Source organism: Rhodococcus erythropolis NBRC 15567 (assembly GCF_001552595.1).
In the GTDB taxonomy this organism is placed as follows: domain Bacteria; phylum Actinomycetota; class Actinomycetes; order Mycobacteriales; family Mycobacteriaceae; genus Rhodococcus_F; species Rhodococcus_F erythropolis.
Genome location: NZ_BCRM01000023.1, coordinates 1 through 57,535 on the forward strand (window position 1 = coordinate 1; position 57,535 = coordinate 57,535).

Annotated in this window: 55 protein-coding genes (1 of these 55 cut by a window edge); 31 read left to right on the top strand and 24 right to left on the bottom strand. The window is 63.5% G+C overall.

Annotated elements, in window-relative coordinates; translation table 11 throughout:
- Positions 1–56 precede the first annotated feature (56 nt).
- On the top strand, positions 57–815 hold the full coding sequence (locus RE4_RS23565; RefSeq protein ID WP_029255815.1) for an ABC transporter permease: 759 nt from the start codon (positions 57–59) through the stop codon (positions 813–815).
- A gap of 9 nt (positions 816–824) precedes the next feature.
- Here the strand turns inward: RE4_RS23565 and RE4_RS23570 are convergent, their stop codons facing one another.
- Together RE4_RS23570 and dapD are read right to left on the bottom strand one after the other, a co-directional pair.
- Positions 825–2,207: an amino acid permease gene (locus RE4_RS23570; RefSeq protein ID WP_020908472.1), complete on the bottom strand. Its 1,383-nt coding sequence runs from the start codon at positions 2,205–2,207 to the stop codon at positions 825–827.
- Positions 2,207–3,160, bottom strand: a complete 954-nt coding sequence (dapD, locus tag RE4_RS23575) for a 2,3,4,5-tetrahydropyridine-2,6-dicarboxylate N-succinyltransferase (protein ID WP_019749368.1) — start codon at positions 3,158–3,160, stop codon at positions 2,207–2,209. Before dapD ends, RE4_RS23570 begins: the two co-directional genes overlap by 1 nt.
- A 49-nt stretch (positions 3,161–3,209) precedes the next feature.
- Here dapD and dapE point away from each other — a divergent pair, with 49 nt between their 5' ends.
- The 10 genes from dapE to RE4_RS23620 all read left to right on the top strand — a co-directional run bounded on the left by dapE (position 3,210) and on the right by RE4_RS23620 (position 11,657).
- Positions 3,210–4,280: a succinyl-diaminopimelate desuccinylase gene (gene dapE / locus RE4_RS23580; RefSeq protein WP_021332795.1), complete on the top strand. Its 1,071-nt coding sequence runs from the start codon at positions 3,210–3,212 to the stop codon at positions 4,278–4,280.
- A 16-nt stretch (positions 4,281–4,296) separates the two neighbouring features.
- Complete coding sequence (locus RE4_RS23585; RefSeq protein ID WP_003945176.1) at positions 4,297–5,100, top strand: LOG family protein; 804 nt, start codon at positions 4,297–4,299, stop codon at positions 5,098–5,100.
- Entirely contained in the window at positions 5,094–5,651 is a 558-nt protein-coding gene (locus RE4_RS23590) for an LOG family protein (RefSeq protein ID WP_020908470.1), read from the top strand. Before RE4_RS23585 ends, RE4_RS23590 begins: the two co-directional genes overlap by 7 nt.
- Before the next feature lie 112 nt (positions 5,652–5,763).
- Positions 5,764–7,536, top strand: coding sequence for a long-chain-acyl-CoA synthetase (locus RE4_RS23595; RefSeq protein ID WP_060939462.1), 1,773 nt, complete (start codon positions 5,764–5,766; stop codon positions 7,534–7,536).
- A 30-nt stretch (positions 7,537–7,566) separates the two neighbouring features.
- Positions 7,567–8,466, top strand: a complete 900-nt coding sequence (gene folP / locus RE4_RS23600; protein WP_024487783.1) for a dihydropteroate synthase — start codon at positions 7,567–7,569, stop codon at positions 8,464–8,466.
- Positions 8,463–9,404: a glucosyl-3-phosphoglycerate synthase gene (locus RE4_RS23605; protein ID WP_019749363.1), complete on the top strand. Its 942-nt coding sequence runs from the start codon at positions 8,463–8,465 to the stop codon at positions 9,402–9,404. Before folP ends, RE4_RS23605 begins: the two co-directional genes overlap by 4 nt.
- Before the next feature lie 32 nt (positions 9,405–9,436).
- Positions 9,437–9,814, top strand: a complete 378-nt coding sequence (locus RE4_RS23610; RefSeq protein WP_020970208.1) for a DivIVA domain-containing protein — start codon at positions 9,437–9,439, stop codon at positions 9,812–9,814.
- Positions 9,814–10,383, top strand: a complete 570-nt coding sequence (locus RE4_RS23615) for a DNA-3-methyladenine glycosylase I (protein WP_019749361.1) — start codon at positions 9,814–9,816, stop codon at positions 10,381–10,383. Before RE4_RS23610 ends, RE4_RS23615 begins: the two co-directional genes overlap by 1 nt.
- 151 nt (positions 10,384–10,534) lie before the next feature.
- A complete protein-coding gene (locus tag RE4_RS30820; protein ID WP_003945169.1) occupies positions 10,535–10,702 on the top strand; it encodes a DUF3117 domain-containing protein in 168 nt (55 codons plus the stop codon).
- A gap of 115 nt (positions 10,703–10,817) precedes the next feature.
- The gene (locus RE4_RS23620; protein ID WP_020970207.1) at positions 10,818–11,657 is read left to right on the top strand and encodes a putative RNA methyltransferase; all 840 of its coding nucleotides are present in this window, start codon (positions 10,818–10,820) and stop codon (positions 11,655–11,657) included.
- A gap of 6 nt (positions 11,658–11,663) precedes the next feature.
- Here the strand turns inward: RE4_RS23620 and glgA are convergent, their stop codons facing one another.
- The gene (glgA, locus tag RE4_RS23625; RefSeq protein WP_019749359.1) at positions 11,664–12,836 is read right to left on the bottom strand and encodes a glycogen synthase; all 1,173 of its coding nucleotides are present in this window, start codon (positions 12,834–12,836) and stop codon (positions 11,664–11,666) included.
- 132 nt (positions 12,837–12,968) lie between these two features.
- Between glgA and glgC the strand changes: the two genes are divergently transcribed.
- Entirely contained in the window at positions 12,969–14,183 is a 1,215-nt protein-coding gene (glgC, locus tag RE4_RS23630; protein WP_003945185.1) for a glucose-1-phosphate adenylyltransferase, read from the top strand.
- Here the strand turns inward: glgC and RE4_RS23635 are convergent.
- Positions 14,180–14,815, bottom strand: coding sequence for an O-methyltransferase (locus tag RE4_RS23635; RefSeq protein ID WP_007736091.1), 636 nt, complete (start codon positions 14,813–14,815; stop codon positions 14,180–14,182). The two genes, glgC and RE4_RS23635, sit on opposite strands and share 4 nt — an antisense overlap.
- 330 nt (positions 14,816–15,145) lie before the next feature.
- Between RE4_RS23635 and sigE the strand changes: the two genes are divergently transcribed.
- The 4 genes from sigE to tatB all read left to right on the top strand — a co-directional run bounded on the left by sigE (position 15,146) and on the right by tatB (position 18,199).
- Entirely contained in the window at positions 15,146–15,742 is a 597-nt protein-coding gene (sigE, locus tag RE4_RS23640; protein WP_029255812.1) for an RNA polymerase sigma factor SigE, read from the top strand.
- 52 nt (positions 15,743–15,794) lie between these two features.
- Positions 15,795–16,154: a hypothetical protein gene (locus tag RE4_RS23645; RefSeq protein WP_020970204.1), complete on the top strand. Its 360-nt coding sequence runs from the start codon at positions 15,795–15,797 to the stop codon at positions 16,152–16,154.
- Positions 16,155–16,253: 99 nt separating this feature from the next.
- The gene (locus RE4_RS23650; protein ID WP_047889716.1) at positions 16,254–17,732 is read left to right on the top strand and encodes a S1C family serine protease; all 1,479 of its coding nucleotides are present in this window, start codon (positions 16,254–16,256) and stop codon (positions 17,730–17,732) included.
- Between the two features lie 74 nt (positions 17,733–17,806).
- The gene (tatB, locus tag RE4_RS23655; RefSeq protein WP_003945177.1) at positions 17,807–18,199 is read left to right on the top strand and encodes a Sec-independent protein translocase protein TatB; all 393 of its coding nucleotides are present in this window, start codon (positions 17,807–17,809) and stop codon (positions 18,197–18,199) included.
- A gap of 63 nt (positions 18,200–18,262) precedes the next feature.
- Here the strand turns inward: tatB and RE4_RS23660 are convergent, their stop codons facing one another.
- From RE4_RS23660 to RE4_RS23680, 5 genes are all read right to left on the bottom strand, one after another.
- Positions 18,263–19,399: an Mrp/NBP35 family ATP-binding protein gene (locus tag RE4_RS23660; protein ID WP_003945178.1), complete on the bottom strand. Its 1,137-nt coding sequence runs from the start codon at positions 19,397–19,399 to the stop codon at positions 18,263–18,265.
- A gap of 24 nt (positions 19,400–19,423) precedes the next feature.
- The gene (locus RE4_RS23665) at positions 19,424–20,287 is read right to left on the bottom strand and encodes a lytic transglycosylase domain-containing protein (RefSeq protein WP_003945171.1); all 864 of its coding nucleotides are present in this window, start codon (positions 20,285–20,287) and stop codon (positions 19,424–19,426) included.
- Positions 20,288–20,432: 145 nt separating this feature from the next.
- On the bottom strand, positions 20,433–21,833 hold the full coding sequence (locus tag RE4_RS23670) for a lytic transglycosylase domain-containing protein (RefSeq protein WP_060939463.1): 1,401 nt from the start codon (positions 21,831–21,833) through the stop codon (positions 20,433–20,435).
- Positions 21,834–21,963: 130 nt separating this feature from the next.
- Positions 21,964–22,506: a DUF1003 domain-containing protein gene (locus RE4_RS23675; protein WP_003945067.1), complete on the bottom strand. Its 543-nt coding sequence runs from the start codon at positions 22,504–22,506 to the stop codon at positions 21,964–21,966.
- Positions 22,503–23,789, bottom strand: a complete 1,287-nt coding sequence (locus RE4_RS23680; protein WP_019749352.1) for a magnesium transporter MgtE N-terminal domain-containing protein — start codon at positions 23,787–23,789, stop codon at positions 22,503–22,505. The genes RE4_RS23675 and RE4_RS23680 overlap by 4 nt, the downstream gene beginning before the upstream one ends.
- Positions 23,790–23,861: 72 nt before the next feature.
- Here RE4_RS23680 and RE4_RS23685 point away from each other — a divergent pair, with 72 nt between their 5' ends.
- The 6 genes from RE4_RS23685 to RE4_RS23710 all read left to right on the top strand — a co-directional run bounded on the left by RE4_RS23685 (position 23,862) and on the right by RE4_RS23710 (position 29,958).
- Complete coding sequence (locus RE4_RS23685; RefSeq protein ID WP_020908461.1) at positions 23,862–24,824, top strand: HpcH/HpaI aldolase/citrate lyase family protein; 963 nt, start codon at positions 23,862–23,864, stop codon at positions 24,822–24,824.
- Positions 24,825–24,930: 106 nt separating this feature from the next.
- Entirely contained in the window at positions 24,931–25,425 is a 495-nt protein-coding gene (locus tag RE4_RS23690; protein ID WP_003945065.1) for a general stress protein, read from the top strand.
- Between the two features lie 227 nt (positions 25,426–25,652).
- Complete coding sequence (locus RE4_RS23695; protein ID WP_024487780.1) at positions 25,653–26,990, top strand: ABC transporter substrate-binding protein; 1,338 nt, start codon at positions 25,653–25,655, stop codon at positions 26,988–26,990.
- A gap of 80 nt (positions 26,991–27,070) precedes the next feature.
- Positions 27,071–27,952 carry a carbohydrate ABC transporter permease gene (locus RE4_RS23700; protein WP_044480569.1) on the top strand — a complete coding sequence of 294 codons (882 nt, stop codon included), beginning with the start codon at positions 27,071–27,073 and terminating at the stop codon, positions 27,950–27,952.
- Between the two features lies 1 nt (position 27,953).
- Complete coding sequence (locus RE4_RS23705; RefSeq protein WP_019749348.1) at positions 27,954–28,784, top strand: carbohydrate ABC transporter permease; 831 nt, start codon at positions 27,954–27,956, stop codon at positions 28,782–28,784.
- A gap of 4 nt (positions 28,785–28,788) precedes the next feature.
- Positions 28,789–29,958, top strand: coding sequence for an ABC transporter ATP-binding protein (locus RE4_RS23710; RefSeq protein WP_019749347.1), 1,170 nt, complete (start codon positions 28,789–28,791; stop codon positions 29,956–29,958).
- Positions 29,959–29,961: 3 nt separating this feature from the next.
- On the opposite strand, the gene RE4_RS23715 is transcribed toward RE4_RS23710, so the two are convergent.
- Complete coding sequence (locus tag RE4_RS23715; RefSeq protein WP_202022982.1) at positions 29,962–30,198, bottom strand: hypothetical protein; 237 nt, start codon at positions 30,196–30,198, stop codon at positions 29,962–29,964.
- 126 nt (positions 30,199–30,324) lie between these two features.
- Here RE4_RS23715 and RE4_RS23720 point away from each other — a divergent pair, with 126 nt between their 5' ends.
- Positions 30,325–31,590 carry a sensor histidine kinase gene (locus RE4_RS23720; RefSeq protein ID WP_060939493.1) on the top strand — a complete coding sequence of 422 codons (1,266 nt, stop codon included), beginning with the start codon at positions 30,325–30,327 and terminating at the stop codon, positions 31,588–31,590.
- 10 nt (positions 31,591–31,600) lie between these two features.
- Positions 31,601–32,707 carry a winged helix DNA-binding domain-containing protein gene (locus RE4_RS23725; RefSeq protein WP_060939464.1) on the top strand — a complete coding sequence of 369 codons (1,107 nt, stop codon included), beginning with the start codon at positions 31,601–31,603 and terminating at the stop codon, positions 32,705–32,707.
- Here RE4_RS23725 and RE4_RS23730 read toward each other — a convergent pair.
- Both RE4_RS23730 and RE4_RS23735 read right to left on the bottom strand, forming a co-directional pair.
- On the bottom strand, positions 32,700–33,563 hold the full coding sequence (locus RE4_RS23730; RefSeq protein ID WP_003945080.1) for a hypothetical protein: 864 nt from the start codon (positions 33,561–33,563) through the stop codon (positions 32,700–32,702). The two genes, RE4_RS23725 and RE4_RS23730, sit on opposite strands and share 8 nt — an antisense overlap.
- A complete protein-coding gene (locus tag RE4_RS23735) occupies positions 33,553–34,251 on the bottom strand; it encodes a metallophosphoesterase family protein (RefSeq protein ID WP_003945097.1) in 699 nt (232 codons plus the stop codon). The genes RE4_RS23730 and RE4_RS23735 overlap by 11 nt, the downstream gene beginning before the upstream one ends.
- Before the next feature lie 71 nt (positions 34,252–34,322).
- On the opposite strand from RE4_RS23735, the gene RE4_RS23740 reads away from it, so the two are divergent.
- Entirely contained in the window at positions 34,323–34,907 is a 585-nt protein-coding gene (locus tag RE4_RS23740; protein WP_019749342.1) for a suppressor of fused domain protein, read from the top strand.
- Between the two features lie 25 nt (positions 34,908–34,932).
- Here the strand turns inward: RE4_RS23740 and RE4_RS23745 are convergent, their stop codons facing one another.
- Both RE4_RS23745 and RE4_RS23750 read right to left on the bottom strand, forming a co-directional pair.
- Complete coding sequence (locus RE4_RS23745; RefSeq protein WP_007736117.1) at positions 34,933–35,379, bottom strand: SRPBCC family protein; 447 nt, start codon at positions 35,377–35,379, stop codon at positions 34,933–34,935.
- A gap of 133 nt (positions 35,380–35,512) precedes the next feature.
- Positions 35,513–36,583 (bottom strand): magnesium and cobalt transport protein CorA, encoded by a 1,071-nt coding sequence (locus tag RE4_RS23750; protein ID WP_019749341.1) that lies wholly within the window; start codon positions 36,581–36,583, stop codon positions 35,513–35,515.
- A gap of 158 nt (positions 36,584–36,741) precedes the next feature.
- On the opposite strand from RE4_RS23750, the gene RE4_RS23755 reads away from it, so the two are divergent.
- The 4 genes from RE4_RS23755 (at position 36,742) to RE4_RS23770 (ending at position 40,157) form a co-directional block, all read left to right on the top strand.
- Positions 36,742–37,596, top strand: coding sequence for a PHP domain-containing protein (locus RE4_RS23755; RefSeq protein WP_019749340.1), 855 nt, complete (start codon positions 36,742–36,744; stop codon positions 37,594–37,596).
- A complete protein-coding gene (locus RE4_RS23760) occupies positions 37,593–38,207 on the top strand; it encodes a MarC family protein (RefSeq protein WP_164490628.1) in 615 nt (204 codons plus the stop codon). Before RE4_RS23755 ends, RE4_RS23760 begins: the two co-directional genes overlap by 4 nt.
- A 3-nt stretch (positions 38,208–38,210) precedes the next feature.
- Positions 38,211–38,585, top strand: a complete 375-nt coding sequence (locus RE4_RS23765) for a hypothetical protein (protein WP_020908450.1) — start codon at positions 38,211–38,213, stop codon at positions 38,583–38,585.
- Between the two features lie 378 nt (positions 38,586–38,963).
- Positions 38,964–40,157, top strand: coding sequence for an NAD(P)-dependent malic enzyme (locus RE4_RS23770; protein ID WP_060939465.1), 1,194 nt, complete (start codon positions 38,964–38,966; stop codon positions 40,155–40,157).
- A 69-nt stretch (positions 40,158–40,226) separates the two neighbouring features.
- On the opposite strand, the gene RE4_RS23775 is transcribed toward RE4_RS23770, so the two are convergent.
- From RE4_RS23775 to RE4_RS23790, 4 genes are read right to left on the bottom strand one after another with little or no spacing between them, the layout of a single operon-like run.
- A complete protein-coding gene (locus RE4_RS23775) occupies positions 40,227–40,916 on the bottom strand; it encodes an ABC transporter permease (RefSeq protein ID WP_003945081.1) in 690 nt (229 codons plus the stop codon).
- The gene (locus RE4_RS23780; RefSeq protein ID WP_019749338.1) at positions 40,913–41,596 is read right to left on the bottom strand and encodes an ABC transporter permease; all 684 of its coding nucleotides are present in this window, start codon (positions 41,594–41,596) and stop codon (positions 40,913–40,915) included. Before RE4_RS23780 ends, RE4_RS23775 begins: the two co-directional genes overlap by 4 nt.
- Before the next feature lie 4 nt (positions 41,597–41,600).
- A complete protein-coding gene (locus tag RE4_RS23785; RefSeq protein ID WP_020908449.1) occupies positions 41,601–42,746 on the bottom strand; it encodes an ABC transporter ATP-binding protein in 1,146 nt (381 codons plus the stop codon).
- A gap of 4 nt (positions 42,747–42,750) precedes the next feature.
- A complete protein-coding gene (locus tag RE4_RS23790; RefSeq protein WP_019749336.1) occupies positions 42,751–43,689 on the bottom strand; it encodes an ABC transporter substrate-binding protein in 939 nt (312 codons plus the stop codon).
- A gap of 203 nt (positions 43,690–43,892) precedes the next feature.
- Here RE4_RS23790 and RE4_RS23795 point away from each other — a divergent pair, with 203 nt between their 5' ends.
- Positions 43,893–44,777 (top strand): ABC transporter substrate-binding protein, encoded by an 885-nt coding sequence (locus tag RE4_RS23795; RefSeq protein WP_060939494.1) that lies wholly within the window; start codon positions 43,893–43,895, stop codon positions 44,775–44,777.
- Between the two features lie 22 nt (positions 44,778–44,799).
- On the opposite strand, the gene RE4_RS23800 is transcribed toward RE4_RS23795, so the two are convergent.
- The 3 genes from RE4_RS23800 to RE4_RS23810 form a co-directional block, all read right to left on the bottom strand.
- The gene (locus RE4_RS23800; RefSeq protein ID WP_019749334.1) at positions 44,800–45,741 is read right to left on the bottom strand and encodes an alpha/beta hydrolase fold domain-containing protein; all 942 of its coding nucleotides are present in this window, start codon (positions 45,739–45,741) and stop codon (positions 44,800–44,802) included.
- 63 nt (positions 45,742–45,804) lie between these two features.
- Entirely contained in the window at positions 45,805–46,635 is an 831-nt protein-coding gene (locus RE4_RS23805) for an SDR family NAD(P)-dependent oxidoreductase (protein WP_019749333.1), read from the bottom strand.
- Positions 46,632–48,206 carry a flavin-containing monooxygenase gene (locus RE4_RS23810; RefSeq protein ID WP_019749332.1) on the bottom strand — a complete coding sequence of 525 codons (1,575 nt, stop codon included), beginning with the start codon at positions 48,204–48,206 and terminating at the stop codon, positions 46,632–46,634. The genes RE4_RS23805 and RE4_RS23810 overlap by 4 nt, the downstream gene beginning before the upstream one ends.
- A gap of 71 nt (positions 48,207–48,277) precedes the next feature.
- Here RE4_RS23810 and RE4_RS23815 point away from each other — a divergent pair, with 71 nt between their 5' ends.
- A complete protein-coding gene (locus RE4_RS23815; protein ID WP_019749331.1) occupies positions 48,278–48,907 on the top strand; it encodes a TetR/AcrR family transcriptional regulator in 630 nt (209 codons plus the stop codon).
- Positions 48,908–49,008: 101 nt separating this feature from the next.
- Here the strand turns inward: RE4_RS23815 and RE4_RS23820 are convergent, their stop codons facing one another.
- The 3 genes from RE4_RS23820 to RE4_RS23830 form a co-directional block, all read right to left on the bottom strand.
- A complete protein-coding gene (locus tag RE4_RS23820; protein WP_021344987.1) occupies positions 49,009–52,770 on the bottom strand; it encodes a multifunctional oxoglutarate decarboxylase/oxoglutarate dehydrogenase thiamine pyrophosphate-binding subunit/dihydrolipoyllysine-residue succinyltransferase subunit in 3,762 nt (1,253 codons plus the stop codon).
- 175 nt (positions 52,771–52,945) lie between these two features.
- The gene (locus RE4_RS23825; RefSeq protein WP_029255799.1) at positions 52,946–56,755 is read right to left on the bottom strand and encodes an ABC transporter ATP-binding protein; all 3,810 of its coding nucleotides are present in this window, start codon (positions 56,753–56,755) and stop codon (positions 52,946–52,948) included.
- A gap of 36 nt (positions 56,756–56,791) precedes the next feature.
- A protein-coding gene (locus RE4_RS23830; RefSeq protein WP_060939466.1) for an ABC transporter permease crosses the window boundary here: on the bottom strand, positions 56,792–57,535 show its 3' portion. 30 nt of this gene lie beyond the right edge of the window; 744 of the gene's 774 nt are visible here — the last part of the coding sequence; its start codon lies off the right edge, out of view; its stop codon occupies positions 56,792–56,794.

The following is a 57,535-nucleotide window of genomic DNA, read 5'->3' on the forward strand; positions in this document are numbered from 1 at the left end:
GCAGTCCCCGAAACTCAGAACGCATACACACAGCAGGCTATGGGAGGTGCACTGTAATGGCTGTTCTCAGTGCTGAACGTATCAAGATCACCACGACCAAATCACCGTTGTGGTGCACGATCATCATCATCGTGCTCGGGCTGGGACTCGCCACAGCTTTCGGACTCAGCGCCAAGTCGTCGCTCAGCAGCCCCAACGGTGCAATGATGCCGACAGTGTCGGGGGCACTCAGTGGAGTGACCGGCTTCGGTGTGTTGGTTCTGATGATCATGGCGGCTCTCGCGATCACCAGCGAATATCGCTTCGGGACCATCCGCACCACCTTCCAGGCAGTTCCGAACCGCGCTTCGGTGCTCATCGCCAAAGCGGGCCTCATCGGTGGTTTCGGAGCGGTACTGACTCTCGTATTGTCATTCGGCGCTTTCGCTCTCACGAAGGCCACATCAGGTGACGCCGGAAGATTCCTGACTCTGTCTGGCGACGATAACTGGCGGGTCGTCTACGGAACACCGATCTACGCGTTCTTCTGCGTAGTTCTAGCCGTAGGAGTGGGCGCGTTGCTCCGGCAGTCTGCAGGTGCGATCGCATTACTGCTGTTGTGGCCCTTGCTGATCGAGAATCTTTTCAACCTGTTCGGAAGTATCGGCGAGAAGATCATGCCGTTCCTGCCGTTCATGAACGCCAACAACTTTCTCGGTTCCGGCGGTAGCGTCGACTTCCACTGGGGACCCTGGGGCAGCCTGGTCTACTTCGCCCTCTTCGTGCTCGTCGTATTCGGCCTCAGCATCGTCGTCGTGAACAGGCGGGATGCATAGGCACACGGATCAGGCGGGCTGATTCTGCTTACGCCAGCGGGCGTTCAGGAAACCCAATGCCGCGATCACCAGGAACAACACGGTGGTCGAGATCAACTGTGCACGGGCATCGGCGTCGAAGAGCATGAGGACGACGAAGACGCCGAGCATCGCGAGAGTCGCGTAGCTCAGATACGGGAACAGCCACATACGAACTGTCAGCTTGCCCGACGCTTCGAGTTGTTTGCGCAGTCGCAGATGCGAGACGACGATGAAGATCCAGATGACGAGCAGCGCGGCGCCGACTGCGTTGAGCAGGATGCCGAGCAGGTCGTCGGGGAGCAGCCAGTTGAGCAGGACGCTGACGAAGCCGAAGAACACCGACAGCAGAACGGCATTGGTCGGAACTCCGGTGCTCGACAGTTTCGCCATGAAAGCGGGTCCGTCGCCGCGGCGCGAAAGTGAGAACGCCATGCGAGAGGTGCCGTAGATGTTGGCGTTGAAGGCGGAAAGCAACGCCACCACTACGACGAGTTCCATGAACCCGGCAACACCCGGAATGTTCGCCTTGTTCAAGACGGCCACAAATGGGCCGCTCTCGAGTTCGGGGTCGTTCCAGGGCAGCACCAGAACCATGATGGAGATGGCACCGATGTAGAAGACACTGATGCGCCACACGACGCTTCGCACAGCGACGGCGATGGAGCGTTCCGGATTCTCGGATTCGGCTGCGGCGATGGTGACGATCTCGATCCCACCGAAGGCGAACGCCACGACGAGCAGTCCTGCGGCAATGCCGGACAACCCATTGGGCATGAAGCCGCCCTGCCCGAACAGATTGCTCGTACCGACCGGATCGGTATCGGGGAGGATGCCGAACACCAGCAGGACACCGATGACGAGGAAGGCGATGATGACGGTGACTTTGATTGCGGCGAACCAGAACTCGAACTCACCGAAGTTGCTGACCTTGGCCAGGTTCACCACGGCGAAGAACACCACGAATACCAGGGCGACAACCCATTGCGGGATCGACGGCACCCAGTCGTTCACGATCGCCGAGGCTCCGGTGATCTCGGCACCCAGCACCATGATCAGCATGAACCAGTAGAGCCAGCCCATCACGAAGCCGGCCCACTCGCCGATCCCCAGGCGCGCGTAGTGAGAGAAGGAACCGCTCGCCGGGATCGCAGCTCCCATCTCACCGAGCATGCGCATCACGAACACCACGACGGCGCCCGCAAGGATGTAGGAGATCAGGACGGCCGGGCCGGCCTTGGCGATACCGACGCCGGTTCCGAGGAACAGGCCGGCGCCGATGGCCGAGCCCAGGCCCATCATCGTCAGATGGCGGACCTTGAGACCGTGGCCGAGAGCAGTGGTTGTTCCGTCCGAGACGTCGGTGTCAGTCATCAGTCGTTGGCGTGCAAAGCAGCGTTCAGTTCGACGCCGGTGCCCTTCCACGGCACGACCTCGACGGCACCCGAGACCGAGTTACGACGGAAGAGAAGGTTCGACTTGCCGCTGAGTTCCTTGGCCTTGACGACGGTGCCGTCCGGGCCGGTGACCTTGGTGCCCGCGGTGACATAGAGGCCCGCTTCGAGGACGCAGTCGTCGCCGAGCGAAATGCCGAGGCCGGCGTTTGCGCCGAGGAGGCAGCGCTTGCCGAGGGAGATGGTTTCCTTGCCGCCGCCGGAGAGGGTGCCCATGATGGAGGCGCCGCCGCCAACATCGGATCCGTCGTCGACGACGACGCCCGCGGAGATGCGGCCTTCGACCATGGAGTTACCGAGGGTGCCGGCGTTGAAGTTGACGAAGCCTTCGTGCATGACGGTCGTTCCGCTGGCGAGGTGCGCACCGAGTCGGACACGGTCCGCGTCACCGATACGCACTCCGGACGGCACGACGTAGTCGACCATGCGGGGGAACTTGTCGACGCTGAACACGGTCACGACGCCGCGGATGCGCAGACGTGAGCGAACTTGCTCGAAGCCTTCGACGGCGCACGGGCCGAAGTTGGTCCACACGACGTTGCTGAGCAGGCCGAACTGGCCGTCGAGGTTGACGCCGTGGGGTGCGACGAGACGGTGCGAGAGGAGGTGGAGGCGCAGGTAGACGTCGTGTGCGTCGACCGGTGCCTTGGAGAGATCGGCGATGGTGGTGCGGACGACGACCTGCGAGACCTCGCGAGCGTCGTCAGTGCCTGCCAGCAGTGCAAGATCGGAAGGAATGTCTGTTCCCTCGACGTTCTCGGTACCGGTCTTGTCGAATGTTCCCAGCTCCGGTGCCGGGAACCAGGTGTCGAGGACGGTTCCGTCCGCGGTCACGTTGGCGATACCTACTGCTGTTGCTCCCTGTGCGCTCACGGGACTAGAGATTACTGGGTGGTGGGTGCACCGGCCTAGGCTGGTGCGTGTGAGCATCCTCGATCTTGCTTCGGACCCCATCGACTTGACGGCCGCCCTGGTCGACATCCCCAGCGTCTCGCACGACGAATCCGTCATCGCGCAGGCCGTCGAGGATGCGCTGCGTGAGCAGACTTCGGGCTTCGAGATCATCCGCAACGGCAATGCCGTGTTGGCGCGTACGTCGCGTGGTTTGCCCAGTCGCGTCATGCTCGCCGGACATCTGGATACGGTGCCCATCGCGGACAACGTTCCTTCGCGGCGTGACGGCGACATCCTGCACGGCTGCGGGACCGTCGACATGAAGTCGGGCGATGCGGTCTTTCTGCACCTGGCGGCCACCATCGAGAACCTGGCCCACGATCTGACCCTGGTTTTCTACGACTGCGAAGAGATCGCCGCAACCTTCAACGGCCTGGGACGGATCGAACGCGAGATCCCGGAATGGCTCGCGGCCGACGTCGCAATTCTCGGTGAGCCGACGGCCGGTTTCATCGAGGCCGGGTGCCAGGGCACGATGCGGGTTCGGTTGACGGCTTCGGGAACTCGCGCACATTCGGCCAGGTCCTGGCTGGGGGACAACGCCATTCACAAGTTCGGCGGTGCGTTGGAGCGGTTGTCGAGTTACCAGCCGCGCTCGGTCGACATCGACGGTTGCGGCTACCGCGAAGGTTTGTCGGCGGTGCGGATTTCTGGCGGGGTCGCCGGAAACGTCGTCCCGGACGAAGCCGAGATGGACGTCAACTTCCGATTCGCGCCCGATCGCAGCGAGGCGCAAGCCGAGTCGCACGTGCGCGAAGTGTTCGACGGTCTGGGCCTCGGATTCGAGGTCACCGACTCCTCACCCGGCGCGCTGCCTGGCTTGGCGAACCCGTCCGCTGCCGCCCTGATCGAGGCGGCCGGTGGTCAGTTCCGTGCGAAGTACGGGTGGACCGACGTGTCCAGGTTCTCGGCGCTCGGCATTCCTGCCGTGAACTACGGACCGGGTGATCCGAACCTCGCACACAAGCGCGACGAGCACGTTCCGGTGCAGCAGATCACCGACGTCGCGGCCGTGCTGAGGAAGTATCTGTCGGCCTGACCGTTAGCCTTGCCGCATGGCACCAGAGAAGAATTCGGCTTCGAAGAAGCAGAGCTCGTCGATCAAGCACCGCGGGCCCGTTCAGCTTCGACGCAAGCGCAAAGACGAGAAGACCACGACCGATCAGCGCTTGCTCGACAAGCGCGGACCCACGGACTGGGTACACACCGATCCGTGGCGTGTGCTGCGTATCCAGAGCGAATTCATCGAAGGTTTCGGCGCACTCGCCGAGGTCCCGCGTGCGGTGACGGTGTTCGGTTCGGCACGCACCACGGTCGATCATCCCGAGTACCAATCCGGCCGTGAGCTGGGAACGGCTTTGGCCGAAGCCGGATACGCCGTCATCACCGGCGGTGGACCGGGAGTCATGGAAGCTGCCAACCGCGGTTGCAGCGAGGCGGGCGGATACTCGATCGGTCTCGGCATCGAGCTGCCGTTCGAGCAGGGACTCAACGAGTGGGTGGATCTCGGAATCAACTTCCGGTACTTCTTCGCACGCAAGACGATGTTCGTGAAGTACTCCCAGGCATTCATCTGCCTGCCGGGTGGCTTCGGAACACTCGACGAGCTGTTCGAGGCACTGACCCTGGTGCAGACCCACAAGGTCACGCGCTTCCCGATCGTCCTGTTCGGTACCGAGTACTGGTCCGGACTCGTCGACTGGATTCGCGGCACCCTCGAGCGTGACGGCAAGATTTCCGAGGGCGACGTGAACTTGCTGCACGTCACCGACAGTGTGGAAGAAGCAGTACGAATCGTCCTCAACGCCGACAAGGGCGTCGACGAGGCCGCAGATCTGGGGAAAGAAGAAGAATGGTGACCGATTCCGACAAGAAGTACTCGATCTGCGTCTACTGCGCGTCGGGTCCGGTGGACGAATCGTTCCTGGCATTGGCTGCCGAGGTGGGAACCGCGATCGGTCGACGCGGATGGCAGTTGGTCTCGGGCGGTGGCAACGTCTCGATGATGGGCGCTGTCGCCGAGTCCGCTCGCGCGGCGGGCGCCTGGACCGTCGGCGTCATTCCGAAGGCCCTGGTGCACAAGGAAGTAGCCGACGTCGATGCCGACGAGCTGATCGTCACGGACACCATGCGCGAGCGCAAGAAACTGATGGAAGATCACGCCGACGCGTTCATCACGCTGCCGGGCGGAATCGGGACGCTGGAAGAGCTGTTCGAGACGTGGACCGCCGGCTACCTCGGAATGCACGAGAAACCAGTGGTGATGCTCGATCCCGTCGGGCACTTCACCGGCCTGCTTGAGTGGTTGAACAAGCTCGACGGGACCGGCTTCGTCGGGCGTCAGGCTTTGGACACTCTGTTGGTGCGGACGGACGTCGAGGCTGCGCTCGACGCGTGCGTCAGATCCTGATCAGACGCCTGCGTGAAACCCTGACCTGGGGCATGGCGGGCTTTATTACCGTGCAGTAAGGTGGCCGCAGACTGGGCGGCCGAATGGGCGCCGGATACGTGTTAGGGGAGCCATGAGTTCGGAAGCCCGTTCGACCGTCGGCCTGCTGGATCTGGCGGCAAAACTGCCGTCGATGATCACCGAGGTGCCGATCCTGGCGCGGGGGGCCGCCGGGCTCTCCCGCAAGCCTTCGGCCAAGGAATCGATCGGGTTGATCTTCCAGAAGGCCGCGCACGCGCACCCGTCGCGCCCGTTCATCCGGTTCGAGGGCCACGCGACCAGTTACGCGGAGGCCAACGAACTGGTGAACCGCTACGCCGACGTCCTCCGCGGACGAGGAGTCGACCGCGGAGACGTCGTCGGAGTGCTGGCAAAGAACACCCCCGAAGCCCTGCTGATCGCGTTGGCCGCCGTCAAACTCGGCGCGGCAGCGGGCATGCTGAACTACAACCAGCGCGACGACGTTCTGGCACACAGCCTTACGCTGCTCGACGCGCGCGTCCTGGTGGTCGCCGACGAGTGCGAAGAGGCCCTCGAATCCTTGCCGGCGGGGTTTACCGGACCGAAGCAGCTTCTCGTCAGTGAACTCGCGGATCTGGCGAAGACGGCTGATGCCGCCAACCCGGCGGTCACCGCCGAGGTGCTCGCGAAGGAGAAGGCGTTCTACATCTTCACCTCGGGTACCACGGGAATGCCCAAGGCCAGCTTGATGACTCACTTCCGTTGGCTGAAGTCGATGTCGGGCCTCGGGTTGATGGGTGTGCGCTTGCGCGGCTCGGACACTCTGTACTGCTGCCTGCCGCTCTACCACAACAACGCGTTGACGGTCTCGTTGTCCTCGGTGCTCGCGTCCGGTGCGACAATCGCGATCGGACGTCAGTTCTCCGCCTCGCGGTTCTGGGACGACATCGCACTCAACAAGGCGACCGCGTTCACCTACATCGGCGAACTGTGCCGCTATCTGCTCAACCAACCGGTCAAGCCGACCGACAGCGACAATGCTGTTCGGCTGATGGTGGGTAACGGTCTGCGCCCGGAGATCTGGGCCGAATTCACCCAGCGCTTCGGCATTCCCCGCGTCGCCGAGTTCTACGGTGCGAGCGAATGCAACATCGCGTTCGTCAACGCACTCAACGTCGACAAGACGGCCGGGATCTGTCCGTTGCCGCACGCCGTCGTGGAGTTCGACGAGGACACCGGAAAAGCGTTGCGTGGAGCCGACGGTCGCCTTCGCAAGGTGTCCACGGGTCAGGTCGGGCTCCTGCTGTCGAAGGTCACCGACCGAGCGCCTTTCGACGGTTACACCGACGAAGCCGCGAGCAACAGCAAGCTGGTGCGCGGCGGATTCAAGGACGACGACACCTGGTTCGATACCGGAGACCTGGTGCGCAAGCAGGGATGGGGCCACGTCGCCTTCGTCGACCGTCTCGGCGACACCTTCCGTTGGAAGGGCGAGAACGTTGCCACCACGGAGGTCGAGGGCGCACTGAGTTCGCACCCGGCCGTCGAGGAAGCAGTTGTCTACGGCGTCGAGATCCCGGGCACCGACGGTCGCGCGGGAATGGCGGCGGTCAAGCTGCGGGACGGGCAGAGCTTCGAGGGAAGCGAAGTTGCAGCTCACCTCTACGGCAAGCTTCCCAACTACGCGGTCCCGCTGTTCATCCGCATCGTCGACTCACTCGAACACACCAGCACTTTCAAGTCGCGCAAGGTGGAATTGCGCAACGAGGGTTACGACGTCGGCGCCGACACTCTGCACGTTCTCGAAGGCCGCGAGGGTGGTTATGTGGACTCGTACGACGAATACGTCGGAAAGGTCGCGGCAGGCTCGGTACCCAAGGGCTAGACCGAGTTCCGTCATGCCAGTATGAGTGGCATGTCTTCACTCTCCGGTTCTACCGCGCAGCCAGGTCCGGCGCCCATCCTGTGTGGGCGTCCGGTCGCGGTCGACCGTGCATTGGTGATGGCGATCGTCAACCGCACTCCCGATTCCTTCTACGACCAGGGCGCGACGTTCTCGGATTCGTCAGCGATGGCTGCCGTCGACAGGGCCGTCGACGAGGGCGCCGATCTGGTGGACATCGGGGGAGTGAAAGCCGGGCCAGGTGACCTCGTCGACGCCGACGAGGAGGTCAGGCGAGTCGTTCCGTTCGTCGCCGCGATCAGAGCCAAGTACCCCGAGCTGATCATCAGCGTCGACACCTGGCGGAGCGGCGTCGCGCGTTTGGCACGGGGCGAGGGCGCCGACCTGATCAACGACACGTGGGCGGGTGCGGATCCCGACCTCGTCCTGGTTGCCGCCGAGACTGGTGCCGGGATCGTCTGCTCGCACACGGGTGGCGCGGTTCCGCGCACCCGTCCGCACCGTGTCCGCTACGACGACGTCGTCGCAGATGTGGTCACCGAGGTCGTGTCGGCGGCAGAACGCGCCCTGGCACTCGGAGTGCCGCGTGACGCGATTCTGATCGATCCCACTCACGATTTCGGTAAGAACACCTTCCACGGGCTCGAGTTGTTGCGAAAAGTGGACGTTCTTGTAAACACCGGGTGGCCAGTGCTGATGGCGCTGAGCAATAAGGACTTCATCGGGGAGACTCTTGGTGTGGAGCTTTCCGAGAGGTTGGAGGGAACATTGGCAGCGACAGCAATGGCCGCGGCTGGCGGCGCCCGGGTGTTCCGTGTTCACGAGGTGGCGTCCACCCGTCGAGTAGTCGACATGGTGGCCGCGATCCAAGGACGCCGTGCCCCGGTACGTACGGTTCGAGGTCTGGCATGAGCATCACCGGTGCGGGCCCGACCCGCGTATGGGCAGAAGCCAACAGTTGGGACCATCCGAGTTGGACGGTCGCCGAACTCGAACGGGCGAAGGGTGGCCGAACCGTCTCGGTGGTGTTGCCCGCGCTCAACGAAGAGGACACCGTTGCTGCGGTGGTCGACACCATTCATCCGTTGCTCGGTGGTTTGGTCGACGAGCTGATCGTTCTCGATTCCGGTTCGACCGACCGTACCGCCGAGCGTGCTCGCGCGGCGGGGGCGACGGTGATCAGTCGTGAGAGCGCAGTCCCGTCCATCCCGCCGACCGCGGGCAAGGGTGAGGTGCTGTGGCGTTCGGTCGCCGCAACGACCGGCGATCTGATCGCATTCGTCGACTCCGATCTCATCAATCCCGATCCGGCGTTCGTGCCCAAACTGCTGGGGCCGCTGCTCACGGTGGACGGCATCCATCTGGTGAAGGGCTACTACCGCCGTCCGCTGCGCGTGAGCGGCACGGAGGACGCCAACGGCGGCGGACGAGTCACGGAATTGGTTGCGCGGCCCATGTTGGCTGCGCTGCGGCCCGAACTCACGTCGGTACTGCAACCATTGGGCGGTGAATACGCGGGCACCCGTGAGCTGCTGTCCGCTGTCCCGTTTGCGCCCGGCTACGGCGTCGAGATCGGCCTTCTGCTCGACACGTACGACACGTTGGGGCTGGCGGCGATCGGTCAGGTCAATCTCGGTGTGCGCAAGCATCGCAACCGGCCGCTCGCCGACCTCGGCGTGATGAGCCGGCAGATCATCGGAACGATGCTCCGGCGGTGCGGGATCGAGGATTCGGGTGCCGGGTTGACCCAATTCCTCGTCGACGGCGATTCTTTCGTGCCCGAGACCACTGAGGTTTCGCTACTCGATCGACCCCCGATGAATTCGATAGTGCGCACCGCGGGGGTCTGACCGCTCACACTCGGGTATGGGAGTATCGATTCATGATGACGATCCTCCTGTACCTGATTGTCATGGCACTGGTCGGCGCGATGATCTTCCTCGCCGCCAGCGCTGTGTTCGGGCGCTCGGAAGAGCTGCCGCCGCTGCCTCCTGGCACGACGGCGACCGTACTCCCGGCAGAGGACGTCACCGGGGCGGATGTCGACGCTCTTCGTTTTCAGCAGGTGTTGCGTGGATACAAGGCGAGTGAAGTGGATTGGGCCCTGCATCGCCTCGGGTTGGAAATCGATTCTCTGCGTGCGCAACTGGGCCGTGACGAGAAGTCCGAGGTTCTGGTGAAGGCGGATGCTCCGGCCAAGGCCGAAGCAACGCGGGAGGCGCCTGAGACCGAATCCGAAGCGAAGGATTCCCAGGGCTGATGGCAGACGGACTGGTTCGGTGCGGCTGGGTGGTCGAGACGCCCGGTGACTCGCTGTACCGCGACTATCACGACGAGGAGTGGGGGCGTCCGCTGCACGGGCGCGACGAACTGTTCGAACGGCTCGCCCTCGAAGCATTCCAATCGGGGCTTTCTTGGATCACGATTCTGCGCAAACGCGAGGCGTTCCGCGAAGCCTTCGACGGGTTCGATCCGGACAAGGTCGCAGCGTACGGAGTTGCGGATGTGGAGAGATTGCTCTCCGATGCCGCGATCGTCCGCAATCGCGCGAAGATCGAGGCGACGATTTCCAACGCCCGAGTGCTCGTGAATTCACCCGATCTGGACCTCGATTCGTTACTCTGGTCGTTCTCGCCGCCTCGACGCACCAGACGACTGACATCAATTGCAGAGGTTCCGGCGGTCACTCCCGAGTCGACTGCCATGGCTAAGGAACTCAAGCGACGCGGGTTCAAGTTTGTGGGTCCTACCACGGCTTATGCGCTCATGCAGGCTACCGGAATGGTCGACGATCACGTGGCCGATTGCTGGGTTCCGGCGCAGGTGTGACGGTCGACTGAACACCCCTAAATGTGACTCAGATTCCCGGTTCCTGCATCCATAGGGAACAATGGAGGGTACGAGCCTCGCTGATTGTTGGCGGGGCGCACCGTTAGTCGAGGCGCAGAGCAATGCAGCGCAGATCTGGAGGGAGCAGAGGATGGCGGCCATGAAGCCCCGGACCGGGGACGGTCCCCTCGAAGCAACCAAAGAGGGACGAGGAATCGTCATGCGGGTTCCACTCGAGGGTGGCGGACGCCTCGTCGTCGAGCTGACCCCGGATGAAGCTGCAGCGCTCGGTGTGGAACTCACGAACGTCACCAGCTAGTCGGGTCCAGGTTGTAGCAGTACGAACAACAGCACGTGATTGCACGCAGGCTCCGTATCCGTTTCGGTACGGGGCCTGAAGTGTGCGCACCGCCGGTAGCCGAAAGGACGGATCAATGCTTGCCGCCGTGGTCGATCTTCTGTCCTGCCCGCAGTGCGCTGCTGAGTTGGAATTGGTGGACGGCGCCGCCGAGTGCGATCGCGGACATCGATTCGACGTGGCTCGCCAGGGTTACGTGAGCCTGATCAGTGGCGGTGCCACGAAGTTCACCGGCGACAGTGCCGAGATGATCGCCGCGCGTGCACGACTTCTCGGCGCCGGCCACTTCGGCCCGCTGATGGATGCCGTTTCCCGGGCCTGCGCGACGACGGCAGGGGCGGATCCTGCGCGGATCGTCGAAATCGGTGCAGGCACAGGACAATACCTCGCACACGTCGTGGATTCGCTGCCTGATTCTCGGGCAATAGCCTTGGACGTGTCCAAGTTCGCGGCACGGCGAGCGGCGAAGATCCACGAAAGGATCGGCTCGATCGTCGCGGACGTCTGGCAACCACTTCCGATTCGAGACGGAGTGCTCTCCCACGTGCTCTGTGTGTTCGCTCCACGCAACGGTCCGCAGTCCCATCGAGTTCTCGCCGATGACGGCGTTCTGGTGGTCCTGACGCCCACCGACAGGCATCTGCGCGAGCTGATCGACATTCTCGAGATGGTCAAGGTCGACGATCGCAAGGTGGAACGTCTCGAATCGTCGATGGCCGGCTTGTTCGAGCGCGTGAGCAGCGACGAGGTCGAGTTCACGATGTCACTCTCACACCAGGACGTCCTCGACTTGGTGGGGATGGGACCGTCGGCGAGGCACCTGACGCCCGCCGATCTGGCTGCCGCCGTGGCGAAGCTGCCGCAGCCGAGCACCGTCACCGCGTCGGCGACGGTCTCGACCTATCGCAAGATCTGACGCGGATCAGCGTCTCGTGACGGCGTCCGCGTAGACCTCGAGCGTCTGCTTGGCGATTTCGGCCCAGGAGAACTCGTCGATAGCACGGATTCTGCCCGCACGACCCATCGCGTCGGCGCCTTCTCGGTCGGCGACAACGGCATTGACGGTGGCAGCGAGTGATTCCTCGAATGCGTTCGGCTCGTAGGCGTTGTAGTGCACGAGTCGACCGGTGACGCCGTCGGCGACCACCTCGGGGATACCGCCGACATCGGAAGCGACCACGGCGGTCTCACACGCCATGGCTTCGAGATTGACGATTCCGAGGGGCTCGTACACCGAAGGACAGACGAATACCGTTGCTGCCGAGAGTATTTCCCTGATCTGCTCGGTCGGGAGCATCTCGCGCACCCAGTAGACATTGCCCCGATGTCCGGCGAGTTCGGCCACTGCCTTCTCCGTTTCGGCGGCGATCTCCGGCGTATCGGGAGCGCCGGCGCACAGCACGAGCTGAATCTCCGGGTCGAAGTGGTGTGCTGCCGCGACGAGGTGCCCGACGCCCTTCTGCCTCGTGATCCGTCCGACAAAGGCCACGATGGGTTTTGCGGGGTCGACGCCGATCGACGCGAGTGCGGACGGCGCTCCCGGCGCAGATCCCCCGGGATGCCATACCTCGGTGTCGATTCCGTTGCGCACTACGTGAACGCGACTCGGATCGACGGCGGGGTACGCGTCGAGGACGTCGAGTCGCATACCTGAACTGACGGCGATGATCGCGTCTGCGTGCTCGACGGCGTTGCGTTCGGACCACGACGAGATCCGATAGCCGCCGCCTAGCTGTTCGGCCTTCCACGGGCGTCTGGGCTCGAGTGAGTGCGCGGTGAGGATGTGCGGCACGTCGTAGAGAGCCGACGCGAGATGTCCGGCCAGTCCGGTGTACCAGGTGTGGGAGTGGACGATGTCGACACCGGCCGCGGCGTCCGCCATCCGCAACTCGGTGGAGAGCGTCGTCAAGGCTGGGTTGGATCCGGCGAGAGCGGGGTCGGGAGAGTGGACGATCGCGCCTTCGCGCGGGGCGCCCATGCAGTGCACGTCGACCTCGCACAACCGCTTCATCTGAGCGACGAGCTCGGTTACGTGTACTCCTGCACCGCCGTAGATCTCCGGCGGGTATTCCTTGGTCATCATTGCGACTCGCACGCGCTAAACCTAACCGCCCGTGGTCGATCCGGCTACCGATCGCGTTATCCCCGACCGTTCGGAGGGGGACACGATCGGACCTCTCGGACTGCTTCGCTAGCGGGAGTTCACCAGTGCGGATAGGTTAGCGGTGTGAGAAGCCAGCCGCATGTGCTTGGAATCGTGCTCGCCGGGGGCGAGGGCAAACGCTTGTATCCGCTGACCGCGGACAGAGCGAAGCCCGCAGTGCCCTTCGGAGGTGCATATCGACTTATCGACTTCGTGTTGAGCAACCTTGTCAACGCGGGATATCTGCGTATTTGTGTGTTGACGCAATACAAGTCACATTCACTCGACCGTCACATTTCGCAGACGTGGCGATTGTCCGGGTTCGCGGGTGAGTACATCACTCCGGTCCCGGCCCAGCAGCGGCTCGGGCCGCGCTGGTACACCGGCAGTGCCGACGCAATCCTGCAGTCGCTCAATCTCGTTTACGACGAGGACCCCGAGTACATCGTGGTTTTCGGTGCCGACCACGTGTACCGGATGGATCCGGAACAGATGGTGCAGCACCACATCGAATCCGGGGCAGGCGTGACGGTCGCGGGTATTCGTGTACCGCGAAGTGAGGCTTTCGCTTTCGGCTGCATCGACAGTGACGAGTCCGGACGCATCACGCAGTTCCTGGAAAAGCCCGCCCATCCTCCCGGGACACCGGACGACCCAAATTCCACGTTCGCGTCCATGGGTAACTATGTGTTCACCACCAAGGTGCTCGTGGACGCCATCCGCGCTGATTCCGAGAACTCCGATTCCGACCACGACATGGGCGGAGACATCATTCCCGCCTTGGTCGCGGCGGGTGAGGCGTCGGTCTACGACTTCAAGGACAACGTCGTTCCCGGCGCCACCGATCGAGACCGCGGTTACTGGCGTGACGTCGGTACCCTCGACGCCTTCTACGACGCTCACATGGACCTCGTGTCGGTGCACCCGATCTTCAATCTCTACAACCGTCGCTGGCCCATCCGCGGCGCCACCGAGAATCTCGCGCCCGCCAAGTTCGTGAAGGGCGGACTCGCTCAGGAATCAGTGGTCGGTGCGGGGTCGATCCTGTCCGCGGCGACCGTGCGCAATTCGGTACTCAGTTCCAACGTGATGATCGAGGACGGTGCGACCGTCGAGGGCAGCGTGCTGATGCCGGGTGTGCGCATCGGCAAGGGCGCCGTCGTGCGGCGCGCGATCCTCGACAAGAACGTCGTGGTCGGTGACGGCGAAATCATCGGCGTCGATCTCGAACGTGACCGCGAACGATTTGCCGTCAGTCAGGGTGGCGTCGTCGCCATCGGTAAGGGCGTCTGGATCTAGAGCTTGCTCGCGCAGAGGAGGCCGTCGCCGAGGGGGAGGAGGACACGAATGAGTCGCTCGTCCTCGGTCACGGCCTTTGCTGCTTCTCGGACCGCAACCGTTGTCGCGTCGCGAGCGGAGCTGTCGGCAACGCGGCCGTCGGCCAGGGCGTTGTGCAGAACGATGACACCGCCGGAGCGCAGCAGGCGGACACCTTCGCGGACGTAGTGGGGGTGGTCGATCGCGGCGCAGTCGACGAACACCAGGTCGTAGCCGCCGTCTGCGAGCCGGGGAAGTACGTCGAGAGCCCGTCCGTTGATCAGGCGAGTGCGTGCCGGAGCGATTCCGCTTTCGCGGAAGGTCAGCTTGGCCGCCCGCTGGTGTTCGGGTTCACTGTCGATCGTGGTCAGGACGCCGTCGTCGCGCATTCCGTGCAGAAGCCACAGGCTGCTCACGCCGGCTCCGGTACCCACCTCGACGGCCGTCTTCGCGTCGAGCATCCTCGCGAACATCGCGAGCGTCGCACCGACGGCGGGCGTCACCGGATGGGCTCCGAGATCCAGCGCTCGATCTCGCGCCGCGGTCAAAATCTCGTCCTCGGAAACAACGTCCTCGACGTGGCGGAGTATCTGTTCGGCGTGGGTCACGCTCATGAGGTTATCGGGCGGTTCGGATTGTCGCTGCAAGGCGCGCAGTCACCAGGATTCTCAGGAATCCCTCAGGCTCCTCATATGGCGTGCACACCGCGATGAGAAAAGGTGTATACATCGCCGGATCGAAGATCGCACGGCGGTATCGATTTTTACCAAGTTGGTCTTTCGCAGCTCGGTGATCGGGAACAAATCACAGCAACGGCTGGTTCTCCCGAATATCGCGCATTACGTGATTCGGACAACGCGGTGATCGAACTACGCGATCCCGAGCAGGAGGATCAACTTATTTACCAGGTCAACGACGAGCCTCGCCCTCGAGAGTCGGAAGTTTTGACGACGGAATCGGCTGTGGATTCCGAATTGATCGGCACTGCTGTGTTCGATGCAACTGGTGAGAAGTCCTCCATGCCGTCTTGGGACGAACTCGTGCGTCAGCACGGTGACCGGGTGTACCGCCTGGCCTACCGGTTGTCAGGCGATGCCCAGGACGCCGAGGACTTGACGCAGGACACCTTCATTCGGGTGTTCCGCTCGCTCTCCGATTATCAGCCCGGAACTTTCGAGGGCTGGCTGCACCGCATCACCACAAACCTGTTCCTCGACATGGTTCGCCGACGCAACCGTATCCGTATGGAAGCGCTGCCCGAGGACTACGACCGCGTTCCCTCGCCCGGTCCGGACCCCGAGCAGATCTACCACGACGCGCGCCTCGACGCAGGTCTGCAGGCCGCACTCGACTCACTCGCACCTGAATTTCGCGCCGCTGTTGTGCTCTGTGACATCGAAGGTCTGTCGTACGAGGAAATCGGTGCCACACTGGGAGTGAAGCTCGGAACGGTTCGTAGCCGTATCCATCGTGGGCGACAGGCGATTCGTGATCATCTGGCAGCGCAGCGCGCAGCCGAATCCGAACTCGTCGGTTTCTGACGGTCGGGTTCGAGCTACAGAGCGGGACGTGGTCAATCACCTGGAGGGACGAATGACGGAGGCGCGGGCACATCGCCAGTTCGGTTCGACCGAACATCTGGCCAGCGAGGCAATCGCTGCCTACGTCGACGGAGAACTCCGAATGCAGGCCTACTTGCGGGCCTCGCATCACATCTCGATCTGCGCCGAGTGCGCTGCGGCCGTCGATGCTCAGCAGCAGGCACGTGGTGCGCTGCGTCGAAGCGGCGAGATGACGATGCCGTTGTCCCTGGTGGGACTTCTCAGTCAGATTCCCTCGTGCAACAGTCCGACCACCGGACCCAATTCGGAAAACGCCGACGGTTCCGTCGGCAACCAGCCCGCAGGCTTTTCCACCATCAGCAAGCGGTTGTCCCGTCGCTGGCGCAAATGACACCGCGCGCGCTGGCGCAAATGACGCCGCGCGCCAGCTTCCCGGCACGGATCAGTGATACTGGACAACGTGACTGACGGAAAGAGGGGGCACTCCGGAGTGAGCTCGGATTCTTCGGCAAGCGGTTCGGCGGATCGACCGGCAGATGCGCCGGTGCTCGACCCACGGCCGGTGTACCGACCTCAGATCGACCCGGCCTCGCGCCAGGTGTTCGGTCGACCGAGTGGAGTCGAGGGCTCGTTCACTCCGATTGCCACGCGATCGACCCCGTCTTCCGACGTCGTGATCGGGAATCCGGACCCGGTTCTGGCCGAAGCGTTCGGTCGACCCGCAGACGCCACCGAGTCGATCGGTCGCGATCCCGAGGCGTCGGCGAACAACACACCCGACGAAGAACCCCCGCGTGATCCGTGGCGCGATCCTGAATCCGAGGTCTCGCTGGGCAAGCCTGCAGAGTCCGAGGCGCCGGTGCAGTTGCCTCCCGCCCAGAAGCTCGACGTGCGTGAGCTGTTGTTCGGTCGCAAGGTCGCCCCCTCGGCACTGGCCGCGCTTGCGGGCATGGCACTTGTCATCGCTCTTGTCGGTGGCTTGCTTGCCACTGTCATCACCGCCGATCGCAGTTCACTCACCAGCTCACGTGTCACGCTCGTTCAATCCGGCGGCGGGGAACAGCCGGAGTCGCAGGTGGCAAAGGTCGCCGACGCAGTGCTGCCTTCCGTGGTGTCGATTCAGGTCGCCGTCGGTGACCAGGGCAGTACGGGTTCCGGTGTGGTCATCGACGGCGCCGGATACATCGTCACCAACAACCACGTGATCTCCTCGGCCGTACCGCCCGCTCAGGACGCGAAGATCCAGGTGATCTTCTCCGACGGAACCAAGACCGATGCCCAGATCGTCGGACGTGACGTCAAGACAGACCTCGCGGTACTCAAGGTGTCGGCCAACAATCTGACGGTCGCTCAGCTCGGAAAATCCGAGGATGTTCAGGTCGGCGACGACGTCGTCGCCGTCGGCTCACCGCTCGGATTGAGCAAGACCGTCACCCGCGGAATCGTCAGTGCGCTGAACCGGCCTCTGCGTTTGTCGGGTGAAGGTACCGACACCAACGCCGTCATCGACGCCGTCCAGACCGATGCGGCGATCAACCACGGCAACTCGGGTGGTGCACTCGTCGACGACGAAGCCCGCGTCATCGGTATCAACACGGCCATGCTCAGCGAGTCCGGTGGTTCGGTCGGGCTCGGCTTCGCGATTCCGATCGATACGGTCACCGAGGTGGCGCAGACCATCATTCGCGACGGCAAGGTTCATCACCCCGACATCGGCGTGAATGCCCGCACCGCGGTCAACGACGCGACCAGCGGTGCTGCGGTGGCCAACGTCCGCGACGGCAGCCCAGCTCAACGTGCGGGGATCGTCGAGGGTGACGTCATCGTCAAGGTCGGTGACCGACCGGTGACGAGCGCCGACGAACTGGTGGTTGCGGTCAACGCGACGACCGTCGATCAGCCGGTCAACGTCCAGTTGATCCGCGATGGACGGCAGGTCGACATTTCGGTCACGCCTGTGTCCGACTGATCGGACCCTGCGATCTTCCTGTGAGGTTGATCCGGACATGCGCGCACCGAGCGAGCACACAGTAGGCTGACCCTGTGTTTGGCAACATCGGTTGGGGCGAGTTCATGATCCTCCTCGTAGCGGCTCTGGTCATCTTGGGACCTGAGCGGCTTCCTGGTGCGGTCTCCTGGGTCACGAAGTCCCTGAGGCAGGTGCGCGAATATGCTTCGGGCGCTTCCAATCAGCTCAAGGAAGAACTGGGCACCGATTTCGAGGATCTGCGTAAACCACTCGCAGATCTGAACAAGCTGCGCGGAATGACGCCGCGCGCTGTGATCACCCAGCACCTTCTCGACGGCGACGACTCCATCTTCACGGGCAACTTCGACAAGAAGCCGCAGAGCGGAGTGCAGGAGCCGAAGACGCTGTCGAAGGACAAGCCACTCACCGCGGGCGAACGTCCTCCTGTGGACTTCGACGCAACCTAGATTCGACATACGAAAGGGCGCCTGTCACCGATCGGTGACAGGCGCCCTTTCGCATGCGGGGTTCTACAAGTTGCGAACCGTATTGATACCGAGCGACATTCCGGCCAGCCCGCGCTGACGGACGGCCAACTTGTCGGCGATGTCCTTGAGCGCGATGGCCGCGGGTGAATCGGGAGCGCTGAGGACGATCGGCGTCCCGGCGTCGCCTGCCTCGCGGACGGACGGGTCCAGCGGAATCTGTCCGAGAAGCGGAACCTTGGCGCCGACGGCCTTCGTGAGGCGATCGGAGACGGTCTGGCCGCCGCCTTCGCCGAAGACGTCCATGCGGGTGCCGTCGGGAAGTTCGAGCCACGACATGTTCTCGACGACGCCGGCGACGCGCTGGCGGGTCTGCAGGGCGATGGCGCCCGCTCGCTCGGCGACCTCGGCAGCGGCCTGCTGCGGTGTGGTGACGACCAGGATCTCGGCGCTCGGGATGAGCTGAGCCACCGAGATGGCGATGTCACCGGTGCCGGGCGGCAGATCGAGCAGCAGCACGTCCAGATCGCCCCAGAACACGTCGGCGAGGAACTGCTGGAGTGCGCGGTGAAGCATCGGTCCGCGCCAGACGACAGGAGTGTTGCCCTGGGTGAACTGCGCGATGGAGATCATCTTCACGTCGTGTGCAACCGGCGGCATGATCATGCGCTCGACCTGAGTGGGCTTGGCGTCGGTGCCGAGCATGCGGGGGATCGAGTGACCGTAGATATCCGCGTCGAGAACGCCGACAGACAGTCCGCGCGCGGCCATTGCTGCCGCAAGATTGACTGTCACACTGGACTTTCCGACGCCACCCTTGCCGGAGGCTACGGCGTAGACGCGGGTGAGTGAACCCGGCTGGGCGAACGGGATGACGGGTTCGGCGGAATCGCCGCGAAGCGACTTGCGGAGCTCGGTCCGCTGGGCGTCGTCCATGACGTCGAGTTCGACGCGGATCGCACCGACCCCGGCGACGTCGGCGACGGCCTTGGTGACGCGTTCGGTGATCTCGGTGCGCATCGGGCAACCGGCGGTCGTGAGATAGATGCCGATGTCGACGCTGTTGTCACTGGAGAGGGAGATCCCCTTGACCATCCCCAGCTCGGTGATGGGTTTGCGGATCTCTGGGTCCAGAACTCGCGCGAGCGCGGAGCGAACGTCGGACTCGGTCAGTACAGACATGACTCCATGGTAAGTCCAGGTAGGTCAGTGGATGCGCGGCAGGTCCGATGCGGCGGGCACGATGCCGGTGGAGTACCCGAGCGACCAGGCCAGAACGTTGGCAACGTAGGCGGCCGAGTTGTTGTAGCGGTGGATCGCGGAGGCAACCTGGGTTACGTCCTGCATGTTGAGTCCGCCGTCGCACAGGTACTTGCCGGTGGTCAGTGCGGAGTCGAAGAGGTTCTGGGGGTCGGCGATTCCGTCACCGTTGCCGTCGCCGGCGTACTGGTTCCAGGTGGACGGGATGAACTGCATCGGGCCGACCGCGCGGTCGTAGACGGTGTCGCCGTCGAGGGCGCCGCCGTCGGTGTCCATGATGACGGCCTGGCCGGGAAGGCTGCCGTTGAGTGGCAGGCCGATCACGGGCTTGTAGAGGTTGCCGTTCGCGTCGGCGTCCTTGCCGTCGTTGGCGTGGCCGGATTCGACGCGGCCGATACCGGCCAGGAGTGTCCAGTGCATGTTGCAGTTGGGCTTCTCGACGGCGAGGATCCGCTCGGCGTTCTGGTATGCGGCGACGCTCACGCTCGGGATTCCGAGTGCGCCCTCGGCCATGGAGGCTGGGAGCGGGGGAGTCGCCTGCACGGGAGCCAACGGCGCGGGTTCCGGCGCGGGGGCGGGAGCGGGCTCGGCGATTGCTTCGACGGCGGGCAGAATCTGCGCTTGCGGTTCCTGCGTGGCTTGCGCGGCAGTGTCCACCGTTTCGGCGGAGCTGGTGTTGAAGAACGGAACCTTGGGAGCGGCGCCGGCCGTGTTGGCTGCGGTGACGAGTCCGATAGGGATGAGTCCGGTGAGCGCGATGACCGAATTTCGACGGATGTGCGAATCTGTCTTCTTGCTGTGCCGACCCACTGTGTATGCCTCCTGAACCTCCGCGAGGAGGTTTTCCGTTCAACTGACGGAGTCGAGGCTACCTGATTTGTTGCGTTTCCGTTATTCAACCGTGATCTAGAAGGGCAGTTTGGGGCATATGCACTGTTCTTTCGTGATTTTTTGGTTACAGAGCGGGCATGCCGGGAAGGCCCGGGAAGAACGGCGCGAATGCCGGAGCCGGGGCCGGGGCAGGTTCCGGTGCGGGTGACGGAGCGGGCTCAGGCGACGGGGCAGCCGGCGGCGAAGATTCCGCGGGCGCTGCGTCGGTGGTGGCGGGTGCCGTGGCGGCTACTGCCATTCCTGGGACCGTGCACGGCAGAAGGATGCCTTCCTGTAAGGCGTCGAGTGCTGCTGGATCCGGAAGGATCACGCACATGTCGTCGGGCCAGCGCCATCCCTCAGCCGTCAGAATCGGCCAGACGAGACCCCGTGAGGTGAGGACGGGGAGCGGGATGATCGGACCGGGAGCCGCGTTCCGGGCGGCGTTGGGTCCCGGAGTGGGGCTGGTCGGCGTTACTCCCGGCGGGATCAGTGCCTGGATCTCGGGTGAGAGCGCGGGCATGTCGGGCAGGCCTGGGAAGAGAGGGGGGGTGGTGGTCGGAGTCGTCGACGCAGATTCCTTGTCGCCTGCCGCCGGGTCGGTAGCTGCAGCAGCGGCGAGAACGGCCGAAGCGGCGGAGTCTGCCGAGGCGGCGGCGTTGATCGCCGAGCTGCCGGTGTTGATGCCGGTGGTGTACGGGAGCTGGCCGGAAGGAATGACACCGTTCTTGTATGCCGTCGACCACATGATCACGTTTGCCGCGTAGGCGGCCGAGTTGTTGTACCGCAGAACAGCTTTGGTCTCCTGGGCGACATCGCGCAGGTTGAGTCCGCCGCTGCAGAGGTACTTCGCTGCCGAGAGCGCCGCATCGAAGACGTTGTTGGGGTCCTTGATTCCGTCCCCGTTGCCGTCGCTGGCATAACCGGCCCAGGTGGCCGGAATGAACTGCATCGGCCCGACAGCGCGGTCGTGGGTCGGGTCTCCGTCGATCGCTCCCTTGTCGGTGTCCCGAATGACTTCGTTGCCTGCCAACCGTCCGTCGAGGACGGGGCCGAGGATCGGGGTGACCGTCGTACCCACCGACGTCGTCTTGCCACCGTTGGCGTGACCGGATTCGATGCGTCCGATGCCGGCCAGGAGATGCCAAGGGATGCCGCAGCCCGGCGCCTCGGTCATCATCACCAGTTCGGCGGATCGGTACGCGTTCAGAACGATCTCGGGGATGCCCAGAGAAGTGAGGACGACGGCCGCAGCGTTGGGCGCTGCCGGAGCGCCGGCGACCGTATCGCTGGGTGGGGCCGATCGTTGCGTTCGGACGGTGCGGGGCGTCGGGAGGAAGTCGACAGAGTCCGGCTGCGCAACGGAGGCGGAGCCTGCGAGGGCGATGGGGACCTGCGACCCGCCGGATGGTGCGCTTCCGGCCGTGAGGGCTGCTGGACCTGTTACGACAAGCAGTCCCCCCACCAGTGTGGATGCTGCAATCATTCCGCGTACTCGCACGATTCCCCTTTGCTGGTGCTCCCGCCTCGGAGTACCCACCGTGATAATCCATCCTGCTGTGACTTACGTTACATATCGGTCACGGTGCGTGCAGCAAAACTCAGCGAACGCTCAGCTAGTTGTGACTTTGTTTCGCAGTATTCGAGTCACGGTGCTTCTTCTTCGGGGTCGGTTCGCCGTCGGCGGCAAGGATCGACTTGATCTCCTCGAGCTCCCGCCGCAGGTAGTCGCGGGTGGCGACCTCGCCGACGGCGATGCGCAGCGCTGCGAGTTCGCGAGCGAGGAATTCAGTGTCCGCTTTGGTTTGCTCGGCGCGTGAGCGGTCCTCCTCGAGCGAGACCCGGTCGCGATTCTCCTGACGATTCTGGGCCAGGAGGATCAGCGGCGCCGCGTAGGCAGCCTGGGTGGAGAAGGCGAGGTTGAGCAGGATGAACGGATACGGGTCCCACTGCAGAGCCACCGCGAACACGTTGATCAGGATCCAGACGATCACGATGATCGTCTGGATCGCGAGATAACGCCCGGTACCGAGGAAGCGGGCGATGCGTTCACTGACGCGTCCGACAGCTTCGACGTCGAAATCGAGATTGAACCGGCGGCTTCCTCGAGGCGTTTCCAGTCGTTGCCGTGCGGTCGTGCTCGACGCCCGTTCGCTCATCGGAGTAGTTCCTCGTCGTCGGAGTAATCCTCACGCCAGTCTTCCGGCAGGAGGTGATCGAGCACGTCGTCGACTGTCACGGCCCCGATCAAATGGTTTTCGTCGTCCACGACCGGCCCACATACCAAGTTGTAGGTCGCGAAGTATCGGGTGACCGACGCCAGCGAGTCGTCCGGCGCCAACCGGGGCATGTCGGTGTCGAGTATTCCGCCCACCAGGCTGGCGGGAGGCTCGCGGAGAAGCTTCTGCAAGTGGACGCAGCCGAGATACCGCCCGGTCGGAGTCGCCGTCGGCGGACGTACGACGAAGACCATGCTCGACAGCGCCGGGGTCACGTCGTAGTTGCGGGCGCGGGCAAGGGCCTCGGCGACGGTCGTCGAGGCCGTCAGTACCACCGGTTCGGGCGTCATCAGACCACCGGCAGTGTCCGGGGAGTGCTCGAGCAGGCGACGAACAGGTTCGGAATCCTGCGGGTCCATCAACTGCAACAGTGATTCGGCTTCGGTCTCGGGCAGCTCGCCCAACAGGTCGGCGGCGTCGTCGGGATCCATCGCTTCGAGTAGATCGGCGGCACGTTCGACTTCCAGGTGCATCAGCAGATCGGTCTGGTCGTCCGCCGGCAGTTCCTGCACGACGTCGGCGAGGCGTTCGTCGTCGAGCGCCACGGCCAGTTCGTGGCGGCGCTTCTCCGGCAGTTCGCGCATGGCGTTGGCCACATCGGCGGGTCGCATGCCTTCGTACTGCAGAAGGAGGTGAGCTACGCCCTGGCCGGGGAGCGAGAGATCGCTCTGGGTGAGGCCGGCGACGTGCTGCCAGTCGACGATGTGAATCGCCGCGCGTCGACCGAGGCGTCCGCGATGGCCGCGAACGGCGACCTTCGAGACGACCCAGTCTCGCGTTCGCGTCGATTCGATCCCGAGGTCGACGACTATCGTGTCGACGCCGTGAAGCTCCTCGAGTTCCGGGTCGTCCACGCGCACATGCGAATCGAGTACCTGCGCCAGCGCGAGTACTTCACCCGGCCGCTGGTTGAAGCGCCGCAAACTGACGTTCCCCGTGGTCAGGGTGACCGCACTCGGCTCGATGGCTGTCACGCGGAGCATCGGAACGAAAATGCGTTTGCGCGTGAACATTTCGATCACCAGACCGAGAACCCGCGGTTGCTGGCGTCCGATACGGACCGTGATGACGACGTCGCGCACACGACCGATCGATTCGCCGTCCGGGCCGAGCACAACCAGGCCGGCAAGCCTGGCTGCAAATACCTTGCCTGCTGCTGCCATGATTGCAAGGCTAATTCGTCCAGCGTCAAAATCTGCAACGGCGCCACCGAAAATCGAGAAGGGCAGTCCGCAATGACTTCACGCAACCGTTCCCGTCGATCGGTATTGGCAGTTCCCGGCAGCAGTCGGAAGATGATCGACAAGGCGAAGGGATTGCCCGCCGACGAGATCTTCCTCGACCTCGAAGACGCGGTGGCGCCGTTGGCGAAGCAGGCGGCACGAGAGTCGATCGGCGACGCGTTGGCCGAGGACGGGTGGGGCAAACAGGTCAAGGTCGTCCGGGTCAACGACTGGACGACCGAATGGACGTATGCCGACGTCGTGGAGGTGGTCGGCCGCGCCGGAGCGCATCTGGACGCCATTCTGCTGCCCAAGGTTCCCGACGCGAGTCACGTCCAGGCACTCGATTTGTTGTTGACGCAGGTCGAGAAGGCCAACGGTCTGGAGGTCGGCAAGATCGGAATCGAGCCGCAGATCGAGAACGCGATCGGCTTGACCAACATCGACGCGATCGCCACCGCGAGTCCCCGCGTCGAGGCACTCGTGTTCGGCCCGGCCGACTTCATGGCGAGCTTGAACATGCGAACTCTGGTCGTCGGTGAGCAACCGGACGGTTACGACCGCGGTGACGCGTATCACCACATCTTGATGACCATCTTGATGGCCGCACGTGCACACGGTGTCCAGGCGATCGACGGTCCGTACCTCCAGATTCGCGACGTCGAGGCTTTCACTCGGTCGGCGGCGCGGACGGCAGCGCTCGGCTTCGACGGCAAGTGGGTTCTGCATCCCACGCAGATCGAGGCGGCCAACGAGGTGTTCAGTCCGCGCCAATCCGATTACGACCGTGCAGAACTCATCTTGGACGCGTACGCGTTCCACACCTCGGCCGCCGGAGGAGGGCGGGGCGCCGTCATGCTCGGCGACGAGATGATCGACGAGGCGAGTCGCAAGATGGCACTGGTGATTTCGGCCAAGGGCCGCGCCGCGGGGATGACGCGCACGTCGGAATTCACGCCGCCCGAACACGCCTGACGCTCGCATAGCCGAACGAATCAGGTCTGTAAAGGGCACAATAGGGGTAGATGTACTTGCGTCATCCGCGTGGATGACGTGCCCGAAAAGAGGAGCGCTGCCAGCCATGTCCAATCCGCTCGGTCAATCGTCGAATGGGTCGCGCCGTGGAGCGTTGCCGACACCGCCTTCGGGATGGCCCATCGGGTCGTACCCCACCTACGCCGAGGCGCAGCGCGCAGTCGATTACCTCTCCGATCAAGAATTCCCGGTTCAGGACGTCACGATCGTCGGCGTGAACCTGATGCAGGTCGAGCGAGTTCTCGGCCGGTTGACGTGGGCCAAGGTGATCGGTGGTGGCATCGTCTCCGGTGCCTGGCTGGGTGTCTTCTTCGGCCTGGTGCTCGGAATCGTCACCGGCGGGTTCCTCGCTCCGCTGATCGCGGGCATCGTGGGCGGCATCATCTTCGGTGTCATCTCCACGACCATCCCGTACGCCGCGACGCGTGGGCAGCGGGACTTCGCCTCGACGATGCAGTTGGTCGCCGGACGTTACGACGTACTGTGTGAGCCCAAGACGGCAGAGTCTGCGCGCGACCTGCTCGCCAAGCTCGCCATCTGACATTCTCGCTCGGGCTGCCAACTTGTGTGATCTCGGTTACTTTATGTACACGCGGGCGAGGTCGTACTCGCTTCCCGTGACCGTTTGCCGGACAAGGAAATAGGTCCCTTCTCCGGCAAAAGTGCCGATGTGTGGTGCGTCGGCCAGCCGAATCGACTGCGCCGTCTCGCCGCCCGAGGAGGACGGCTGTGCAGAACAAGAGATTGCAGGCGGGGCAGAAGAAGAAATTGAGGGTGGGGCTGCTCGGCGCGGCGACATTGTTGTTGGCGCCCTTGCTCAGTGCGTGTGGATCAGACAATGACGACGGCGTGGTGCTGTCCTTCTACACCGCCGCCGACGGCGCCGAGCAGTATGCGGAGGCCGCCGCCAATTGCTCGGCGGCGTCGAACGGCGCGTACCGGGTCGAGCAGAAAACTCTGCCCAAGGGTGCCGACGACCAGCGACTTCAGTTGGCCCGGCGTCTGACCGGTAATGACAAGTCGCTCGATCTGATGACGCTCGACGTGGTGTGGACTGCCGAATTCGCCGAAGCCGGATGGGCATTGCCGCTTCCTGACGACGTGGCGTCCGAGGTCAGCAACGGGACTCTCGAGGGTCCGCTGGAGTCGGCGAAGTGGCAGGACCAGCTCTATGCGGCGCCATTGAACACCAACACCCAATTGCTCTGGTATCGAAAGGATTTGATGCCGGACGGGCAACCACCCCAAACCTGGGATCAGATGATCGACATCTCCGAAGGCCTGGCCGCGGAGGGGCGCCCCAGCTGGATCGGTGTGCAGGGCAAGCAGTACGAAGGATTGATGGTCTGGTTCAACACCCTTCTCGCCAGTGCCGGCGGATCGGTGGTGGGGCCCGACGGAACAACCGTGACGGTGGCCGACGGTGATGCTGCCCAGCAGGCGCTGACCGTCATGAAGCGCGTCGCTACCGCGAAGGGTGCGGATCCCTCGATCTCGCAGGGGGATGAAGCGTCGTCGCGACTGGGTATGGAGAGCGGCAAATCTGCCTTCCAGGTCAACTGGCCGTTCGTGCTGCCCGGCATCATGGAGAACGCCGAGAAGGGCGATCTGCCGTACATCGACGACAAGGGCAACGTCACCAGTGAGAACACCGGAAACACGGTGCTCACGGTGAACGGAGAACGGAATTTCCTTGCCGCTCCGTATCCCTCGGTGATCGAGGGTAAGCCGGCCGAGGTCACGATCGGCGGCTTCAACGTAGCGGTGGCCAAGACCAGCCAGCATCCGGACCTCGCGTTCGAGGCGCTCACCTGTCTGCGTAACGAGGAGAATCAGCGCAACAACGCGGTAGCCGGTGGCGTTCCGCCGACTCTCGAGAGCCTGTACGACGACCCGGCGTTCCAGGAGGCGTACCCGGCGTGGCGTGAGGTTCGCGACAGCCTGGACACCGCTTCGGTTCGTCCGGTTTCTCCTGCCTATCAGAGTATTTCGACGCTCATCACTGCCACGCTGAACCCTGTGGGAAACATCGATCCGGAATCGACCGTGAACGATCTTGCCGAGCAGGTACGTAAGGCAGTCAATTCCGAGGGGCTGATTCCGTGACGATCGACAGCGAAAATTCGGGAGCTGCACCAACAGTCGCGACGCCCTCGCCGGAGCCGAAGCACTCCGCGAAGTCGAAGATGTCGGACGGAAAGGCGGCCGAGCGTCGCCTCGGTCTCTGGCTGGTGGCCCCGGCCGCGATTCTCATGATCGCGGTGACCGCATATCCGGTGGTCTACGCCGTTTGGCTGAGTTTGCAGCGCTACGACCTGCGCTTCCCGGATCAACGAAAGTTCGTGTGGTTCGACAACTACGTGTCGGTGCTGACCGACGGTTACTGGTGGCAAGCGTTCGCGGTGACGACGTCGATCACTGTCGTCTCGGTCGTCATCGAGTTCGTTCTCGGACTGACCATCGCACTGGTGATGCACCGAACGATCGTGGGTAAGGGGCTCGTCCGCACCGTTGTGCTCATCCCGTACGGCATCGTCACCGTCGCGGCGGCATACAGCTGGTACTACGCGTGGACGCCGGGGACCGGCTACCTCGCCAATCTCCTGCCCGACGGCAGTGCGCCGCTCACCGACCAGATCCCGTCGCTCGCGATCATCGTCCTTGCCGAGGTCTGGAAGACGACGCCGTTCATGGCGCTGCTCCTGCTGGCCGGCTTGGCGCTCGTGCCCGATGACCTTCTCAAGGCGGCTCAGGTGGACGGCGCCGGCGCGTGGACCCGGTTGGTACGCATCATCCTTCCGCTGATGAAGCCCGCCATCCTCGTCGCTCTGCTGTTCCGCACACTCGACGCATTCCGCATCTTCGACAACATCTACGTGCTGACGAAGGGAGCGAACGACACCGGGTCGGTGTCGATTCTGGGTTACGACAATCTGTTCAAGGCATTCAACCTGGGCATCGGATCCGCGATCAGCGTGCTGATCTTCGTGTGTGTGGCCGTGATCGCGTTCATCTTCATCAAACTTTTCGGTGCTTCGGCTCCCGGATCCGATACGGAAGGACGCTGACATGACCGTGACTCCCAGACTCAAGATCAGCTGGTCCGTCGTCAACCTTCTGGTCTTGCTGTACGCGCTGGTTCCCGTCCTGTGGATCGCCAGCCTGTCCTTCAAACCGGCCGGAACGATCAAGGACGGCAAGTTCATTCCGGAGAAGTGGACCCTGGACAACTACCGAGGAATCTTCGACACCAGCGCCTTCACCAGTGCTCTGATCAACTCCATCGGTATCGGACTCATCTCGACGGTCATCGCCGTGGTGATCGGGACCATGGCAGCGTACGCCATTGCGCGCCTGGATTTTCCGGGCAAGAAGCTGCTGGTGGGTGTTGCACTGCTGATCGCGATGTTCCCGCAGATTTCATTGGTGAGCCCGCTGTTCGACATCGAACGACGGCTCGGACTCTTCGACACCTGGGCCGGACTCATCCTGCCGTACATCACCTTTGCGTTGCCGTTGGCGATCTATACGCTCTCGGCGTTCTTCAAAGAGATTCCGTGGGAACTCGAGAAGGCGGCTCAGATGGACGGCGCGACGCCGGGTCAGGCGTTCCGGAAGGTGGTGGCTCCTCTCGCCGCGCCCGGCATCGTCACTGCGGGCATCTTGGTTTTCATCTTCTGCTGGAACGATCTGTTGTTCGCGATCTCGTTGACGTCGACCGAACGCTCCATCACCGCCCCTGCGGCCATCGCGAACTTCACCGGCGCTTCACAATTCGAGGAGCCCACCGGGTCGATTGCCGCGGCCGCCATGGTCATCACCATTCCGATCATCATCTTTGTTCTGTTCTTCCAACGTCGTATCGTGGCCGGGCTAACTTCCGGCGCAGTGAAGGGATAAGCCTGTGGCCGAGATCGTGCTGGACAAGGTGACCAAGCTGTACCCGGACGGAGCCAAGGCGGTCAGTGATGTCGACATCACCATCGCCGACGGAGAATTCATCATTCTCGTGGGCCCGTCCGGTTGTGGAAAATCCACGACCCTCAACATGATTGCCGGGCTGGAAGACATTTCGACCGGCGAGCTGAGGATTGCGGGTGAACGCGTCAACGAACGCGCCCCCAAGGACCGCGACATCGCGATGGTGTTCCAGTCGTATGCTCTGTATCCGCACATGACGGTGCGCCAGAACATCGCGTTCCCACTGACATTGGCGAAGATGTCCAAGGACGAGATCAACGCCAAGGTCGACGACGCGGCGCGGGTGCTCGACCTCACCCAGCATCTCGATCGCAAACCGGCGAACCTGTCGGGCGGTCAGCGTCAGCGTGTCGCGATGGGACGCGCAATTGTGCGCAGCCCGAAGGCGTTTCTCATGGACGAGCCGCTTTCCAACCTGGACGCCAAACTGCGCGTGCAGATGAGGACGGAGATCGCCCGTCTGCAGCAGCGACTCGGTACGACAACGATTTACGTGACCCACGACCAGACCGAGGCGATGACGCTCGGCGATCGGGTAGTCGTGCTGCGCGGCGGAATCGTGCAACAGATCGGTGCGCCGCAGGAACTCTACGATCGTCCGAACAATCTGTTCGTGGCGGGGTTCATCGGGTCCCCGTCCATGAACTTCTTCCCCGGACAGTTGACGGCGGACGGCGTCAGCACGCCGATCGGCGATGTTCGCCTGCCCGCGGCGGCGCAGTCGAAGATCTCGGGCAGCGGCTCGGGCAAGGACGTCGTGGTCGGTATCAGGCCGGAACATTTCGAGGACGTGGCGCTGGTCGATGCAGCGCAGAAGCCGCACGGTGGGACGTTCACCGTCGACGTCGACGTGCTGGAATCGATGGGTTCCGACAAGTACGCGTACTTCCTCGCTGGTGGCCCCGCCGTCAATTCTCGTGAACTCGAGGAACTCGCCGCCGATTCGGGAACGGCCGTCGCTGGTGGCGGTCAACTGGTTGCCAGGCTCTCGTCCGAGTCCACCGTGGCCCAGGGCAGGTCTATCGATCTGTGGTTCGATCCCGCCAAGATCGCAGTGTTCGACGGCGGTACGGGAGCCAATCTGCTGCTGTGACCGTTACCCGGGCAAGGTGACCGAATACGTCGCGCCCCAGGGGAGCGGTACCTGTTCGGGGCCGGGCGCTGCGTCGGCCGGCTCGGGTAGGGGGATCAGGCGGCCGAATTGTTCGTGATGGGTGGAGGCCGGGGCGGCTTGCGCTGTCCCGGCCACCACGGCGATCGGCGCCGCTGCCAGGGCGCCGGCGACGGCAAATCGAGTGGCGATGCGGCGCTTGCTTGCTCGGGTCGAGATCATGAGCACTCCTGCGTGGTTTCGAGGTTCGGTGAATGCTGTGCCATTCACGGTATTGCGGGTTGATTGTGAAATCTCGTGTGCGAAGCTCATTCACAGGGAACTGGGATGGGCGGCACAGGAGGACAGATGAACGAATCCTCGGTACGAACCGAGCACCTGCCCGGCGGCCCGGACCTCGAACGGATCATGCGCGAACACGCCTACCGCGGTGCGTACCTCCAACTGACGGTGCGCGGCGCTCTGGTGCTGTTCATCGCCCTGACACTGATCTTCGTCCCGCCGATGAACGACGCGGGATGGTGTTTCGCGATTCTGGGCGCCTATGCCCTCTGGTCGGCAGCCGTGGCGCTGTGGATCCGCAAAGGCGGCACCGGCCCGGTGACGATGATCTGGCTCGGCTTGTTCGTCGACCTCGCCGTGCTCGCAACTCTGACGTTGCTGACCGGTCTCGCAGCCGAGCAGAGTTGGACCGCCGACATCTTGAGCAACGGGCTCTTCGTCATTCCGGTTCTTGCGTGTACGCAACTGCGGACGGACGTGTGTGTCGGCGTCGTTGCCTGCACGATCGGTGTGTTTTTTGCTTCCAGTTGGGCAACGATGACTTCGAATTCCGAGCCGTGGCCGTCGATCCTGCTGAGTACCATGGCCTTGGCCGGGGTGGGTGCGGGCGCAATCGGATTGACTCGGATTCAAAGGTCGCGAGTGTTGACCATCGGGCACCTCGTCGGGCATCGCACGAGCCTTCTGGCCGAACTCATGGGGCTCGAGCAGCGTGAGCGCACAGAACTGTCCGAGCAATTGCACGACGGGGCGCTCCAGTACGTTCTCGCGGCGCGGATGGATCTCGACGAATTGGCAGGCAGTGCGGAACCCGTCGCGTTGGCGCGAGCTGGGAAAGCGCTCGGTGAAGCGACAACGCTGCTGAGATCGTCCGTCTCGGAACTGCATCCCACAGTTCTCGTCCACGTTGGCCTTGCCCGCGCGATCGGGGACCTCGCGCGCTCGGCGCAGGGACGCGGCGGAGTGGTGGTAGACGTCGACACTTCGGGCTGGAAAGACGATTTACGCACGTCCGCGGACGAGGTCTTGTTCGGCGCCACCCGAGAACTTCTGGGCAACGTCGTCAAACATGCCGGCGCGCAGAACGTCCGGATCGAGCTTGCACTACTGGACCACCGTGCGGTGCTCGTGGTCTCGGACGACGGTCGGGGGATCAGCGCCGATCGGATTGCCCAACGACGGGCCGCCGGGCACATCGGACTGCTCTCGCACGAACTGCGTGTGGTTGCCGCTGGTGGCTCGTTCTCGGTCGGACCGGGTGAACAGTCCGGAACCCTCGCGCGAGTCGAGATACCGTTCGAGATCGTCACCGCCCCTGACCACGATCGTTGAGGAGTTGTCGATGGCTGCACTGATCACCGATCGCGAGCTCAACCTGGCGACTCTGGCGCGGCAGTTCCTGCTGCGGCGGGCCGAGGTCAGCGCGTTGGATGCGATCGAGCACCTGGCAGGGCTGCAGGCCCAGGCGCCGAATCCGCCCTACCTGGCACTGTGGGCGCGGCTGAAGAACTTTGCGGCAGAAGACCTCTCGACTCTTGTCGAGAAGCGCCAGGTGGTGCGGCTGGTTGCCATGCGGGGCACGGTCTTTGCCCTCTCGGCCGCCGATGCGGGTCCCTTCCGTGCCACGGTTCAGACGATCATGGAACGCGACCTCCACACCAACAGCACTCAGCGTGCGGCGCTCACCGGGTTGGATCTCGACGCGCTGGCGCAGGCGGGGCGTGACCTGGTAGCGGACGGGCCGCGTACTCAGATGCAGATGAGACCGATACTGGCAGAGCGCTTTCCCGGCCACGCGGCCGAGGGACTGGCGCACGGAGTTCGAGGGCTACTGCCGATGGTGCAGGTCCCACCGCGAGGTTTGTGGGGACGATCCGGAGCGCCGGCACTGACGACCTTGGAGAATTGGCTTGGCGCAGAGGTGAGTTCAACTCCAGATCCCGACGCGATGGTGCTGCGCTATCTGGCTGCCTTCGGGCCCGCGAGCGTGAAGGATGCGCAAGCGTGGTCGGGGCTCACGAGACTCGCCGAAGTCTTCGAGAGGCTACGTCCCGGCCTGATCACCTTTGTCAACGCGAAAGGGCCCGAGGTGTTCGACCTGCCGGATGCGCCACGACCGACCTCCGGAACACCGCCGGTCAGAATCCTTGCTCCGTTCGACAACATCCTGCTCTCGCACGCCGACCGCTCGCGAATCATGGACGAGCAGTATCGAACTCGCGTCTTCACCGTCAACGGCATCATCAAGCCCGCCATCCTGGTGCGCGGAAAGGTGGTGGGATTCGCGACGGTGACGCCGGCAAAGGAGACGGTCGAGTTGAGCGCGACTCTGTTTGCGCAGCAACCGAAGACCGCGCTCGCGTCCATCGAGAAAGAAGCGCGTTCGTTGCTGAAGTTCATGCACCCGAAGATCCCGACCCGAGAGGTGCGGTTCGCTGTCGCTACGTAGCAGGCTTGTGCTTTCGCGGTGCTCGATCGCGTAGTTCGGCCACGATCTCGTCATTCCACATGTGCCGCCGCACCAGTCGGTACCGCTCCCGGGCGATCCACAAGTACGCCTCGGCGTCGGTATGTTCGGGCAACATGTCGGCGCCCCTCAGCATTCGCACGACGGGGAGAAACTCCTCGCCGAACCAGCGCCGGGCGACCGTGTCTCGGCCGAGGAACTCGCCCTTTTCCTGCATGAGCCGAAAACCCCACGCCTCCACGCACTCACTGAGTTCGGCGTACTCCCACGGGTCGGTGACCTGGACAGCTTCGCGTTGCGAGCCCTGCAGCGGAACGCGAGTGAGGAAGAGTCGGCGATGGTCCTTGATGAGCAGATCGGCGCGCTGAGTGATGCCTTCCGGCGAGATGCGCGTGATGATCTCGGTGACGTACGCGTCGATTGTCTTCTGGTGCATCGCACACGCAATGGACACTCGGTGGTGTCCGTCGATCACGAAATGCATGGAGCCGACACGGTACAACTGAACGGGTGGCACCGATTCGCCGCGTCGTTGCGCCACCGCAAGTCGCTCCCAACGAGCGCGCGAGTGAGTGGACGTCGGACGGAAGTACCTGTCGAAATCACCTGTGCGGTCGACACTTCCGACTATCGATTCGATGGTGACAACCTGTAGACCCAGAGACTTCTCACCAACCTTGCCGAGTGCTGCGACAACCTCGTCGAACGGCAGGATCGCGTTGACGTCGTCCGGTTCGCGTCGTAGCCAACTGACCAGACGGGCAACGTCGGCGCGTCGACGCTGACGAGCGAAGTCGTTTTCCGCGTCGGCTGTGGGAAATCCGGTGTCACGAGCCATGTCGGCGCCTCACGATCGTCGGCGGAGTACCTGGGGAAATCTCCATCAGCGTGAAGCCGACGGTATTGAGCACGATAGTCCGGCCTACCTCCAGATCGAGAGGTGTTCGCCCGTGCGGGTGGATGTGTCCGTGAATCATGACCGTCGGATCGAGGGTGCGGATCAAGGGGGTGAAGCATTCGAACCCACGATGTGGCCGATCCTCGGCGTCGCCGACGCCGCGGGCGGGGCTGTGGGTGAGCAGCACATCCACGCCCGCCCGGCCGCCGGGAAGCCGCGATTGCCAGGCGTTTCGCCAGGTGAGCGAGCGGGCGCGTCGGCTCTGCTGGCGCTCGGACCACTGATTGGGACCCGTGTTGTATCGGATGGAACCACCGAGGCCCGCGATCCGCAGACCGGCGACGGTCACGATGCGTCCGTCGGCGTTGACTGCGCCGGTCGGGCCGGGCCACTGCGCCGGCATACCTGCCCGCATCCAACCGGATCTCTTGTTCGAATATCCGGACAGATCGACGTCGTGGTTTCCGGGAACGAACACGCACGGCGCATTCAGTTGGTCAGACAGGTACTCCAGATACGCAAACGGCAGGTCGCCCGCGCCGAGGATCACGTCGACTCCGAGTGAACGAACTTGACTGCTCCACAGGAATTCGACGGTCTCGTCGCTGACAGCGAGAACGGAGACCATTTCGACGACGCTACCGCCACCGCGAGGTATCTGCGCTGCGAACCTCGCGGGCACGGTGTTTAGATGGACGAGTGTCAGACAGCGTCGTATCTTCCGTCCGGGCCCATCTCGTCAGCAGTATCGAGGGGCCGGACCCCACCGCGGCCTCAGTGACGTTCCTCGGTGTCGAACCGCTGGACGTACTGCGTTTCGAATCACCCGACGGCCTGGTCCGCTACGTCACACTGGGGTGCTCGCGTCATCCGATGGGCGACCCCAATGAACTGGTCGCAGACCCCACACGCGGTCCTCGCGCCGAGTTGGTGCTCACCCTGCGCGGTGGCACGGGTGTCGCGTCGGGTGTGGCCAGGACGCTCGCGGTGCTGGCTGCGGCGCCGTCCGTCGAAGGCGTCGTGCTGCTCGAGGACGCGCTGTTGGACCTGGGCGAGCCGCTGTGGAAGGACACTGCGTTCACGGCGGTGCTTCTCGGTGACAGCGGGATCGCCGACCTGACGCTGCCGGAGCCGTTCGATCCGGTGCGCTTCCTCGGTGTGGTCCCCCTGACCGGTACCGAAGCCGCCTGGGTGCGTCTGCGCGGCGCGGAGGCGCTGCGGGAAGCGTGGACCGAGGCGGGGATCGACATTCGCGATCCGCACCGTTCCGCTGCCTCGCTCTAGCTGCGCCGGCGCTTTGTCCGTCAGATCATTCGGCGTGCACGAGGATGTCCGCCAAGTTCTCGAGACTTACCCGAACGGTCCGTGAAAATGCTTTCGTCACGATCGGGTCGGCCATCTTGCCGAACACGCCGCCGAGTCCGCTTTCGCTGTCGAGTCGGTAGGTGACCCGAGTGCCGTCACCGACTTCTTCGCAGGTCGTGGTCTGCGAGAAGCTGACCGGACTTTCGACGGACGTCGATTTCGACGATCTCGGTGGGTCGTACTCGGTGAATTCGGATGTCCACTCGAGGCGCTTGCCCAGGATTCTCGAGACGCCGTGCCAACGGCTTCCCACGCCCATCGGGCCGTCGGTGATCTGTTTGCACTCGACCATCGAATTCTCCCAGTTGGGCCAGTTCTCGGCGACGGCGATGTACTCCCAGACGTCCTTGGGTGGCAACGCGATCTCTACAGACTGCTCGACTGTAGGCATGGTTGTTCCTCCATCTCTCCTGGATCTGAATTTGCTTGTCGCAAAATGAATTTCGGGAACGGAATGAAAATGCGTACCCATATCCATTGTCCGCCTGCGACGGTGGCAAGTACAGGGAGTCAGCGTGCGAGGTTCACAGCCAGTTGTTGCGACGGAAGAGAAAGAACAAGCCGACACACACCGACGCGATGAGGAACAGGATGGACTGATAGCCGTACTTGTAACCGAGTTCCGGCATGTTCTCGAAGTTCATTCCGTAGATACCGGCAACGCCCGTCGGCACGGCGGCGATAGCGACCCAAGCCGAGATCTTGCGCATGTCGGTGTTCTGTTGCACCGCGATCTTCGCGAGTGCGGCATCGACCAGAGAACTCAACACCTCGTCGTATTCCGAGATACGTTCGGCCACGATCGTGTGGTGATCCCTTACGTCACGGAAGTATCGCCGGATCTCCTTCGGGACGAGGCCGCCCGCGGGCTGGGTCAGCTGGAGCAGTGGCAATCCGAGTGGAGTGACCGAGCGTCGTAGTTCGACGATTTCACGTTTGAGCAGGTAGATATGCTCGACGGCAACGGTGTTCCGCGGGTTGAACACCAACTCTTCCATGCTGTCGACGTCCTGCTCGACGAGTTGGATGACGGAGAGATAGCTGTCGACGACGTGGTCGGTGATCGCGTGCAACACCGCGAACGGGCCCATGGCGAGGCGCTCGGGATTCTGCTCGAGTGACTTGCGCACGCTTGCCAGTTCGGAGTGATCCCCGTGACGGACGGTCACCACGAAGTCGGGACCGACGAACACCATGATCTCGCCGGTTTCGACGATCTCGCTCGCCGTCGCGACGGACTCGTGCGGTACGTAGACGACCGTGCGCAGCACCAGGAACATGACGTCGTCGTAGCGTTCGAGTTTCGGGCGCTCGTGTGCATGGACGGCATCCTCGACCATCAACTCGTGGAGTCCGAAAGTTGCTGCGACATCTTGCATCTGGCCTTCGTCGGGTGCATGCATGCCCACCCAGACGAACGCGTTGTCTCGACTACGGACCTCGGCCAACGCGGCGCGGTGCGTGTACTTGCCCGGCAACCGCACGCCGTCCACGTAGACCGCGCAGTCGACGATCGCGCGGGCTGCCGGAACGGGGATCTTGGGCGCATCGGCTTGCGTCGATTTGCCGTTCGACCAATTCGGCAGTGACGGCATGGTTGGCACGCTCGCTCCTTCTCGGTCTGTAGTGCAGGGGAACGGCACTGCGGCGACACGTGATCGAATTGCGCTGCCGCTGCGGCGTAATCGTACGTCAGCTTCCGGCTCGCCCACCGGAGCGCGATGAAGTTGCCGATTGCTGACACACTGGAACAGTGCGAATAGACCTTCACACCCACTCCAACGCATCGGACGGCACCGATACCCCGGCTGCCCTCATGCGCGCCGCAGCCGACGCCGGACTCGACGTCGTCGCCATCACCGATCACGACACGACTTCGGGCTGGGCCGAGGCGGCGCACGCCTTGCCGGCCGGCGTCAGCCTGGTTCGTGGGATGGAGATGTCGTGCGAAGGTCGAGGTGAGCGTGGCTGGCCGGTCGCTGTTCATCTTCTGGCGTACCTGTTCGATCCGACGCATCCCGAATTCGCCAAAGAACGTGAGCGACTGCGCGCCGAACGCGTCGAACGTATCCGGGTGATGACGACCATGATGGCGCGCGACGGTCTGCCCGTCGATCCCGATCAGATCTTGGCTGACGCCGGTCCGTCCGTCGGACGCCCGCACGTCGCAGCGGCCCTGATGCGGGCGGGAGTGGTGTCGAGCATCAGTGAGGCTTTCTCCGACCTGTTGTCCAGTCGAGGGCGATACGACGTTCCCAAGTACGACACTCCGCTCGAGTACGCCGTCGAACTGGTGGCAGCGGCCGGGGGAGTAACTGTCCTTGCGCATGGACGTGCCCGTTCGCGCGGCGGATTGCTTGCGCTCGACCACATCCGTGATCTGGCCGATCTGGGTCTCGGGGGTCTCGAAGTCGATCACCCGGACCATCGCAGCGACGATCGTGACGTCCTGCGCAGCCTGGCCGTCGACCTGGGCTTGGCAGTCACCGGATCCTCGGACTACCACGGCGAGAACAAGACGATCGGACTCGGCGACGAGCTGACGGACGAGGCCGAGTTCGACAAACTCGTCTCGGCTGCCACCGGCGTGGAGGTACTTGGGCGCTGATGCTCGACACCACGCTCTACCTCACCGTGTTCATCACGCTGTTCGTGATCATGGACCCGCCCGGAGTCATCCCGGTGTTCTTGTCACTGGTCGGCCGCAAGAGCCGTGAAGATCGCAACCGAGCGGCATGGCAGGCCCCCGCCGTCTCCCTTGCGGTCATCTCGGTCTTTGCCATCGGCGGTCAGGCGATACTCAACTACCTTCACATCGGCATTCCGGCGTTGCAGGGCGCAGGCGGATTACTGCTGCTTCTCATCGCACTCGAACTGCTGACCGGGAAGGCCTCCAACCGTCCGCAGGGAGCCGACGACGTCAACGTCGCACTCGTTCCGCTGGGAACGCCGATGATGGCCGGTCCCGGTGCAATTGCGGCTGTCATCGTCTTTGTCGCCCAGGCCGATGGTGAAGCGGCGTCGTATCTGGCGATCGCGTTGGCGATTCTGTCCATCCACCTCGTGCTGTTCGTGGTCCTGCGCTTCTCGACGGCACTGATCCGGATACTGGGTGAGGGTGGCATCAGCCTGCTGGCACGCATCGCCGGTCTTTTGCTCGCCGCCATCGCAGTTCAACTCATTGCGGAATCAGTCCGCGGATTCGTCGCGGGAGCGTAAGAGATGACATACGACGACAGGTACGAGGACGACTACCGGTACCAGGATTATCAGGACTATCAGTACGAAGACGATTACGACTATCCCGCCGACAAACGACAATGGCTGCTGGTTCGCGCTCTACGCGCCCTGAGCGGCACCGTGGCGGCCGGAATCGTGGTCTTGACACTCGTCATCATCGGTTCGGCATATCTGGGCGGCAACCGCGGATTCCCGGGTCCGGGAACAACGTCGATCACCGCGCACATTGCGGCCTCGGTGGTTGCTTTGGCCGCGCAGATCTGGTGCGACCGCAGGCGGGGTATCGCGGCGGTTGCCGGATCGGTGGTCGTGCTCGTGGTGGCGGGGCTGTTGTTGGTGACGCAGTGGTGGGGATGACTGGGTGGGAATGACGGCTCGGGTTCGAGTGTGGTGAGGAATCCGACCGCTTGGAGGATTTGATTGTGATCCGACTCTGGTGGCAAACTGGAGTTACTTCGAGGCGGCGCCACAGCCCGGCCCCGAAGTGCAGGTTTCGTCAGAATTTCTCCCGAAACCTAGATTGCATGGATACGCCAGGGCTCACCCGCCCCACACCATGACGCTTCGGATGTATTGCGGCCCACTTTCTCGCGCACGCCGAATGCTCTTCTTCTCAGTAGTCGTTCGCGGAAGAAATGATCTCTGACCGTTGTGAACGTAGTTTCGCAGCGGTCCGAAGGATTACTTCCCAGTAACCCAGCCCCGCTTGAGGCTGGACTAATCAGGAGTGTCATCGTGTCCCTCGTGACTGAAGCCATCAACGTACCCAAGGTCGAGTTGACCGACGAAGAAATCTTTGCCGCTCACGTCGGTGGCAAGCTCTCGGTCGAGACCACCGCGCCGCTCGATACGCAGCGGGCCCTCTCGATCGCCTACACGCCGGGTGTTGCTCAGGTGAGCCGCGCCATCGCTGCAGACGAAACCCTCGCCGATCGATACACGTGGACCAACCGACTCGTCGTCGTGGTCAGCGACGGCACCGCGGTTCTCGGACTCGGCGACATCGGCCCCCGCGCGTCGCTGCCCGTCATGGAGGGCAAGTCGGCACTGTTCAAGAACTTCGCCGGACTGAACTCCATTCCGCTGGTTCTCGACACCAAGGATCCCGACGAGATCGTCGAGACGCTCATCCGTCTGCGCCCGAGCTTCGGCGCGGTCAACCTCGAGGACATTTCGGCGCCGCGTTGCTTCGAGATCGAGAAGCGCGTCATCGAAGCCCTCGACTGCCCCGTCATGCACGACGATCAGCACGGAACCGCCATCGTGGTCCTCGCTGCCCTCAAGGGCGCCGTCAAGGTTCAGAGCCGCGACATCACCGCACTCAAGGTCGTCATTTCCGGCGCCGGCGCTGCGGGTGTTGCCTGCGCGAACATCCTGCTCGCCGCCGGAATCAGCGACGTCATCGTGCTGGATTCGAAGGGCATCATCTCGGGTGAGCGCAGCGACCTCAACGACGTGAAGGCAGAACTCGCGGCCCGCACCAATCCCCGCGACCTGCACGGTGGTGCCATCGAGGCTCTCGAAGGTGCCGACGTGTTCCTCGGTGTCTCGGCGGGCAAGATCCCCGAGGAGCTCATCGCTTCGATGGCTCCCGAGTCGATCGTGTTCGCGCTCTCCAACCCGGACCCGGAGATTCACCCCGAAACCGCGTCGAAGTACGCGGCGATCGTGGCTACGGGTCGCAGTGATTTCCCGAACCAGATCAACAATGTTCTCGCCTTCCCCGGTGTGTTCAAGGGCGCGCTCGACGCCGGCGCCCGTCGCATCACCGAAGGTATGAAGCTCGCTGCCGCCGAGGCAATCCTGTCGGTGGTCGGCGACGAGTTGGCGGCGGACAAAATCGTCCCCAGCCCACTCGACCCTCGCGTGGCACCCGCAGTAGCGGAAGCCGTCGCGGCCGCAGCGCATGCTGAGGGCGTGACCAGCTAAGAGGGACTACGAAAGCCCCGATCGGAACCCGCACACAAGGTTCCGATCGGGGCTTTCGTGTGTACCGATCTACAGACGAGTGAGGTCGGGTGTTCGGCGCAGCCTGCCGGTCCCGGGAACCGATGCCCAGACCACCAGCGCCAGTAAGCCGTCCACGACCAGAGCCACAACCGCGACCAGAATTGCGCCGACGACCACTCGGTCGTACTTGTAGAGCGCGAGACCGTCGAAGATGTACCGGCCGAGGCCGCCGAGGTTGACGTAGGCGGCGACCGTTGCCGTGGCAATCACCTGCAGTGTCGCGTTACGCAGTCCGCCGAGAATCAATGGCAGCGCATTGGGTATCTCGACGCGGAAGAGCACTTGGAGTTCGGTCATACCCATCGCCCGCGCGGCCTCGACGACGCCGCGGTCGACGCTGGCAATTCCGGCGTACGTGCCGGCGAGTAGTGGGGGAATACCAAGGATGACGAGGGCGAGAATCGGCGGCATCACTCCCAGGCCCATGAGAAGAACGAGGAAGGTGAGCAGGCCGAGAGTGGGCAGTGACCGCAGTGCGTTGACCAGACTGACGACCACGATCTCACCGCGACGCAGGTGGCCGATGAGTAATCCGATGGGCACCGCGATCACAGCCGAAAGCGCCACGGCCAGAACGCTGTACCAGAGGTGCTGGAGGATGCGGGTGCCGATTCCGGTGTCGCCGCTCCAATTTCCGGGATCGACGATGAAGTCCCAGGCTCCGGTGAAGATGCTCATACGGGTTCCCCCTCGGCAGCCACGACGGCGGGGACCTTCGACGAGGTCGATGTTCTGGTCCACGGGGTCAGGAATCGGCCGATCAGATACAGGATCAGATCGAGCGCCAGGGCCAGCACGACAATCGCGATGATGCCGGCAACGATCTGGTCCGGGTAGTCGCGGTCGTAGCCCTGTTTGAACAGAACTCCCAGCCCGCCGATTCCGATCAGCGATCCGACCGAAACCAGCGAAATATTGGTAACGGCAATAACTCTGATGTTCGCGATCATCACCGGCAGCGCCAACGGCAACTCGACCGTCAGGGCGCGTCGTAGCGGTGTGAACCCGACGGCGGTGGAAGCGTCGATGACGTTGTCCGGCACCGAATCGAGTGCTTCGGGCACGGCCCGGATGAGCAGTGCCGTCGCATAGACGCTCAGTGCGATCACGACGTTGAGCGGATCAAGGGTCTTGAGTCCGAACAGCTGGGGGATGGTGACGAACAGCGCGAGCGACGGAATCGTGAACGCAATGCTCGCCAGGGTCAACGTGATTCGGCGCAGCCATCTGACGTTGCGGATCGCTGTTCCGACCGGAACGGCAATCAGGAGACCGATCAGCAAGGGCAGCAGCGCCAGATACAGATGGGTCTTCGAGTAGTCCACGACCGTCGAGAAATTGTCGATGAGCCAGCGCATGCCGCTACGCCCCGAATCCCTCGGTGAAGGCGACTCGGTTGCGTTCCTCGTCCTCGCGTCGACGCTGATCTGCCAATTTCGCCACGACTTCGGACCCGAGGATCCCGCCGATGACCGCTCCCTCGCCGTCGACGGCAACGCCGATACCGGAAGGGGACGAGATTGCCGCATCGAGTGCTTGGCGTAGATCACCGCCGGGGGAGAACAACGAACCACCGGCCGACGTCGACTGCGCGAGAGTGCGTCCCGAGCGCAGGCCTTCGACGCCCGTCACGTCGATCCATCCCTGCGGACTTCCGCTGTCCGTGACCACGAGAACCCACTCGCCCAATTCGAGACGCAGAGCCTTCAATTCGTTCTCGACGGCCGTGCGTACGGGGTGCAACGGAACCTCGTCGGCAGCGCGGAACGACAATCCCCGATATCCGCGATCGCGTCCGACAAATCCGGCGACAAAATCCGTTGCCGGTGCGGCCAACACGTCGCGAGGCGCCGCAACCTGCTGAAGCCGCCCGCCGGGACCGAAGACGGCAATGTGATCACCGAGTTTGACTGCCTCGTCGATGTCGTGGGTGACAAAGACGATCGTCTTCTTCAGTTCGCTTTGAAGACGGAGCATTTCGGTCTGCAGATCCTCACGTACCACCGGGTCGACGGCGCTGAAGGGCTCGTCCATCAACAGGATCGGCGGATCGGCAGCCAATGCACGCGCAACTCCCACACGTTGTTGCTGCCCACCCGAGAGTTGCCCGGGATAGCGGGTGGCAAGGGAGATGTCCAGACCGACTCGTTCGAGGACCCCCAACGCGGCTTTGCGCGCTGCGCGGCGGGACTCACCGCGCAGTACCGGAACTGTTGCGACGTTGTCGATCACGGTGCGATGCGGAAGCAAGCCGGCGTTCTGGATGACGTACCCGATGCCGAGACGCAGCTTCACCGCGTCGGTCTGGGCGATGTCACGACCGTCGACGAAGATCTTGCCCGACGTCGGTGTGATCATCCGGTTGATCATGCGCATCGACGTCGTCTTGCCGCACCCGGACGGCCCCACGAACACCGTGAACGACTCGGCCTCGATGGTGAGATCGAGACGGTCGACGGCGGTGGTGCCGTCCGGATACTGCTTGGTGACGCCCTCGAAGGTGATCACGTGACTACGAGACCGGCTTGTCGAGGCCCTGCGCCGTCACCCACGCCTTGGCCGCCGCTGCCGGCTCCGTCTTGGTGTCGCCGGACACCTGGACGTTGAGTGCCAACAACTCTTCGGTGGTGAGCTTGGCGGACACCGCATCGAGGACTGTCTTCAACTTGTCGGAAGACTTCGACGCGCGCAGCACCGGCACCACGTTCTGAGCCGGGAAATTGTTCTTCGGGTCCTCGAGAACCACGAAGTTGTTTGCCGGGATGGAGGCAGACGTCGTGAAGATGTTTGCCGCCGTGATGTCGCCGGACGAGAGAGCCTTCACTGTTGCCGGTCCACCGCCGTCGGCGATCGGGACGAAGTTGGCTGCCGAGATGTCGAGACCGTAATTGGACTTCAAACCGGGCAATCCGGCTGGACGTTCCTGGAACTCGGCCGGAGCGCCGAACTTGACCTCGGCGGAATGCGGAGCCAGATCGGCGATCGTCTTCAGGTTCCACTTGTCAGCGGTTTCCTTCGTGACGACCACGGCGTCCTTGTCCTCGGCGGATGCAGGCGTCGCAATTGCCAATTCCGACCCGAGAGCTGCGGGAAGAGCAGCGAGGACATCAGCGGAGCTGGTGGCCGTGCTGTCGGGATCCAAGTACTGCAGGAGATTTCCCGTGTAATCCGGAATGACGCTGATCGACCCGTCCTTGAGCGCCGGAATGTACGCCTCACGGCTGCCGACATTGAACGACGTGGACACATCGAACCCGTTGACACGCAGTGCTTCGGCGTAGATGTTGGCGATCGTCTCGGATTCGGTGAAGTTGGCGGAGCCGACGACAACCGCGTTGGGATCGCTGTTGGAGTCACCGTCACTGCTACCGCACGCTGTCAGTGCAGTCAGAGAGACAACGGTTGCCGCGGCTACGAGCCAACGGTTGGAACGAAATCGTGAGGTGCGCATGAGCGTCCTTCCGGTTTTTCGGGCGTCCCGTGTTTCGGGCGTCGGAAACCATCCCCTTGTGGCGAAGCCACCCGAGTGGCTTCGACGGCGCCGCCACCGAGTGGCTGCGTCAGGACTGGTTACCGCGCATCGCCCGACAAGTGTAACGATAGGTACCGACATGGCACGGTTTTCGATCCATGGGATTGGATGTGAGGATTTCGGTGAAGAGCACACGCACGAAGTATTCGACTGTTGTTGCAGCACTGATGGTCCTGCCAATTCTCAGCGGATGCGCAAACGGTGATTCGGTGGTAGAGAGCGCCGGAGCGGAGTCTCGTGACCAGATCGTGGTGGCTGCTGACGCATCAGTGGAGAGTTCGGTGTTGGCCGAGGTGTATTCGACGGTGCTCTCATCCTCCGGTCTGTCGGCTCGCGTCGAATCGGTGGGTGGAGGCAGAACCCAATCACTCGAGGCTCTGGACGCAGCGCGAGTCACCTTGGTGCCCGAGTTCACCGGTGCGCTGCTCGATCACTACGACCCGTCATCCCCGGCCCGCAAGGCCGACGACGTCTTCGAAGCCTTGAGTCGCTCTCTGCCGGAGGGTCTTTCGGTCTCCGACTATGCGATGGCCGAAGATCGTGCGGTCCTCGCACTCGACACCGGATACGCACAGTCGTTGGGAGCGAAGACGATAGAAGCCTTTGCTCCTTCGTGTGCCGCGGCGACGCCGCTCGTCTCCGCGAGATTCGTCGAGGACGGGGCAGTGGAACAGTTGGCCGAGGGCGCCGAGTGTGTCTTCGCCGGTGTCGATCAGGCAACGCCGGCAGACGTACCCGGTGCACAGGTATTCGGAACCACGACGCTGTCAGCGCTGGCACAATCCGATGCCGTCACAGTGCTCGCTGATTCGAATCACGTTCTGGCTGCGCAGAATGTCGTTCCGCTCTTTCGAGCGGGCGTACTGGGAGATTCGGCTGTCAAGGCGCTCAGCGTCGTTGCGGGTGAACTGTCCACCACCGATCTCGCCGCAATGATCGAGCAGGTGCGGACCGGCAAGGCGTCAGCCCCGGAAGTGGCCCGAACCTGGTGGGACACCCGTCAGTGACATGGACGGAGTGGGCCACCCGTCAGTGACTGTTCGATCCCACTGCTGAACTCGAATCATCCTTGGCACGAATCAGTTTCGATGCGATGAACTGGCCGAGGTCGGCAACGGCGTCTGCTGCTTCCTTCACCAGTGACGCCTGTGCGTGAGCCACGTGCCACAGTCGTGCGTACTCCACCAGGGACACGTCGACGCCGGCAGCGGAGAGCTTGTCGGTGAACGTCATGATCTGCGGGTAGAGGACCTCCTCGGAACCGACGTGAATCCTGGTGGGCGGCAACCCGTCGAGCTTGCCGTGCATCGGCGCGTAGCCAGGATCAGTACGGTCGCCGCCGGCAAGGTAAGCGTCGGCGGCATCGAAGGACCAAGCTGTGTTGACCACCAGGTCGGCCTTTTTGGTAGCACCCCGATCGCCGGGATCGACCCACGGCGAGATCAGTGCGAGCGCGCCGGGGGTCACGCCGTGACGCTCGATCAGACGCAGAGCGGTCGCCGCGGCCAGACCGCCACCGGCCGAATCGCCGGCAATGGCAACGCGGTCTTCCGAATAGTCGAACTCGGTGACCAACTGCATGAAGGCTGAGACCGCGTCGTCGAGAGCGGCGGGATACGGATTCTCCGGCGCGAGACGGTAGTCCAAGGTGAAGACCGCACTGGACGACTCACGGGCGAGATGAGCTGCGAGAGAACGGTGTGTGGCCAGCGAACCCAGCGTGTACGCCCCGCCATGCAGGTAGAGAACTGCGGTGGGGCGCTCGGTTGCGCCGACGGTGATCTTCTCAGCCGGTCGGCAAGCCAGCTCCAGCGGGCGCACGACGGCGCCCGCTGGAACCTGCTGTAGCGGTGCCCCGGCCTCGAGCAACAGACGTTGAATCCGATACGGCAGCCGCGAGTTGAAAGCCAGACGGAAGTACGGCTTCAACAAGAATGCGACCACGGGCAGCGGAAGGGTGAACGTGCTCACCGGCAGGGCTCCTGACTCTTTATGCGAACTGCGCTGTGAAACGAACGACGCTGTGAAACGAACTCAGCTGGACTTGGGCATCATTCGGCCGGCGACGATCGCGACGATGCGCTGGTAGCCCGATCCTACGAGGCGAACCCAGGCGTCGAGTGCGATTGCGTCCATCCCGATGAGAACTCGCGGCTTGCTCTTGCGAACACCGTTGACGATCGTCTTGGCGGCGTCCTCCGGAGTGGTGCGCGCGAGCTTGCGGTCGAAGAACTCGGAGAAGACCGCAAGATCTTCACCCGGGCCTGCGGTGGCGTTGCGTGCGATGGCGGTCTTGATTCCGCCCGGGTGCACACAGGTCACCTTCACCGGGTGCTTGGCGATCAGCATTTCCTGGCGAAGCGACTCGGTGAAACCGCGAACGGCGAACTTGGCCGAGTTGTAGGCGCTCTGACCCGGCATCGACAGCAGACCGAAGAGGCTCGACACGTTCACGATGTGCCCGTCACCGGAGGCGATGACGTGGGGAAGGAATGCCTTGGTGCCGTTGACAACTCCCCAGAAGTCGACGTCCATGACACGTTCGAAGTCCTTGAACTCGGACTTCTCGAAGGTGCCGTGGTACGCGATTCCGGCGTTGTTGTAGATCTGGTTGACCTTGCCGAAATGGGCGACAACCGCGTCGGCGTACTCGAGAACCGCTTCACGCTGGGTGACGTCGAGATGGTCCGACTTCACCTCGGCGCCGATGGCCTCCACCAGACGGGCTGTCTCGGCGAGCCCGACGGTGTCCACGTCGGAGATCGCCAACTTGGCGCCCTGGCCGGCCAGGTTCAGTGCGAGTGCGCGACCGATGCCCGATCCCGCTCCGGTGATGACTACGACCTTGCCTGCAAAATCACTCATTGTGCTACTGCCTTCTCGTCGTCGAGGTCGATCTGTGAAGTGGTGGCGGTGCCGACGGCGCCGAGATCCGAGGTGGCGACGCTGCGGTATGCCGCGAGGTCGAAATGCTTGGTGGCATTGCGGAACTGGAAGGTGAAGCCAGGCCACAGGGTTGTGTTGTTTCCGTGCTTGTCCATGTACCAGCTGGCGCAACCACCGTTGTTCCACACGCTCTTGGACATAGCTGCCTGCAGGTCCTTGTTGTACTTGTCCTGCTTGTCCTTGCGCACCTCGATGGTGCCGATGTCGTACTTGTCGATGGTGGCGATCGCGTCGACCAGGTAGTTGATCTGCGACTCGATCATGAAGACCATCGACGAATGTCCGAGGCCGGTGTTGGGGCCGACCAGGAAGAACATGTTGGGGAAGTTGGCAACTGCGGCGCCCTTGTATCCCTGCATGCCGGTCTCTTCGAAGACCTCGGCGAGCGAGCGTCCGTCCTTGCCGAAGATTCCCGCGAAGGTGGGGGAGTCGGTGACGTGGAATCCGGTCGCAACGACGATGGCATCGATCTCACGGGTGGTGCCGGTCTTCGAGACGATCCCGTTGGCGGTGACCTCCTCGATGCCTTCGGTCACCAGGTCGACATTGTCCTGGGCGAGGGTGGGGAAGTAGTTGTTCGAGATCAGCATGCGCTTGCAGCCGATCTGGAAGTTGGGCATGACCTTCTTACGAAGATCCTTGTCCTTGATCTGAGCCTTCAGGTGACGCTCGGCGGCGAACTGCAGCGGCTTCATGAAGACCGGCGCCTTGGCCAGGCCGACGACCTGCGTCTCTCGCATCCAGTAGATACCGGTGCGGCACAACTTCTGGAAGCCGGGGAGGTACTTGAACGCGAGATGCTCGATCTTGGTGTACTCGCGGTCTGCGCGGGGCAGGATCCACGGCGCCGTGCGCTGGTACACGTCGAGGTGTGAGACCTTCTTGCCGATAGCGGGCACGATCTGGATGGCGGAGGCGCCGGTTCCGATGACGGCCACGCGCTTGCCCGTCAGATCGGCATCGTGGTTCCAGCGCGAGGAGTGGAAGATTTCGCCCTTGAATCCGTCGATGCCCTTGATGTCCGGAAGTGAAGGCTCACACAGTGCGCCGACGGCCGAGACGACGATCTTTGCGACGAATTCACCCTTGTTGGTGCTGACGTGCCACTGAGCCGACGACTCGTCCCAGCGGGCTGAGAGAACGTCGCAGTCGAAGATGTGCTTGTCGAGCACCTTGTGGCGGTTGGCCACCGACTGGATGTACTTGTAGATCTCGGGCTGGGTGGAGAAGGAGCGCGTCCACTCCGGATTGAGTGCAAAAGAGTACGAGTACAAATGCGACGGCACGTCACACGCGGCGCCCGGGTAGCTGTTGTCACGCCAGGTTCCACCGACGTCGTTGCCGCGCTCGAGAACGACATAGTCGGTGATGCCGGCCTGTGCCAGTTTGATCGCCGCACCGAGACCGGCGAAACCGCTGCCGATGATCAGTGTGCCGACGTGGCGAGTATCCGCGGCAGGTGCTGAGGTATCTGTAACTGGAAGACTCATGTAGGGAACGATATGCCTTTATTGAGTCACGGTCAATAGCTTATTGACGGATATTCAGTAGTCTATTGGGCATGGACGCAGTAAAGCGAACGCGGCTCGACCCTGCGCAACGCCGAGCGCAACTCATCGACCTCGGGGCGCGCATGCTGGCCGAACGGCCGCTCGAGCAGATTTCCGTCGAGGACATCGCCGATCAAGCGGGGGTGTCGCGTGGGCTTCTGTTCCACTACTTCGCGTCGAAAAGCGAGTTCCATCTCGCCATCGTCCGACACAGCAGTGAACAGATGCTCCAGCGCACCGAGCCGAGTCAGTCGGACGATCCGATGCTCACCCTCCGCTCGGTGCTGGCGTCGTACGTCGACTACGTGACCGAGAACCGCAATACCTACGTCTCGCTGCTCCGGGGGACCGCCAGCGGGGATCCGCAGATGCGTGAGGTGTTCGAGCAGACTCGCGACATCATGGCCAAGAGAACCCTCGATCAGCTCCCCAAGATCGGCCTGACTCGAACGCCTCAGGTGGAGTTGGCGGTTCGCGGTTGGATCGCGTTTGTCGAGGAAGCCACCATCAGTTGGCTCCGCGCACCCGCCATCACCCGCGAGGAACTGATCGACCTGACGGTTCAGTCGTTGCCCGCGTTGGCACTGGCCGCCGTCGGCTTCGATGCCGGGCCGGATCTGGGTCTGCTGCAATCGAATTGACGTGAACGCAGAAAGGCCGAGCCCCACACTCCTTGCGGAATGTGGGGCCCGGCCTCGAGTAACTCTGTGTCAGATCAGTTGGTCGGCAGGAACGCCACTGCTCAGTTGGTCGGCAGGAACGCCTCGTCCAAGATCTCCTGCTGCTCCACCGCGTGCACCTTGCTCGATCCCGAAGAGGGAGCGGACATCGGACGACGCGAGATGCGCTTGATGCCGGTCAAGGTCTCCGGCAGAAGATCCGGCAGAGCCAGTCCGAGGAACGGCCACGCACCCTGGTTTGCGGGCTCTTCCTGAACCCAACGGAACTGATCCGCATTCGGGTAACGGTCCAGGGTCTCCTTGAGACGACGCTTCGGCACGGGGTAGAGCTGCTCCATGCGCACGATTGCGATGTCGTCACGCTCGTCCTTGTGCTTCTTCGCCAGAAGCTCCCAGTACAGCTTGCCGCTGACCAGCAGAACCCGCTTGACCGATTCGCGGGCGCTTTCGCCGCTCTCGAATGCAGGCTCCTCGAAGACCGAACGGAACTTGCCCGTCGTGAAGTCCTCGACGTTGCTGACTGCAGCCTTGTTACGCAGCATCGACTTGGGCGTGAAGACCACCAGCGGACGGCGGATGCCGTCGAGGTGATGGCGACGCAGCAGGTGGAAGTAGCTGGCCGGAGTCGACGGAACCGCAACGGTCATCGAGCCTTCTGCACACAGCTGAAGGAAACGCTCGATGCGACCGGAGGTGTGGTCCGGACCCTGACCCTCGTGACCGTGCGGCAGGAGCAGCACGACGTCGGAGAGCTGACCCCACTTGGCCTCACCCGAAGAGATGAACTCGTCGATGATGGTCTGCGCGCCGTTGACGAAGTCACCGAACTGCGCTTCCCACAGGACCAGAGCGTCGGGGTTACCCACCGAGTAGCCGTACTCGAAGCCCAGACCTGCGTACTCGGTGAGTGCGGAGTCGTAGACCATGAACTTGCCGCCGTTTTCGGCGTCGGCAGCGATCTTGGCGATCGGGCTGTACTCGTTGCCGGTCTTGCGGTCGATGAGGACCGAGTGACGCTGCGTGAACGTTCCACGCTTGGAGTCCTGACCCGCGAGACGGATCAAGGCACCCTGCTCGGCCAACGAGCCGAACGCGAGCAATTCTGCGAACGCCCAGTCGACATGTCCCTCACGGGCCATCTCTCGGCGCTTCTCGGCAACCGGCTTGACGCGCGGGTGAACGGTGAAGCCCTCGGGGACGTTGACGAACGCATCACCGATGCGCTCGAGGACCTCGGGAGCGACAGCCGTGGTCAGGCGAGCCGGGGGAGTCTGGTCGAGTTCGACGGACTCGGACGGTTCGGGCTGGAACTTCTCGAGTTCACGGACCTCGTTGAAGACCCGTTCGAGCTGGCCCTGGTAGTCGCGAAGTGCGTCTTCGGCTTCCTTGAGCGAGATGTCACCGCGGCCGATGAGGGACTCGGTGTAGCTCTTACGAACGCTGCGCTTGGTGTCGATGACGTCGTACATCGCCGGCTGGGTCATCGACGGATCGTCGCCCTCGTTGTGACCGCGGCGGCGGTAGCAGATGAGGTCGATGACGACGTCCTTGCCGAACTTCTCACGGAAGTCGACGGCCAGCTGAGCAACCCAGACGCACGCCTCGGGGTCGTCGCCGTTGACGTGGAAGACCGGTGCGGCGATCATCTTCGCGACGTCGGTGCAGTACTCGGACGAGCGTGAATGTTCCGGAGCGGTGGTGAAGCCGACCTGGTTGTTCACGACGATGTGTACGGTGCCGCCGGTTCGGTAGCCGCGAAGCAGCGAGAGGTTCAGCGTCTCGGCGACAACGCCCTGACCGGCGAATGCAGCGTCACCGTGCAGCATGAGCGGCAGGACGGTGAAGCCTTCTTCGCCCTTGTCGAGGATGTCCTGCTTTGCGCGGACCAGGCCTTCGAGAACCGGGTCGACGGCCTCGAGGTGAGACGGGTTGGCGGTCAAGGAGACAGCGATGTCGTTGTCACCGAACATCTGGATGTACGTTCCGCTGGCGCCCAGGTGGTACTTCACGTCGCCGGAGCCGTGAGCGGCTGCCGGGTTCATGTTGCCCTCGAACTCCGTGAAGATCTTGGAGTACGGCTTGCCGACGATGTTGGCAAGCACGTTGAGACGGCCACGGTGCGGCATTCCGATGACGACCTCGTCGAGCTGGTGCTCGGCGGCCTGGTCGATCACGGCGTCCATCATCGGGATGACGGCTTCGGCGCCTTCGAGCGAGAAGCGCTTCTGGCCGACGTACTTGGTCTGCAGGAACGTCTCGAAGGCCTCGGCGGCGTTGAGCTTGCTCAGGATGTACTTCTGCTGAGCGACCGAAGGCTTGGCGTGATGGCCCTCGACGCGGTCCTGGATCCACTGACGCTGATCCGTCTCGAGGATGTGCGTGTACTCGACGCCGACGTGGCGGCAGTACGCGTCGCGCAGCACGCTCAACACGTCGCGCAGCTTCATCTTCTCTTGGCCGTGGAAGCCGCCGACCTTGAACTCGCGGTCCAGATCCCACAGCGTCAGGCCGTGGCTGATGACGTCGAGGTCGGGGTGGCTGTGGAACTTGTCCTTGACGAACTGCAACGGGTCCGTGTCGGCCATGAGGTGGCCGCGGTCACGGTATGCAGCGATCAGTTCGAGAACACGGGTGTTCTTGTCGACAGCGCCTTCCGGCACGTCCTTGCGCCAACGCACCGGCTCGTACGGGTTGCCGAGCGCGTGGAAGATCTCGTCGTAGAACTCGTCGCTGATCAGCAGGTTGTGGATCGTGCGCAGGAAATCGCCCGACTCGGCACCCTGGATGATGCGGTGATCGTAGGTCGAGGTGAGGGTCATCAACTTGCCGACGCCCATCTCGGCCAGCTTCTCGTCGCTGGCGCCCTGGAACTCGGCGGGGTATTCCATCGCGCCGGCACCGATGATGGCGCCCTGGCCCTTCATCAGGCGAGGAACGGAGTGAACCGTGCCGATGCCGCCCGGGTTGGTCAGCGAAATGGTGACGCCGGTGAAGTCTTCGCCGGTGAGCTTGCCTTCACGGGCGCGTCGGACGATGTCCTCGTACGCCGCGTGGAACTGGACGAAGTTCATCGACTCGGTGTTCCGGATGGCGGCAACAACCAGTGAGCGGTTGCCGTCCTTGCCGGGAAGGTCGATCGCGAGTCCGAGATTGGTGTGCTCGGGGGTGACCGCGTTCGGCTTGCCGTCGATTTCGGCGAAGTGCCGGTTCATGTTGGGGAACGCGTTGACTGCCTGGACGATCGCGTAACCCAGGAGGTGGGTGAACGAGATCTTGCCGCCGCGGGTACGCGCGAGGTGGTTGTTGATGACGATGCGGTTGTCGAACATCAGCTTCGCGGGGATGGCACGCACGCTGGTTGCTGTCGGAATCTCGAGCGAGAGCGACATGTTCTTGACGACTGCTGCTGCGGCGCCGCGGAGAACCTTGGTTTCCTCGGCTCCGCCGGCGGGAGCGGGCTTCGCGGGAGCGGCCGCAGGCTTGGCTGCTGCAGGCTTGGCGGGGGCTGCCTTCGCGGCGGGCGCTGCCGTCTTCGCGGGGGCCGGTGCGGCCGCCTTGGCAGGCGGCGCAGGAGGTGCGGTCTTGGGGGCGGGAGGCGTGGCCTTGGGAGCAGCAGGCGGAGCTACAACAGCGGCGGGTGCAGCCGCGTTGCCGTTCGAGGCAGTCCCGTTTCCACCTCCCGTGTTCGCCGAGTCCGGCGAGTAATCGGTCAAGAATTCGTGCCAACTGGGATCCACGGACGACGGATCGTCCTGGAAGCGTTGGTACATCTCGTCAACCAGCCACTGGTTCTGTCCGAATTGGGATGTAGAACTGCTGCTCACGGCAGGTGTTCGCCTCGTTTCTATTTCGGTACCCGATCAGAGCGCCTATATATGTGAGATTAGCCCGAGCGTGTGACGAGCAATTGTGCGGCACACAATTTGTGAGCTGTCTCACGGAAGTCCGTGATCTTGCGATCGCGCACTACCTCTCGGCGGTACAAATCCGTGCCGACTGTCACGCGACGGGGTTGCCTTCGATGACAGTTCTCGACGTCAGATTATTCCCCTCACGCGCCTGCGATGCATCCCAGAGTCCCGAGTAGTGACCACCGGCATACCGCAGAACATCGTGCGGGCCGTATTCAACGATACGTCCCCGGTCAACTACGACAACGAGGTCCGCTCGGGCAGCTGTCGCGAGGCGGTGAGCTACGACGACGGAAGTCCGTTTCCGGGTGACCGACCGACTTGCTTCGAGCACCATTCGTTCGGTCGCGGGATCGAGCGTCGCGGTCGCCTCGTCGAGGAGCAGAAGGTCCGGGTCGACCAGTTCGGCACGGGCCAATGCGATCAGTTGGCGTTGGCCCGCCGAGAGCCCCTGGCCGCGCTCGCCGACGGGATGATTCATGCCTCCACGCATGTCGGCTATCGAATTCAGTGCGCCGACGGAACGCGCCGCTTCCTCGATCTCCGCGCGCGACGCCGACGGCCTCCCGTACGCGATGTTGTCGGCGACCGTGCCGGTGAACAGATGCGCCTCTTGCGGGACCACGCCGAGGCGACGTCGGTACTGCGAGAGGTGGAAGTTCCGGATGTCGGTTCCGTCCACGTCGACGGATCCGGACGTCGGGTCGTAGAAGCGGGCGAGCAACTTCACCACCGTCGACTTCCCGGCACCGGTTCTGCCGACGAGGGCAACCGTCGTGCCCGGCGGAATCTGCAGATCGAAATCGGAGAGGGCGTCGACGTCCGCACCTGAGTACCGGAACCCGACCCCGTCGAGATGGACGGCGCCGTCGAGCCGTCCGGAGATCGCGATCAGATCCTCGCTGTCGGCTGTTTCGATCGAACTCCGAGTACGCAGAAGGTCACCGATTCGTTGCAATCCGACGTTTGCCTGTTGGTAACCATCGAACACTTGTGAGAGTTGCTGAATCGGTCCGAACAGCAGGCCGAGGTAGAGCACGAAAGCGATCAGTACGCCGGGCGACGTCGACCCGTTGGCGATCTGGTGCGCGCCGACGAACACCACTGCGGCCAACGCGAGGTCGGACAGGAACGAGATGAACGGGAAGTAGATCGAAATGGCTCGCTGCGACCGCATCCGCGATCGGCGGTAGCTTTCGGAGCGTTCTGCGAACCGACGCGCCGCACCTTCTTCGCGGCGGTAGGCCTGAGCCGCTCGCAGACCGGCGATGTTCTCCTGGAAGTCGGCATTGACGAGCGAGATCCGTTCGCGGGACTGGCTGTAGGCAACCGAGGAGATCTTGCGGAAGATCACGGTCGCAACCACGAGCGGTGGGATGACGGCCAGCGCCACCAGTCCGAGCGTCACGTCGGTCGCCAGGAGTGCGATCGAAATGCCGCCGACGGTCAGGACGCTCACGATCGCCGTCGACATGCCGGTTTGGATGAACGACGACAGCGCGTCGACGTCGGTGGTCATGCGCGTCATGATGCGCCCGGACAATTCACGTTCGTAGTAGTCCAGACCTAGACGCTGTAGGTGTGCATAGCTGCGTACGCGGAGCCCGAACAACACGCGTTCGCCGGCCCGGGCGGTGAGCACCGTCATGACCGCGACGACGACCCAGTCCGCTGCGACCAGGAGCGCGCCGAATGCCGTCGCTATCCAGAGCGTGCTGCTGTCCGCGGTCACGACTCCGTGGTCGATCGCGTATCTGACGAGGGAGGGAAATGCGATCGCCGCTGCGGAGTCCAGGGCAAGGCACACGACAACCGCCAGTAGAACCCAGCGGACCGGCCTCAAGATCTGTCGGAGTGAGAACTGTGGATTCGATTCGCGCAGGCTCTCAGGGGCGATTCCGGGGTCTTCGCGTGCGGGTGGGAGAGCGTCGACTGCTGCCCGCAGGGACGGCGTCACCGCGATTCCGCTGAGCGCTCCGGCCATCGGTCCGCCCGCACCCTGCGTCGTAGCGGCTGTGCTGTCGGCTTCGGATTCCGGTGCCTGCGGCCACAACTGCTCGGTTGTCGGCTCGCTGCGGTCACGTCCGAAAGCATCGGAGTCGACGTCGTCGAGTTCGGCCGGTAGTTCCGGCGGCGAGGAGAACAGGGCACGAAAGAGCGGACATCGCGCTTCCAGTTCGTCCACGGTTCCGGAGTCGATGATCCGTCCGCCGTCGAGAACCGCGACCCGGTCTGCGAGCGTCAGGGTGGACCGCCGGTGAGCGAGGATGAGCGTGGTCTGGCGCCGTCTGGCCCGGAACGCGTCGAAGATCGCGGCTTCGGTAGCCGCATCGACTGCGGAGGTCGCGTCGTCGAGGACCAGGATCCGTGGGTCGACGAGCAGTGCCCGGGCAAGTGCGATGCGCTGACGCTGGCCGCCCGACAGCGTCAGACCTCGTTCACCGACTACGGTGTCGTATCCGTCCGGGAGTGCCTCGATGAACGAATCTGCCTGTGCCAGTGCTGCTGCGTCGCGGATGTCCTCGTCGGAGGCGTCCTCGCGGCCAAGTGCGATGTTGGCGGCAATGGTGTCCGAGAACAGGAACGGTTCGTCGAAGACGAGGCTGACGGCGGCACGAAGCTGCTCACTGCGCAGTTCGCCGATGGGGAACGTCTCGCCGGCGGTATCGACTGTCACCGCACCCGAAGTCGGTGCGTAGAACCGCGGGAGAAGCAAGGACAACGCGGTCTTGCCCGACGCGGCCGGACCCACGACGGCGACGGTCTCGCCCGGTTCTATGCGGAGGTTCAGCCCGGTCAGGACGTCGCGTTCGGTGTCGAATCCGAATGCCACGTCGTCGAAGGTGACTCCGAGAGGACCGTCGGGCAGGTCCACCGGATGGTCTGGATCGGCGATGTCCGGCTGAGCGTTGATGACGTCGTAGACACGCTCTACAGCGGCGCGCGCCAGCTGCGCCATGACGATGACCGACGACAGAGTTCGGGTGACTCCGGTCATCGTCACGATGTAGGTGGCGAACGCGAGAAACGTTCCCACGGTGATCTTGTCGTCCAGTGCGAGATACCCGCCGAGAGCGATCACTCCCACCTGCCCGAGCTGGGGCAAGGCGGCCATGGTTGGCGCGAATTTCGCGTTCAACCACGCGGCGCGAAGGCGCTCGGAGTACAGCGTGCGGCTATGTTTCTCCAGCTGGTCGACGGCTCGTTGTTCCTGCCCGAATCCCTTGACGACGCGAACGCCGGTGACGGTTTCCTCGACGTGTTGGGCGAGGTCGGCGGCACGCTGCTGCGCGGACCATGTTGCGGCGAAGAGCATCGGTCGCATCAGGAACACCACCAGCCCTACTGCTGGGATGACGGCGACAGCGACGAGAGTCAACAGCGGCGAGAGCCACGCCATGATGCCGATCGCCAGCACGAATTGCAGGAGCGCTCCCGCGGACATCGGCACCATCGCGAGCAAACCCTGGACGAGCTGCAGATCCGTGATGGACCGGGAGACCACCTGGCCTGTGCGGATCTGATCCTGCCCTCGTCCGTCGAGGCGTTGCAGCGAACCGAGCAGGGCGAGCCGCAAGTCGTGTTGAACGTCGAGCGAGAGTCGGCCGGCAAGCATCCGTCGGCCGTACTGGCACGCGAAGCGGACGATCGCGAGCAACGCGATCGCCAACGCGACGAACCCGATCACCTTGCCCGGGTTCTCCTGGCTTGCGGCGTCGAGCGCATAGCGGGTCAGGAGAGGAAACGAGATGTCGATCGCAGAGGCGATGACCGTAACGAGTAGCGCGCCGATCGCAACTCTTCGGTGCAACCAGCATGCGTGGGCCAAGCGGCGGATCCAGCCCGGAGCTCGATCCACCTCTCCAGCTACCGGACTGTCCGTGTTGATCGTGTTCATCGAGATCCACGGTAGACCCGGCCCCAGACAGCTTTTTCAGGTGATGTCGCGGGTCCTGGTCCGTAGCCAACCGAGCCCGCAGAACAGAACTACCCAAGCGGCCAGCATCATCGGGCCGCTCGGCCAGGACGCAAACGCGTCGACGTCGATCGACGGTGCCGCATTGACGATGGTGCCGATCGTGGCCGACACCGGAAGCGCGGCCCCGATCCCACCGAGATCCATCGCGAGCAGCACGCCGCGGACGATCCATTCACCGAAGACGAACCACAGGATGACCGAGAGGGCACCGGCCATCGACGAACCGGTGAGCAGGGCCACCCCGGCGCCGAGCAGTGCCCACAGCGCGCACGCCAGAATGCCTGCGGCGCAGATGGCGAAGAGATCGGTGGTGAAACTGAAGTCCCGGCCGAAGAGCAACATCGCGCCGATGCTGACTACTTCGACCGCCAGTGCGTAGCCGACGGCGAATACCGCGACGACGGCAAGTTTTGCGCCGAGAACTCCGTCGCGGCCGCGAGCTGTGAGGAACGTCGTGGTGAGAGTCTTGTAGCCGAATTCGGATCCGGCGGTGAGTGCTCCGAAGACGGCCGCGAACACCAGGACAAGCGTGTTGGAGACACCGAGGCTGACGCCGGTGGACACGACATCGACGTCGAAAGTGGTGTCGGCCGAATCGGCCACGACTTCGACGAACGTCCGAGTCGAGGCAGCAATCAGCACGGCCACGACGACCGGTGCGATGGCCAGTGCCCACCAGTAGCGCAGGGTGAGAACTTT

Bases quoted from the DNA above. Each gene is read 5' to 3' on its own strand.
- RE4_RS23680 (WP_019749352.1), bottom strand. From the start codon at position 23,789: ATGGCAGCAGCAGGCAAGGTATTTGCAGCCAGGCTTGCCGGCCTGGTT.
- RE4_RS23715 (WP_202022982.1), bottom strand. From the start codon at position 30,198: ATGATCTCGACCCGAGCAAGCAAGCGCCGCATCGCCACTCGATTTGCC.
- RE4_RS23725 (WP_060939464.1), top strand. From the start codon at position 31,601: ATGGCTGCACTGATCACCGATCGCGAGCTCAACCTGGCGACTCTGGCG.
- RE4_RS23635 (WP_007736091.1), bottom strand. From the start codon at position 14,815: ATGAGCGTGACCCACGCCGAACAGATACTCCGCCACGTCGAGGACGTT.
- RE4_RS30820 (WP_003945169.1), top strand. From the start codon at position 10,535: ATGGCGGCCATGAAGCCCCGGACCGGGGACGGTCCCCTCGAAGCAACC.
- RE4_RS23590 (WP_020908470.1), top strand. From the start codon at position 5,094: ATGGTGACCGATTCCGACAAGAAGTACTCGATCTGCGTCTACTGCGCG.
- RE4_RS23570 (WP_020908472.1), bottom strand. From the start codon at position 2,207: ATGACTGACACCGACGTCTCGGACGGAACAACCACTGCTCTCGGCCAC.
- RE4_RS23660 (WP_003945178.1), bottom strand. From the start codon at position 19,399: ATGTCTGTACTGACCGAGTCCGACGTTCGCTCCGCGCTCGCGCGAGTT.
- RE4_RS23615 (WP_019749361.1), top strand. From the start codon at position 9,814: ATGGCAGACGGACTGGTTCGGTGCGGCTGGGTGGTCGAGACGCCCGGT.
- RE4_RS23610 (WP_020970208.1), top strand. From the start codon at position 9,437: ATGATGACGATCCTCCTGTACCTGATTGTCATGGCACTGGTCGGCGCG.
- RE4_RS23620 (WP_020970207.1), top strand. From the start codon at position 10,818: ATGCTTGCCGCCGTGGTCGATCTTCTGTCCTGCCCGCAGTGCGCTGCT.
- RE4_RS23735 (WP_003945097.1), bottom strand. From the start codon at position 34,251: ATGGTCTCCGTTCTCGCTGTCAGCGACGAGACCGTCGAATTCCTGTGG.
- RE4_RS23730 (WP_003945080.1), bottom strand. From the start codon at position 33,563: ATGGCTCGTGACACCGGATTTCCCACAGCCGACGCGGAAAACGACTTC.
- RE4_RS23750 (WP_019749341.1), bottom strand. From the start codon at position 36,583: ATGCCGTCACTGCCGAATTGGTCGAACGGCAAATCGACGCAAGCCGAT.
- RE4_RS23810 (WP_019749332.1), bottom strand. From the start codon at position 48,206: ATGAGTCTTCCAGTTACAGATACCTCAGCACCTGCCGCGGATACTCGC.
- RE4_RS23825 (WP_029255799.1), bottom strand. From the start codon at position 56,755: ATGAACACGATCAACACGGACAGTCCGGTAGCTGGAGAGGTGGATCGA.
- RE4_RS23645 (WP_020970204.1), top strand. From the start codon at position 15,795: ATGACGGAGGCGCGGGCACATCGCCAGTTCGGTTCGACCGAACATCTG.
- RE4_RS23720 (WP_060939493.1), top strand. From the start codon at position 30,325: ATGAACGAATCCTCGGTACGAACCGAGCACCTGCCCGGCGGCCCGGAC.
- RE4_RS23670 (WP_060939463.1), bottom strand. From the start codon at position 21,833: ATGATTGCAGCATCCACACTGGTGGGGGGACTGCTTGTCGTAACAGGT.
- RE4_RS23690 (WP_003945065.1), top strand. From the start codon at position 24,931: ATGTCCAATCCGCTCGGTCAATCGTCGAATGGGTCGCGCCGTGGAGCG.
- RE4_RS23605 (WP_019749363.1), top strand. From the start codon at position 8,463: ATGAGCATCACCGGTGCGGGCCCGACCCGCGTATGGGCAGAAGCCAAC.
- RE4_RS23775 (WP_003945081.1), bottom strand. From the start codon at position 40,916: ATGAGCATCTTCACCGGAGCCTGGGACTTCATCGTCGATCCCGGAAAT.
- RE4_RS23745 (WP_007736117.1), bottom strand. From the start codon at position 35,379: ATGCCTACAGTCGAGCAGTCTGTAGAGATCGCGTTGCCACCCAAGGAC.
- RE4_RS23815 (WP_019749331.1), top strand. From the start codon at position 48,278: ATGGACGCAGTAAAGCGAACGCGGCTCGACCCTGCGCAACGCCGAGCG.
- RE4_RS23765 (WP_020908450.1), top strand. From the start codon at position 38,211: ATGACATACGACGACAGGTACGAGGACGACTACCGGTACCAGGATTAT.
- RE4_RS23780 (WP_019749338.1), bottom strand. From the start codon at position 41,596: ATGCGCTGGCTCATCGACAATTTCTCGACGGTCGTGGACTACTCGAAG.
- RE4_RS23700 (WP_044480569.1), top strand. From the start codon at position 27,071: ATGTCGGACGGAAAGGCGGCCGAGCGTCGCCTCGGTCTCTGGCTGGTG.
- RE4_RS23790 (WP_019749336.1), bottom strand. From the start codon at position 43,689: ATGCGCACCTCACGATTTCGTTCCAACCGTTGGCTCGTAGCCGCGGCA.
- RE4_RS23705 (WP_019749348.1), top strand. From the start codon at position 27,954: ATGACCGTGACTCCCAGACTCAAGATCAGCTGGTCCGTCGTCAACCTT.
- RE4_RS23675 (WP_003945067.1), bottom strand. From the start codon at position 22,506: ATGAGCGAACGGGCGTCGAGCACGACCGCACGGCAACGACTGGAAACG.
- RE4_RS23565 (WP_029255815.1), top strand. From the start codon at position 57: ATGGCTGTTCTCAGTGCTGAACGTATCAAGATCACCACGACCAAATCA.
- RE4_RS23805 (WP_019749333.1), bottom strand. From the start codon at position 46,635: ATGAGTGATTTTGCAGGCAAGGTCGTAGTCATCACCGGAGCGGGATCG.
- RE4_RS23685 (WP_020908461.1), top strand. From the start codon at position 23,862: ATGACTTCACGCAACCGTTCCCGTCGATCGGTATTGGCAGTTCCCGGC.
- folP (WP_024487783.1), top strand. From the start codon at position 7,567: ATGTCTTCACTCTCCGGTTCTACCGCGCAGCCAGGTCCGGCGCCCATC.
- RE4_RS23585 (WP_003945176.1), top strand. From the start codon at position 4,297: ATGGCACCAGAGAAGAATTCGGCTTCGAAGAAGCAGAGCTCGTCGATC.
- RE4_RS23595 (WP_060939462.1), top strand. From the start codon at position 5,764: ATGAGTTCGGAAGCCCGTTCGACCGTCGGCCTGCTGGATCTGGCGGCA.